This window comes from Nocardia sp. JCM 38205, assembly GCF_058222935.1.
Window position 1 is genome coordinate 1 of record NZ_JBYHFL010000009.1, and the last position, 57,671, is coordinate 57,671.

Here is a 57,671-nt window from a genome sequence, read left to right on the forward strand (position 1 = left end):
ATCGGCATATTTTCTTGGATCCGAATCCGGATGCGGCGTCGTCGTTTGCCGAGCGGCGGCGGATGTTCGAATTGCCGCGGTCGTCGTGGGCCGATTACGACACGTCGCTGATCAGCGAAGGCGGCGGAGTGTACGACCGCTCCGCCAAGGCCGTTCCGGTCTCGGCGCAGGTGCGTGCGGCCCTCGGCCTGCCTGCGGGAGTGACCACGATGTCACCGCCGGAGATGATTCGCGCCATCCTGCAAGCGCCGGTGGATCTGCTGTGGAACGGTGGTATCGGCACCTACATCAAGGCCAGCACCGAATCTCACGCCGACGCGGGCGACAAATCCAATGACGCCGTCCGAGTGGACGCGAATCAGCTGCGCACCAAGGTGATCGGTGAGGGCGGCAATCTCGGAGCGACCGCGCTCGGACGGATCGAGTTCTGCCGTAACGGCGGCCGGATGAACACCGACGCGCTCGACAACTCCGCGGGCGTGGACTGCTCCGACCACGAGGTCAATATCAAGGTCCTGCTCGACGCGGTGGTCTCCGGCGGTGACCTGGAGGCGAGCGAACGCAACGAACTGCTGGCCGCGATGACCGACGAAGTCGCCGAACTGGTGCTGCGCGACAATATCTCGCAGAACTTCCGGATGGGCCTGTGCCGGGCCGAGGCCGCGGCCCGCAATGCGGTGCACCGCCGGTTGCTCACCGAACTCGAGACCCGCCGCGGCGTCGACCGCAGGCTCGAAGCACTGCCCAGCGACGCCGAGCTGGCCCGCCGGGCCGACGAGGGCGCCGGTCTCACCTCACCGGAACTGGCGAATGTGGTGGCCCATGTGAAGCTCTCGCTGAAGGCGGATGTGCTGGCAGGCGACCTGCCCGACAGTGCGGCGTTCGCGGCGATGCTGCCCGACTACTTCCCGACCCCGCTGCGGACCCGCTTCGACGCGGCCATCCGCAAACATCCGCTGCGCCGCGAGATCGTGGCCACCATGGTCGTCAACGACCTGGTCGATTACGGCGGCATCACCTACGCCTTCCGCCTGGCCGAGGAGGTGGGCGCCACCACCGACGACGCCGTGCGCGCCTTCTCCGCCGCGGTCGAGATCTTCGGCCTGCGGCAGGTCTGGCAGCGCATCCGCACCGCGCCCATCCCGTCCGCCGCGCGCGACGCGCTGGAATTGGAAACCGGCCGCACCCTGGAACGGGCTTCGCGCTGGCTGCTGCTGAACCGGCCGCAACCCATCGCCATCGGCGCCGACATCGCCCGCTACCGCGACGGCGTGACCGCGCTGGCCGGCCGGGTCTCGGACTGGCTGCCCGGCTACCTCGCCGACGACCTGACCGCTCGTTCGCAGCGCGCGGTCGCCCTCGGCGCCCCTCCGGAGCTGGCCACCGAGGTGTTCCGCCTGATCCACCTGTTCCCGCTGCTGGACGTGCTCGATATCGCCGATATCGCCGAACGCGACGCCGACGAGGTAGCGGTGCTCTACTTCGCCCTCAACGAGCATCTCGACATCGAGCGCCTCCTAACCGCCGTCGGCAACCTCGAACACGGCGACCGCTGGCCCACCCTGGCCCGCCTGGCCGTGCGCGACGACCTCTACGAATCGCTGCGGCTGCTCACCCTCGACGTATCCACCGCGACCGAACCCGACGACACCGTCGCCGAGAAGATCGAATACTGGGAGTCCACCAACCGCTCCCGCCTCGCCCGCGCAGCAGCGGCCCTCGGCGAGATCTTCGACTCCGGGACCTACGACCTGGCGACCCTGTCCGTCGCCGCGCGTCAAGTGCGCGGAATGGTCAGTGCCGGTGGGGAGTCGAGTGTGGTGACGGCCGGCGCTGCGAGCTGAGTTCGGTCTGGTTCGACGGCGGGGCCGGTCACCGGCCCCGCCGTCGTCAGGCGCGCGGAGGCTCGTGGTCAGGGCCGGCCGGTGTGCCACAGTCGCCACAGAATTTGGCGGTGGTGCTGAGTTCGGCGCCGCAGTTCGTGCAATGGCGTGGTTCGGTCGTCAGCCGTTGGCCGCAGTGCATACAGAAGCGGGCGGCCGACGGATTGTCCGCGGTGCAGGCCGGGCAGGTCTGGTGTGCCGGCGCGGCCGGGGCGGGCAATGCGGCTGGTGCGGCCGGAGGGGGAGCGGGCGGCATCGGCTGCGGCATCGGCGCGGGCGGTGGTGTGTGCTGGTTGATCGCATTCAAACCAAGGGCTGCGCCGAGGAATCCGGTGTCCGAGCCGCCGCCGTGCGCGAACCCCTGGCTCGCGCCCAAGGCCAGCTCACCGGCTGCGTACTGGCGGAAATCGCCGGCCAGCTTGATGTAGGTGACGTCCTTGGCCAGCCGCTTGAGACGGTCGGCGTCCTCGGGGGCGAGGGTGATGTCGAAGTTGCCCATCCGCACGATGCGCAGGCCGTATTCGTAGAGGGTGATGTTGGTCTGCCGCAGCACCGCGGTCTCGATCGGCAGCAGGTGCGCCGACAGGCCGAGCACCGGCCATTCGCCGTGCGAAACGCCCTGCGTCACCGCGATCTTCATCGATTTCAGCAGCAGATCCGCACACCAGGAGTTCAGTGCGACCGGATCGGCGAGATCGGCGGTGCCGGCGAGGCCGGTGATCAACTGCCCGGGATCGCGCACGGCCAGCGCGAATTCACCGAAGACGCGCAGTGTCACCACCTGCTCGCTGATCGGATCGACGATATCGGCGAGCCGGCCGCCGAACTTGAGGCCGGGGAACTCGCGAGTGGAGACGAAATACAGCTCCGCCCGGTAGAAGTTCCCGCCGGACAGGGTGTCGACCAGTGCACCGAGCACGGGCAATTCGTCGGCGTCGACGCGATGGCGGCCCGGCCCCATGCTGGCGACCACCTGACCGGACTTGACGAACAGCGCGGTCTGATCGGCATTGACGATGGCGCGGCTGTAACGGCGGATATTGACATCGGGCCACTTGTAGACGAGTTGACCCGCCGCGGTGTCCGGCACCGCGATGAACTCCCGATCGAACCAAGCCATGGACGCTCCATCCGCGAGTGACAACAAATAACGTACCGCTTGGTATCGGCACGATCGTTCGGCTATGACCAGGGATTATGCGGCCCGGCGCGGGGATTTCTGAAAGTTCTTGGTTTCCAGCGTGTTACAGCGGGTAGATACCTATTGAACGTGCCGCTGTCTGACGGTACATTACCCATAGATATGATCGCCGCCACAGGAAAGGCCATCACCATGACCACTGTTCGACCTACCTCGGCGCCGGCTGCGGCCGCACTGCCCGAGCCGGGCGCGCCGGCGACGTCGGTCGACGCGCTGCACGCCGAGGACGCCGGCTACCACAAGTCGCTGCGCCCACGTCAGCTGCAGATGATCGCCATCGGTGGCGCCATCGGCACCGGGCTGTTCCTCGGTGCGGGCAGCCGGCTGGCCAGCGCCGGACCCGGCCTGTTCATCGTCTACGCCATCTGTGGCGTGTTCGTGTTCTTCATCCTGCGGGCCCTTGGTGAGCTGGTCCTGCATCGCCCGTCCTCCGGGTCGTTCGTCTCGTATGCCCGCGAGTTCTACGGCGAGAAGCTCGCCTTCGCGGTCGGGTGGATGTACTTCTTCCACTGGTGCATGACCGGGATCGTAGACATCACCGCCATCGCCACCTATGTCCATTACTGGGGAGCGTTCGAGGCGATACCACAATGGACGATCGCGCTGATCGCCCTGGTCCTGGTGGTCGCGATCAATATGGTGTCGGTGAAGTGGTTCGGTGAATTGGAGTTCTGGGCCGCGCTGATCAAGGTGGTCGCACTCGTCACCTTCCTGATCGTCGGCACGGTGTTCCTCGCGGGCCGGTTCGACATCAAGGGCCAGACCACGGGCCCGAGCCTGATCACCGACAATGGCGGGCTGTTCCCGACGGGTGTGTTGTCGCTGGTGCTGGTCACCACGGGTGTCGTGTTCGCCTACGCCGCGGTGGAACTGGTCGGCACGGCCGCCGGTGAGACGGAGAACCCGGAGAAGGTGATGCCGCGCGCCATCAACTCCGTCATCGCCCGGATCGCGCTGTTCTACGTCGGTTCGCTGGTGCTGCTCGCGCTGCTGCTGCCCTACACCGCCTACAAGTCCGGTGAGAGCCCGTTCGTCACCTTCTTCGCCAAGCTCGGCATCGACGGTGCCGGTTCGGTGATGAACCTGGTCGTGCTCACCGCGGCGTTCTCCAGCCTCAATGCCGGGCTGTACTCCACCGGCCGCATTCTGCGCTCGATGTCGATGAACGGCAGCGCGCCCACCATCGCCGCCCGGATGTCGAAGTCCGGTGTGCCGTACGTCGGCATCCTGGCCACCGGCGCGATCGCGCTGTTCGGCGTCGGCCTGAACGCGATGGTGCCGGAGAAGGCCTTCGAGATCGTGATCAACGTGTCGGCACTCGGCACCATCTTCGCCTGGGCCGCGATCGTGCTGTGCCAGTTGCAGCTGTGGCGCTGGTCGAAGCAGGGCAAGGTGGAGCGTCCGTCCTTCCGCCTCATCGGCGCGCCCTACACCAGCATCGCGACCCTGATGTTCCTGGTCGGCGTGGTCGTGTTGATGGCCTTCAGCGACGACGAGGTACAGCGCGGCGCGGTGATCGCGATGGGCGCCATCATGATCCCGGCGCTGGTCGGCGGCTGGTTCCTGGCCCGCGGAAAGGTACTGCAGCTCGCCCAGATCCGCGGTGGGCACACCGGCCAGTTCCCGGTGGTGGCCGAGCGCCCACCGCGCAAGGATGCCCGCGAAGCGGTGGTCATCCTGGAAAAGCCCGACGAACACTGAGTATCGCCGCTGCCCCGGACGCATAATCCGGGGCAGCGGTGTTCCCAGATCCGGGAACAGTGCCGACGCGCGATGGTCGTGCGGCGCACCAGAATAAGGCCTCGGTTCAACGGGTTCGAGGGGTTCATATGCCGGAACAGCCCAGCACATCCGACCAGCAACGCCTGCCCGCATGGGCCGATCGGCGCATGCGCGGAATGGAGGTGCCGCACCGCCTCGCTCCGCACTGGTCCACCCGAAGACTCAGTAAAGCCGAACTATCCCAGCGGGTTTCGCCGCCGCTGTCGGGCACCGGCGCCGCTGCCGGCGACAGCACCGAGCCGGCCGGACTCGACGATTTCGATCTGGCCGAACTCGACGAGCTGGAGTCGGGTTCGGGCCGCAACACACCGTCGCGGCCGAGCGTGCGCCGCCTCGGCGCCGGCCTCGTCGTGGTACCGCGGGTCACCGAGACCGACCCGCTCTCCGCGGTGCTGGAGAACCCGGAAGTTCCCGAGCACAAACGCTTCTGCTGGAACTGCCAGGATCCGGTCGGGCGCGCGACCACCGACGGGCCCGGCCCGGTCTCGGGCGAATGCCGTCGATGTCGTTCCCCGTTCAATTTCCGGCCCGCGCTGAGTCCCGGCGAACTCGTTGCCGACCAGTACGAGGTGCAAGGTTGCCTCGCGCACGGCGGGCTCGGCTGGATCTACCTGGCCATCGACCGCAATGTCAGCGATCGCTGGGTAGTGCTCAAGGGCCTGCAGAATCCACTCGACTTCGAAGCGCACGTCGTCGCGCTCGCCGAACGGCAGTTCCTGTCCGAGGTGGCGTACCCGGGCGTGGTGAAGATCTTCAACTTCGTCAAGCACAAGTCCGCGCGCGAGGTGGCCGACGGCTACATCGTGATGGAGTACGTGGGCGGGCATTCGCTCAAGTCGATGCTCGACCGGGGCGCGCCCGAACGTATTCCGGTCGCCGAAGCCATCGCCTACCTGATGGAAGTGTTGCCCGCGCTGGACTATCTGCATTCCATCGGCCTGGCCTACAACGACCTCAAGCCCGACAACATCATGGTCGGCGACGACGAGGTCAAGCTCATCGACCTCGGTGCGGTGGCCGCGATGGAGTCCTACGGCAGTATCTACGGCACACCCGGCTATCAGGCCCCGGAGATCCTGCAGACCGGGCCGACGGTGGAATCCGACATCTACGCGGTGGGCCGGACGCTGGCGGCACTGCTGTTCGATCTGCCCACCGACTCCGAAGGCCACTATCTGCCCGGCATGCCCGCACCAGAGCAGCAGCCGATCCTGCGTCGCTATCCGTTCCTGCACCGGTTGCTGCTGCGCGCGACCGACCCGGACCCGCTGCGCCGTTTCCCGTCCGCCTACACCATGTATTGCCAGCTCGCGGGCGTGCTGCGGATGGTGCTGGCCGCCGACACCGGTCTGGAGCATCCGCAGGCCTCCACCGAATTCGGTTCGATGCGCGGTGATTTCGGAATCGACACGCTCATCGGCCAGACCGACGGCATGGTCGACGGCATGCACCGGATGCCCGCGGTGGACGCGGCCAGCGTCGTCGCGGCGCTGCCCATTCCGCTCATCGACAGCGAAGATCCCAGCGCCGAGCTGCTGGCCACGCTGCTGCACGGCGATCCGCGCCACATCCTCGACGTGCTCGAACGCACCACCGAACGGATCAGCGCAGGCACGATCGAGGCGCCCGAATCGTTCGACCTGGAGGGCCCGCTGACGGCGGTGCGCGCCCACCTGGATCTGGGGGAGGTGGGTCCGGCTCGCTCCCGGCTCGCCGAACTGCGACCGCGCTTCGGCAGGGATTGGCGCATCCAGTGGTATTCCGGCATCGCCGATCTGCTCGACGGCAGGTACGAGCAGGCCTACGCCTGCTTCGACGAGGTGCATACCGAGTTGCCGGGGGAGATCGCGCCCGCGCTGGCGTTGGCCGCCGCCGCCGAGTTGGTGTTGCAGCATCTCGAGGAGCCCGAGCACGCCGATCGCTGGCACAGCGCCGCCACCGAGTATCACCGGATGGTGTGGCGCACCAACCACGGCGTGGTGAGTGCCGCGTTCGGGTTGGCTCGCCGGCTGGCCGCCGATGGTGAACTGCTCGAAGCCGTCGGCGTGCTCGACCAGGTGCCTGTCGCATCGCGGCACCACGCTGTGGCGCGGATGACCGGATGCCTGCTGCTGGTGTCACGCCCGGTGGGCGAGATCATCGCCGAGGATCTGCGCGAGGCCGCCGAGCGGCTCGAGGCCCTGCCCGAAGAGCCGCGCACCCTGCAATTGCAGGTCATCGTGGTGGGCGCGGCGCTGGAATGGTTGCGCGCCGGCCATGCGGCGCCGACCCAGGGGCCGACACTGCTGGGATTCCCGTTCACCGAACCGGGTTTGGCGCGCGGGCTGGAAACCTGTCTGCGTGCTCTGGCGCGGACCGCACCCGATCGGTTGCACCGATACCGGCTGGTCGATCTCGCCAATCAGGTGCGGCCGCACAGCCGGTGGTGAACGGTGGCGGTCAGCCCTTCGCGCGCGGTAGACGTCGCAGGATCACCGCCGCGGCGGCGGCCGCCGCGATCGGCAGCAGCAACCACCACCAGCTGCCGAATACCAGTGCGAGCACCACGCCGAGCACGACGACCGTGCCCGCGCCGACCGCGGGTAGCGGGCTCGGCGGAGGGCCGAGCGGAGTGGAATCCGGCACGGCGCCGGGCAGATCGGTGAACAGCTCGGCCAGCTGTTCGGGCCGATCGGCCGCGGCCACGGCGGCGCTGCGGATCTCGAACTCGTCCAGGCTCAGCCTGCCGGTTCCCAGATGATGGGTGAGCTCACGCAGGGCGCGTTCGCGCTCGGCGACACTGATCCGAAGCCCCGGCGAATCGGTCATATCCGAAGAATAGGCGCGCGTTATCGCACGCCCGGCCACTCGAATTGCCATGGGCGGGAAGGCCACCGGGCGGCATTCGAGTGACGGTTCCCACATCTGGGGAGAATTTAGGCTGACACCGGCACGAACTCGCACCATGAGGAGTCCAGGTATGTCCACCGTGATCGAGCGCACCATCCCGGCCGCATACGCCTGGGAGTGGCAACTGCGCGGATCCTGCCGCGGGGTGGAATCGGCGGTGTTCTTCCACCCGGACGGTGAACGGGGCCGGGCCCGCGCCGCCCGGGTACGGCGGGCCAAACAGATCTGCGACAGCTGCCCGGTCCTGGCCCAATGCCGCAACTACGCGCTCGCCGTCAGCGAGCCGTACGGCATCTGGGGCGGCATGTCCGAAGACGAGCGCAGGGCGGCGTCGCGCCGCAGGCCCTGGGGTCATCAGGGCGCCTGAGCGGACGCGCCGCGCCCGCGCACGCCCGCTGCGACACGCCCGGATGTGGTTTCCTTGAGGTATGGCTGGGCGTGTGGAGTACACGATCGACGAGCTTGCTCGCGAGGCCGGCACCACGGTGCGCAGCCTGCGGGTCTACCACGAGCGCGGGGTGCTGCCACCGCCTCGGGTCAAGGGCCGCACCGGGTTCTACGGCGCCGAGCACCTGAACCGGGTCCGCACCATCAGCCGGCTGCTCGATCGTGGCATCAAACTCAACGGCATCAAGGAGCTGCTCGCGGCGTGGGATCGCGGTGACGATCTCGGCGACGTGCTCGGCGTGAGCGAAAGCTCGGCCGAACCCGCGGCGAGCGCCGCGACCGAGGACATCATCGCGGCGACCGAACTGGCCGAGCGCTACAGCGCGGTGCCCAACGGCCTGGCGCGTGTCGTCGCGGCCGGCCTGTACGAACCCGTCGACGCCAGCACCTATCGTCCGGCCGACCGCACACTCATCCGCGTCCTCGAACAGATGGAGGCGGCCGGGATTCCGGTCGACGACATGCTGGCCGAGCTGGAGAAACTGCGTACCGACGCCGATCGTGTCGCGCGCCGCTTCGTCGAACTGTTCCACCGCACGGTCTGGCAGGAGTACCAGCGGTCCGAGCGGTCCGCCGCGGATCGGGCGGAACTCACCGAGAGCCTCGACGTCGCCAAGGTGGTCCCCGGGCAAGTGACGGGGGAGCTGGTGAACCGGTTCGTCGCACGCTATTTCGACGAGGACACCGAACTCGCCGAGCTGTAGCGCCGCCCGGCGGTGCTGACCCCTGCTTCACCTGCTGATTTCCCACCCCTGATAATTCCCCGCGATCTAATGCGCCGCTAACTAACGGTACATTGAGTGGCGACAATGATGGGGCTGTCCGTCAGGCCAGATCCCGATCAGCGAGGAACGGAGTGATGGCGATGCGAGCGTTCACAGGAACCCGGCGGACGCCGACATGGCTGGCGGGCGCCGCCATCGCGGCGGCACTCGCACTCACCCCTGCGGCCGTCGCGAGCTTGGCCGCGGCACCCGCCTCCGCGGTGGCGCCGGCATCCGCAGTGGGCTCGGGGCCGGCAGGGGTAGCCGGTGCGGGGGTCGAATTCGTCAGTGACACCGGGTTCGCCGGTGAGATCACCGATAGCGGTACCACGGCCGATAGTGGGACCACGGCCGACAGCGGGACCACGACCGATAGCGGGACCACGACCGATAGCGGGACCACGACTGACAGCGGGACCACGACTGACAGCGGGATCAGCACCGACAGTGGGATCAGCACCGACAGTGGGATCAGCACCGACAGCGGTACCGGCGGTGGACTCGGTGACGGCGGCGTCACCAGCGACAGCGGAGCCGGAAGCGGCTTCGGTGACGGCGGCATCGGCGGTGATGGTGGCTTCGGTGGCGGTCTGGGCGACGGAGGTGCCGGCGGCGGATTCGGCGGCAGTACACCCGATCCGGGCCTGCCCGGTCTTCCCGACCTGGGCGGGGACTCCGGGATCGGCACCCTCCCCGGCGGTGAGGCTCCGCAACTGCCCTCGCCCCCCGACCGCCCGGACACGCCTGACCTCGGTCAACCGGCGCCCGCCGATCCCATCCACCCGCACGACCCTAACGACGGCTGGCACAACGACCGCTGGCCGTTCCCCGACCCGGGCTATCCGCTCAGCCCCTTCTTCCCGAACACACCCACACCGCAATCGCACGACGACGCCGATCCGCCCTGCGCACCGTGGCAGCAGGGCGCGCACTGCGATACGGACCTGTTCGACGGCGGACCCGCACAGCCGGCGCCACACATTCCCGGCCTGCCGTTCGGGCTGTCGCTGCCCAGCGGCAGTGCCGGCCTGCGGTAGTCCGCGTAGGCATAGCGCGCGCACGGCCGGCACCGTTTCTACCTAGGTAGATAGTCGCGCGCCTACCGATGCGCGCCGCCGCGGCCCGGAGCAACAATGCGCACTGTCGCACAGCTAGGGACAGTGAGGGTTGCCTGGAATGGGAAGCGTGACGTTATGGATGCAGATTTCGCTCGACGGCTTCGCCGAAGGGCCGGATGACGAGGTCCACTGGCCGGTCGTGGACGAGGAGCTGTGCGAATCGTCTCTGGACCAGTTGCGCCGCGCCGACCTGTTCCTCTACGGCCGCAAGACCTACGAGATCATGGCCTCGTTCTGGCCGACCGCCGATGCGGCGCCGGGGATCTCGCCGTTCTACCTGGATTTCGCCCGCTGCTGGAAGCAGAAGCCGAAGATCGTCTTCTCCCGCACCCTGCGCACCGCGCCGTGGAACACCAGCGTGATCGGCGAGGACATGGTCGAGCAGGTGGCGGCACTGCGCGACCGGCCGGACTGCGACATGGTGCTGTTCGGCGGCGCGGAGACCGCATCCACCTTCATCCGGCACGATCTGGTCGACGAATACCGGTTGTTCGTCCATCCGATGTTGCTCGGCGGCGGAGTTCGGTTGTTCCACACCGGTCCCGAAGCCGCCGGGCTGCAACTGGTCGACGTGATGACCTTCGACAGCGCCGTGGTCGGCATGCACTATCAGCATGCGAGCCGCGCGACGAGCTGAACACGGTAGACGGTCGGCGTGACAGTGGCCCCGTAGCGGCCTCCTCCGGCGAAATTTTCTTCCGGCGCACGGTCCATCGGCTAATTTACGTCCATATGGTCGTGTTACCGGTGTCCGACGGAGTGCTCTCCGAATCCGCTCACGAGTACCTCGGGGTGAGCGAATTCGTCGGGCGGACGGCCGAGTTGGCCCGGCTGGATGCCCTGCTGGCCGGTGACGCGCGGTTGATCACCCTGGTCGGGCCCGGCGGAATCGGCAAGACCCGGCTCGCGGCCGAAGCCCTGCGTCGCATACCGCACGATCAGCGTCAACCGGTGTATTGGGCCAGGCTGGCCGAGGTCGAACGCGACGACCGGTTCGCCGACGAAGACGTGGTGCGCTCGGTGATGCGCAGCGACGGCGCCGATCCGTCGGAGTGGGATCTGCTGATGAGCACCTTCACCGACGCCACGGCCTCCGACGAGCGGCGAATCCTGGTGCTGGACAACTGCGAGCACGTGCTCCGCAGCGTCGGCCGGGTGATCACGAAACTGCTGGCCACCGCGCCCGCGCTGACTATTCTCGCCACCAGCCGGGAACCGATCGGCTGGATCGACGAATACATCCTCACCGTGCCGCCGCTGGCCCCCGGCCAGTCGCTTGCCCTGTTGCGGCAGCGCGCCGAACGCACCGGACGCCCGATTCCCGACGATCCGGAGCAGATCGAGATCGCCGAACAGATCTGCCGCCACGTCGATCACAGCCCGCTGTTCGTCCGGCTGGCCGCGGCCCGGCTACGTCATCAGCCGCCGGCAATGGTGCTGGCCGAACTCACCGGCGATCTCGACGACAAGCGCATGCGCTGGTCACATGGTGTGCGGGTGGGCAACGAGCACCGCCATCGCGGCGTGTACGACGTCATCGCGTGGTCCTACGACCTGTGCGGGCCAGAGGAAAAGCTGCTGCTGGAACGACTGTCGGTGTTCGCGGCCGGATACGAGACCGACGGCGCGGACGCGGTGCGCAACGGTATCGAGCTCGCCGACGCCGTCGCGGTGTGCGCCGATCATCTGCTCTCGCCCGGCACCGTGGAGTATCTGCTGGAACGGCTGGCGGAACGCTCCCTGCTGTCGACCCACCAGACCGCCGAATCGGTGCGGTGGTACCTGGTGGAGAGCGTGCGGGTGTTCGCACGGGATCGCCTGCAGCGCCGGGATCCGGCCGAGGCGATCCGCATGGCGGATCGGCACCGCTGCTACTACCGCGATCGAGTGGTGGTCGGGGCCGATGACTGGTTCGGGCCGCGCGAGTGGGCCTGGGTGCAGTGGGTGCGCACGGCCTGGGACAACATCCTGCTGGCCATCGACACCGGACTCGATGATCCGGAGACCGCCGTCGTCGCCTTGGAGACGGCCGCCGTCCTGCTCGCCACCTGGATCCCGTCGATCCGATGCGGGGGATGGGCGGTCACCCGGCTGACCGAGCGGGCGCTCGAGGCGGCGCAGACGTCCTCGCCGGCGGGTGTCAGGCATCGCATTCGCGCGTCGGCGATGCTGGCGTGGAATGCCATCTGGCAGGGCCGCAACGAATACGCGGCCCGGCTGCTCGACGAATGCGTGACGTTGTGCCGCACCGATGCGGTGACCGGCGTGCCGTGGCGCGAGACCATCGGCATCGATACCGGCCTGCCCGCTCCCGTCGAATGGACGTGGGGTCTCGAGCTGATGCTCGTCCGTCGCGACCCGCGAGCCGTCAGCGTGCTGGATCGGGCCCGCCGCAAATACGCGGAGGCCGGCGATCACGCAGGCGAGGAGGGCAGCGATATGTTCCTGGCCCTGTGCCGCGCTGCGCTCGGTTCCCGGGCCGCGGCGTTGCACAGTTCCGCGCGCTATCTGGAGCGTTCGATGAGCTCCGGCTCGAATCTGACCAAGGCGTGGGCGCAGATCACGCGATCGGTCGCGCTGGCGAAACACGGTCGCGCGCGTGAAGCGCTGGAACTGATCGACGCGCTGCCCGCGGATCTGCGGCGCACCAGCGACAGCTGGACCGCCACCTGGGCGGTCGCCGCGCGCATCATCGCCAAGACCCGGCTGCTGCAGGCCGAACGCGAGCGGCGCGCAGCGGTCGCGATGGCCACCGAGATCGCCCGCATGGTGGGAAGTTTCGAGGAATTCGACCGGACGATGGGCGTGGCGGTCGCGGCGCTGCCCCTGGTCGCTGCCGAATTGCGGCTGGCCATGGAGGCGTCGGCGGCCGCATTCGGCGAAGGCCAGTGGCGCGAAGACGGACCGGGGGAGCACCCGGCCCCGCCGCGCTCGCGCCTGTGGGACGCCCTGTCGCGGGCCGAACGTGATGTCGCCATCCTCGCTGCGGCCGGCTGGCCCAACAGCGCGATCGCCGGCCGGCGGCGCAGTTCGGTCCGCACCGTCGACGCGCAGGTGGCGGGTATTCGGCAGAAGCTGATGATCTCCTCCCGCAACGATATTGCCGCCCACGTGCCGCCCGAGCTGGCCGAACGGGTGCGTGCGGAGGCCGAACAACGACCGCAGCGCCCGCGGCGGACGCGCGGGCGCTGATTCGATCATCGTGGTCGGCGGTGCCTGCGGGATTTAGTCCGGGCCGCACTCGCCGTGGCAACGGCTGCTGTAGCCGGGCTTGTTGTCGGACTCGGTGTGGCTGGAGGAGTTGCGCAGCCCGCCGTGGTTGTGCGAGCCGTAACCGCGTCCCTGCCCGTATCCGCGGCTTTGACCGTAACCACGCCCGTGGCCGTGCCCGTGGCTGTCGCTGCCACGGCTGCTGTGGCTGTCGCCGCGCTGGCTGGAAGCCTTGGCGTCCGCGCCCGCGGGCATCGCGGCCGCGATCTGCGGCGCCACCGCGGCGGGTACGAGGGCCAGCGCGCCGGCGAGGGCGGTGGTGGCCAGGATCTTGCGGACCGTGCCCCGGTGGAAAGTGCTGCTCATGGTCTGCTCCGTTCGTTGTGCCAGTGCCCGCATCGGGTCGGCGGCTGGGCCTCGGCGCTGCCTGACCCAATCAATGTGTCGTTATATAACGGTACGATAGTCGATGTGACGCTGATTGCAGTACCGCTATTCCCGGGGCTGGGAAGTGCTGACCGGACTGTGCTGTGCGTGGTGTGATCGAGAGGTGACCTACCGAGTCGATCCGCGCGTGGATGACTACATCGACGCGCTGCCCGCCTGGCAGCAGCAGATCTGCCGGGAGGTGCGCGATCTCGTGCACGCGGCCGACCCGCAGGTGCAGGAGACGATCAAGCGGACCGTCCAGCCGTATTTCGTGCTCGACGGCAATATCTGCGCGCTTCTAGCGGCGCGATCGCATGTGAATGTTTTCCTCTACGACGGCGCGATCGTGCCCGACCCGGAGGGCATCATCACCGGCGGGCACGACAACAAGACCGCCCGCACCGTCGCGATCCATGAGGGCGAAACGCTGAACGCGCCCGCGCTGCTGGCCATGTTCCGGCAGATCATCGCCAACAACCGCGCCGGCGGCTGGCGCAAGCTCAAAGGCGAGCGCTGAGGCCGTTCGCTCTCGCGCTGAGGCCGTTCGCTCCGGCGGGCCGTCGGCTCAGCTCGCGGCAGCAGTCAGTTCCGCCGGGCCGCCACCATGCGCCGAACGCGCGGACCGCGCGGACCGCACCGCCGCGGCCGCGAGCATCGGCAGCCGTCCATCACCCAGCGACATGGCGTGATTGCCCAGTTGGTTGGTGACGAAGGCGATCGACAGCCCCAGGCCGGGCATCGCCATCGCACCGGAGCCGCCGATGCCGTAGTGGCCGAGGGCGTGCCTGGTCAGGGTGGCCCCGACGATGCCGCGGTGATAGCCGAGCGCATGGTGCGGCGGGGCGCCGAGCACATAGTCGAAGCGGCTGTTGGCGGGCATCCTCGCGATCATCCTGGTGGTTTCGGGCTTCAGCAGCCGCCGATGGCCGACGCGTCCGTCATTGGCGATCGCGCCGTACATCGCGGCCAGTGCGCGCGCGGTGAACACGCCGTTCCAGCCGGGCATCATCGCCGTGTAGGGGCGCTCGGTCTGGCTCATCTCGGCCCAGCCGTCGTAGATCACTTCGCGCAGCGAGGTCAGCGGCCGCAGCGATCCGGTCAGGCCGGTCAGCCGATCGAGTGGAACGCGGGCGATGTGCAGGCGCGGCGACAGCGGTGCGATGCGCGCCCGATGGTGGTCGGGTACGCCGAACCAGAGGTCGTCCTGCCCCAGCGGCTCGGCCAGTTCGGTGCGCACCAGCTGGGGGAACGGCAAGCCGGTCGCACGCTGGGCGATCTCGGCCACGAGCGTGCCGAACGTCAGCCCGTGATAGCCGGAGGCGCGCAGCCGCAGCGGATCGGGTGCCGCGGCGGCGAGCGCGGCGGCCAGGGTGTCGTGGTCGAGCATGCCGTCGGGATCGTCGAGGAGTCCGCGGGTGCGTTGCAGGCCGGCGCGATGGTTGAGCACCTCGCGGACGGTGATGGTGCCCTTGCCGTTGGCGGCGAACTCGGGCCAGTAGGTGGCGACCGGTTCGTCCAGCGCGAGCAGGCCGCGTTCGATCAGCCGGTGCGCCACCGTCGCGGCGACGCCCTTGCCGGTGGAGTAGGCCAGCGCCATGGTGTCGCCGCGCCAGCGCCGACCCGGTGCGGCCCAGCCGCTCCAGATGTCGAGCACCGGCTCGCCGTCCAGGTAGACCGCGAGCGCCGCGCCACCGTGGCGGCGACGACGGACCATCGCGAAGAACTTCATGGCCACCGGCACGAAGCGGTCGTCGATGAGCATCTGCGAGAGGGGCGGGACGGACTCCTCGGCCCACGCGCCATCGGTCCCGGTAGCCGGCATGATCAGACTCCTTTGTCTGCGAAACGCCCCGGCCGCTTGCTGCTTGCTAGCAGTTGCAAGCGACCTTGCTACCGAATGTAACTCGTTTCATTACGTCGGGCAATGATCTGAGCCGTCGGGCCACGTCCACTGCGCCACCGCGGGAATGTCCTCCCCGTGCTCTCGGGTCCAGGCCCGGGCCCGCAGCCGTGCGTCCTGCAGCTGCTGGCGCAGGCCGCCGGCCTTCTCGCGCAGCCCCGGCACCCGGTCGATCACGTCGATGACCAGGTGATAGCGATCCGTATCGTTGAGCATCACCATGTCGAACGGGGTGGTGGTGGTTCCGCGCTCCTTGTATCCGCGCACGTGCAGGCCCGAGTGGTTCGTGCGCCGGTAGGTGAGCCGATGGATGAGCCACGGGTAGCCGTGGAAGGCGAAGATCACCGGGCGATCGCGGGTGAACAGGGTGTCGAATTCGGAATCGGGGAGCCCGTGCGGGTGTTCGGTGCTCGGCAACAGCCGCATCAGGTCCACCACATTGATCACCCGCACCCGCAGATGCGGCAGGTGCTCGCGCAGGATGGCCACGGCGGCCAGCGTCTCGAGGGTCGGCACGTCACCGGCACAGGCCAGCACCACATCCGGGGCGGCGCCGAGTTCGTCGTTATTACCCGCCCACTCCCAGATACCGATCCCGCGCGCGCAATGCAGTGCCGCTGCCTCGACCGAAAGCCAATCGGCCTGTGGCTGTTTGCCCGCCACCACCACGTTCACGTAATGGCGCGAACGCAGGCAATGGTCGAACGTGGACAGCAGTGTGTTGGCGTCCGGCGGCAGGTACACCCGCACGATCTCGGGCTTCTTGTTCAGCACCACATCGAGAAAACCCGGGTCCTGATGGGTGAAGCCGTTGTGGTCCTGCCGCCAGACATGCGACGACAGCAGATAATTCAGGCTCGGGATCGGGCGCCGCCACGGCACCGCCGCGCTCGCGTCGAGCCATTTGGCGTGCTGATTGAACATGGCGTCGACGATGTGCACGAAGGCCTCGTAGCAGGTGAACACGCCGTGCCTGCCGGTGAGCAGATAGCCTTCGAGCAGCCCCTGGCACATGTGCTCGGACAGCACCTCGATCACCCTGCCCCGCCGGTCGAGCCCGACGTCGAACTCGTCGATCTCGGCCTGCCAGTTGCGTCCGGTGACCTCGAGGATGTCCTGTAAACGGTTGCTGGCCAGCTCATCCGGCGCGAAGGTCAGGAAGTTGTCCGGGTTGTGTGCGGTCACCTCGCGCAGCCAGCCGCCGAGTACCCGGGTGGCCTCGTGCTGGGTCGCGCCGGGCGCGGGCACCTCGACGCCGAAATCGCGCCAATCCGGCAACCGCAGATCGCGCACCTGCGCGCCGCCATTGCTCACCGGGTTCGCACTCATCCGCCGATCACCGGCGGGGACGAGATCCATCAACTCCGAGACGGGAGCCCCGGACTCGTCGAACAGCTCCGAGGGCCGATACGACCGCAACCACTCTTCGAGCACCCGCCGGTGGGCGTCGTCGGTGCGGGCCGCGGGCAGCGGGACCTGATGTGCGCGGAACGTGCCCTCCACGGGTTCGCCGTCCACCACCGGGGGACAGGTCCAGCCCTTGGGGGTGCGCAATACGATCATCGGCCAATGCGGGCGGGAACCGTCACCGTCGCCGCGCGCGGCCCGCTGGATCTGCGCGATCCGCTCCAGTGCGGTGTCCATCGCCTGCGCCATGGCCTGATGCACCCGTGCGGGATCGCGGCCGGACACCAGCAGCGGCTCGTAGCCGTACCCACGCATCAGCGAGATCAACTCGGGCTCGGGGACCCGGGCCAGAATCGTCGGATTGGCGATCTTGTATTCGTTGAGCGCCAGAATCGGCAGCACCGCGCCGTCGCGGGCGGGGTTGAGGAACTTGTCGGCATGCCAGCTGCCCGCCAACGGCCCCGTCTCGGCCTCGCCGTCGCCGACCACGCAGAACACGGTGAGGTCCGGGTGATCCAGCGCGGCGCCGAAGGCGTGCAGCAGTGAGTATCCGAGCTCACCACCCTCGTGGAAGGAACCGGGCGTCTCCGGCGCGCAGTGGCTCGGCACCCCGCCGGGGAAGGAGAACTGCGCGAACAGCGCGCGCATGCCATCGACATCGCGCGGGACGTGGCTGTACAGCTCGGAATAGGTGCCCTCCAGCCACGCACAGGCGTTCGGCCCCGGGCCGCCGTGACCGGGACCGGCGACGAACACCGCGTCGAGATCGCGGGCCAGGATGGCCCGATTGGCATGCACCCACACCAGATTCAGTCCGGGCACCGTGCCGAAATGGCCGAGCAGCCGGGGTTTGATGTGCTCGGCGCGCAGCGGTTCGCGCAGCAGCGGGTTGGCCATCAGATAGATCTGGCCCACCGACAGATAGTTCGCCGCCCGCCACCAGGCGTCCACGGCCGCGAGTTCGTCGGCGTCGAGTGGGCCGGGGGCGTCGGTGAGTCGATACGGGCTCGGCGCCACCGACCGGCCGCCGCTACCACCGACATTGTCGGCCGAGGTGTCCTCGGCGGCGGGATTGCCTTGTGAGCCAGGCTGTGCCATGGGCGATTCTCCTCACGTTCGTGCCACGCACCGGATGGAGATTCCCCGTCAGGCTACCGGCCGGACCCGTGCTGGGCCCAGGACTCGATCGGGGACCGGCAGGCGCGGGCTCGATCGGTCGCTGCCCGGCCGCGTCGATTAGGGTGCGCGGCATGCCTACCTCCGCCAGGACCATCGGTATCGCCACCCTCGCCGTGGCCGCCTTCGCGCTGTCGGCCTGCGGCTCCGACGACAGCTCCGACAGCGAGGCCGCGGCCACCGCCACGGCCGCGACGAGCGCGTACGCCGCGACCGGTGCGCCCACTCCGAAGCCGTCCACCGGCCGTGAATGCACCGCCGACGACATCGGCGTCACCGGCGGCTTCGGTGAGGCCCCCACCATCACCATCCCCGACGACTGCGATCCGCCGAAGCAGCTGATCGTCAAGGATCTCGTCGCGGGCTCCGGCCCGGGCGCGCAGCCCGGCCAGGAACTGAAGATGAACTACACGCTGGTCACCTGGTCGGACAAGCAGAAGCTCGACAGCTCCTTCGACCGTGGCGAACCGTTCGAACTGACCCTCGGCGCCGGTATGGTCATCCCCGGCTGGGATCAGGGCCTCGAAGGCGTCAACGAGGGCACCCGCAGGCTGCTGATCATTCCGCCCGACCTCGGCTACGGCATGGGTGGCAACGGCATCAAGCCGAACGAGACCCTGGTCTTCGTCACCGACGCGGTAGACGTACCGGACAACTGACCCCCGAGGTCCTCGCCCTGCCCGCGCCGCCGCTGCGGTAGCGCCGGGGGCGTTCGCGTGCCCGGATTGCAGGGCGTGCGCACCGGTCGACTAACCTTGCCTGGATGCGATCGGGGGGACACACCGACGTCAACGACCGATGAACTACGAACAAGGAGCATGTCCGTGAAGAGCACCGTCGAGCAGCTGAGCCCGACACGGGTCCGGATCAATGTCGAGGTGCCCTTCGAGGAGCTGAAGCCGGACTTCGACAAGGCCTACAAGGCGCTGGCCAAGCAGGTCCGTATCCCCGGCTTCCGCCCGGGCAAGGCGCCGGCCAAGCTGCTCGAGGCGCGCCTGGGCCGCGGCGCGATCCTGGAGCAGGTCGTCAACGACGTGCTCCCGGCCCGCTACAGCGAGGCCGTCACCACCTCCGAGGTGAAGGTCATCGGCCAGCCCGAAATCGAGATCACCAAGATCGAAGACGGCCAGGAGCTGGCGTTCACCGCCGAGGTCGACGTCCGCCCGGAGATCACCCTGCCCGACTACAGCACCATCGAGGTCACCGTCGACGCCATCACCGTCGACGATTCCGACATCGACGAGCAGCTGCAGTCGCTGCGTCAGCGCTTCGGCACCCTCACCGGCGTCGAGCGCCCGGTGCAGGAGGGCGACTTCATCTCCATCGACCTGTCGGCCACCGTCGACGGCGAGGACGTGCCGGAGGCCTCGACCACCGGCCTGTCCCACGAGGTCGGCTCCGGCCAGCTCATCGAGGGCCTGGACGAGGCCGTGATCGGCCTGTCCGCCGGTGAGTCCAAGGAGTTCACCTCTACCCTGGTGGCGGGCGAGCACGCGGGCAAGGAAGCCGTCATCACCGTCACCGTCGGTTCGGTCAAGGAGCGCGAGCTGCCCGAGGCCGACGACGAGTTCGCCCAGCTGGCCAGCGAATTCGACACCCTCGACGAGCTGAAGGCCGATCTGCGCGGCCGCGTGGAGCGGGTCAAGAAGGTCCAGCAGGCCGGCGACATCCGCGACAAGGTGCTCGAGCAGCTGCTCGACAAGGTCGAGGTGCCGCTGCCCGAGGGCGTGGTGAAGGCCGAGATCGACGCCGTCGAGCACGACGCCGTGCACGGCTTCGACCACGACGAGGCCAAGTTCGCCGAGGCGCTCGAGGCCCAGGGCTCCAGCCGCGAGGAGTTCGACAAGGACACCAAGGAGGCCGCCGAGAAGTCGGTGAAGACCCAGCTGCTGCTGGACGCCATCGCCGAGGCCGAGGGCACCCAGGTCGGCCAGGAGGAGCTCACCGAGCGCATCCTGTTCCAGGCCCAGCGCTACGGCATGTCGCCGGAGCAGTTCATCCAGCAGGTGCAGCAGGCCGGTCAGCTCGGCGCGGTGTTCGCCGACGTCCGCCGGGGCAAGGCGCTGGCCGGTGTGGTCGGTAAGGCCACCGTCACCGACTCCGCGGGCAACACCGTCGACACCACCGAAATGTTCGGTGCTCCGGAAGATTCGGCCGAGGAGAACACCGAGGCGGCCGCCGAGACCACCGAGGCCTCGGCCGACGCCGAGAAGTAAGCCGAATAGATATTGCGCTGTAAGCGAGCGAAGCGAGTGAACCGAAAACACAGCGCGCGGTCGCGCACAGTGCAATCGAGCGCCACCGAGATTGCGCTGTGAGCGAGCGAAGCGAGTGAACCAGAAGTACAGCGCGCGGTCGCGCACAGTGCAATCGAGCGCCAGCGAGATTGCGCTGTGAGCGAAGAAGGGCGGTACCGGGAGTTCGGTGCCGCCCTGCTTCGTTAATGTTTGTGTCAGCAACGAGCCGGCGAGAGAAGGCAGGTATCCGTGACAATCAACCAGGCAGGGGTCATGACATCCGCGACTGCTGGTCTCAACCTCAGTGATTCGGTGTACGAGCGCTTGCTCCGCGACCGCATCATCTTCCTGGGTACCCAGGTCGACGACGACATCGCCAACAAGCTGTGCGCGCAGATCCTGCTGCTGGCCGCCGAGGACCCGACCCGCGACATCTCGCTCTACATCAACTCGCCGGGCGGCTCGGTCAGCGCCGGTATGGCCATCTACGACACCATGCAGTACGCCGAGTGCGATATCGCGACCATCGCCTTCGGCCTGGCCGCATCGATGGGGCAGTTCCTGCTCACCGCGGGCACCAAGGGCAAGCGCTACGCGCTGCCGCACACCCGGATCATGATGCACCAGCCCTCGGCGGGCATCGGTGGTAGCGCCGCCGACATCTCGATCTACGCCGAGCAGCTCGCGCACACCAAGCGCGAACTCAACGAACTGCAGGCGCTGCACACCGGCCAGACGGTGGAGCAGGTTACCGCCGACGCCGACCGCGACCGCTGGTTCACCGCGAACCAGGCGCTCGAGTACGGCTTCATCGATCGCGTGATCAACAGCGCTCGCCAGGCGAACGGCGCCGGTAACTGAGCCGCGAATCAGCTCACCTCCCACCGACTTTGGAGACGAAGATGGCCAACCTGATCGACCCCCGCGCAGGCCTGTCCGGTATCGCGCCGGCCAGCCCGCAGGCCCGCTACATCCTGCCGTCGTTCATCGAGCACTCGAGCTTCGGCGTCAAGGAGTCCAACCCGTACAACAAGCTGTTCGAGGAGCGCATCATCTTCCTCGGCGTGCAGGTCGACGACGCCTCGGCGAACGACATCATGGCCCAGCTGCTGGTGCTCGAGTCGCTCGATCCCGACCGCGACATCACCATGTACATCAACTCGCCGGGTGGCTCGTTCACCTCGCTGATGGCCATCTACGACACCATGCAGTACGTGCGTGCCGATGTGGCCACCGTCTGCCTGGGCCAGGCCGCCTCCGCGGCCGCGGTGCTGCTGGCCGCCGGTACCCCCGGTAAGCGGGCCTGCCTGCCCAACGCCCGCGTGCTCATCCACCAGCCGTCGCTGGAGGGTGGCATCCAGGGTCAGGTGTCGGACCTGGAGATCCAGGCCGCCGAGATCGAGCGCATGCGTCGTCTGATGGAGACCACGCTGGCCCGCCACACCGGCAAGGACCCCGACACCATCCGCAAGGACACCGACCGCGACAAGATCCTCACCGCCGAAGATGCCAAGGATTACGGCATCATCGACACGGTGTTCGACTACCGCAAGCTGAGCGCGCAGAAGTAGTGCGGTGACCCGCGGCGCCCCGTGCGCCGCGGGTCCAGCCGACACGCGGGGATTGCTGAAAAGTTGCGCGTGTGGCGGACGGCTCGGCGACCGGGCGAATCGGGTGAATCATGGTGAGAACCCGCACAACCCCGGCGAGAAACATGCGCGAGTTGTCGACCAGTTTCGCGCACACCGGGTACGGTCGACCTAGGGACCTTTGCTCCCGGTTGACAGCAGTGCACCACCACCCGGATACGGTCGACGGATTCAACGACACCTTCCACAGGTGGCGGAAAGCTGGCAACTGGATGGACGGTTGCACGCGAACAAGGAAGTAGGACCCACGAGATGGCGCGCATCGGTGATGGCGGCGATCTGCTGAAGTGCTCGTTCTGCGGAAAGAGTCAAAAGCAGGTCAAGAAGCTCATTGCGGGACCCGGGGTGTACATCTGCGACGAGTGCATCGACCTGTGCAACGAGATCATCGAAGAGGAGCTGGCCGAGTCCAGCGAAGTCAAACTCGATGAGTTGCCCAAACCCGCCGAGATCCGGGATTTCCTGGAGAACTATGTGATCGGCCAGGACACGGCCAAGCGCACGCTCGCCGTGGCGGTCTACAACCACTACAAGCGGATCCAGGCCGGCGACAAGGGTCGCGACAGCCGCGGCGAGAGCGTCGAGCTGGCCAAGTCCAACATTTTGATGCTCGGCCCCACCGGCTGCGGTAAGACCTATCTGGCGCAGACGCTGGCCAAGATGCTCAATGTGCCGTTCGCCATCGCCGACGCCACCGCGCTCACCGAGGCAGGCTACGTCGGTGAGGACGTCGAGAACATCCTGCTCAAGCTGATCCAGGCCGCCGACTACGACGTCAAGCGCGCCGAGACGGGCATCATCTACATCGACGAGGTCGACAAGATCGCCCGCAAGAGCGAGAACCCCTCGATCACCCGTGACGTCTCCGGTGAGGGTGTGCAGCAGGCGCTGCTGAAGATCCTGGAGGGCACCCAGGCCAGCGTGCCGCCGCAGGGCGGGCGCAAGCATCCGCATCAGGAATTCATCCAGATCGACACCACCAACGTGCTGTTCATCGTGGCGGGCGCGTTCGCCGGGCTGGAGAAGATCATCTCCGACCGCACCGGTCATCGCGGTATCGGCTTCGGCGCCGAGGTGCGCTCCAAGGCCGAGGTCGACACCATCGACCACTTCGCCGATGTGATGCCGGAGGATCTGATCAAGTTCGGCCTGATCCCCGAGTTCATCGGCCGCCTCCCGGTGGTCGCCTCGGTGACGAACCTGGACAAGGATTCGCTGGTCAAGATCCTCTCCGAGCCGAAGAACGCGCTGGTCAAGCAGTACATCCGGCTGTTCGAGATGGATGGGGTGGATCTCGAGTTCACCCGCGACGCGCTCGAAGCGGTGGCCGATCAGGCCATCCTGCGCGGCACCGGTGCCCGCGGCCTGCGCGCCATCATGGAGGAGGTGTTGCAGCAGGTGATGTTCGACATCCCCAGCCGCGACGATGTCGCGAAGGTGGTCGTGGACGCCGACACCGTCAACGACAACGTGCTGCCCACCATCGTCCCGCGCAAGCGCGAACGCGCCGAGCGCCGCGAGAAGTCGGCCTGACACAGTCGCAAGGACGGCCCGCCCACACTGTGGGCGGGCCGTTCATCGTTTCGGCGCCGAGTTGGCGATGACGGCCTCTCGGCCGGTGTGATCGTTGTAGGGTCGGTGCACCTGCAGGCGTCGCACAACGAGGAGCGGCCGATGTCGAAGCGTTTCCGAGCCCGCATCCCGGCGCTGGCGGCCGCAGCCGCCGCCGCGGCCACCTTCGGCCTCGCGGTCACCGCACCTTCGGCCGAAGCCACCGTCACGCAGGTGAGCGTGATGCCGGACTTCTCGTTCGGGCCGATCACCAACTACGGCACCACTTGCCAATACACCGTACGGGCCCGGCTCACCGAGGGGTTGACGCCGGTGACCTTCTACGACAACGGAGTGCCGTTTGCCACCGTTGCGCCCACCGACGGCGTCGCACTGGTCACCTGGACGCCGACGACGCGCGGCCACCACACGCTCCAAGCGGTGCAGCCGACCACGGCGCAGGAGATCGCCCCGTGGGTCCAGGTGGAGGTGGGGGTGGGCATGCACATCGGGTACGCCTGCCTGGTGATCTGAGTGCTACCCGCGGCCGGCCGCGATCGGTCCTGTGCGATCGATCGAGGACATCCGGGCCGAGTAGATGCCGACGATCGCGGGCGGCGGCAAAAGAAAGGTGACCGGCGCCCGCCGCATCACCGGGCTGCACGGCTGTGGATGGGCGCGGTCACCCTGCGCTGGATCAGGCGGGTTCGATGCTCATGTCGTCCTGGCTCCAGTAGGCGCGCATATGGGTGATCCGGCCCTCGTCGTCGAACTCCATCACATCGATCGGGCGCAGCGTCACACGCTGGTCGCCTGCCTTGGTGACGAGGGTGAACATGAATGCCGCCTGGTTGCCGCCGATGCGGACGGTGTCGGCATGCAGGGTGGATTCGCGCTCCAGGTTCGCCAGGACGTTGTAGAACTCGCGGATCGCGTCGTGCCCGTGCTTCGGCGGGGTGCCGATCGGGTCCTCGACGGTCGCGTCCGGTGCGTACAGCGCGACCACGTCCTCGGACGTGCCGCTGCCGACCAGCTTGACGTACTCCTCGACCACATCGCGGATCTGCCGTGCCATGGGAACTCCTACCGAATTGAAACGTGTTCTAGTTCGGCACGATAGCAGTCCGGCGGTCCCGCCGAGGTGGGAACGGACTGTCCCTTCAGTTGTCACCCGCTGGGATACGGTGACGGCCGGTGGAATTCCGGTCCGCGCCCGGTGCTGGAGAGCGTCTTTGATCTCCCTGGTTCGCCGTTGAACCTTGATCCGTGCGGGTGCTCCTGCTGATGTGTCGGTGCGCGCGTCCTCGTTGTTACGCGCGTCACTCGCCCACCAATCCGTACTCCGGGGTGCCTGCCGCGCGGTAGGTGGACATGATCAGTCCCGCCGAGCTCGCACGCGACTCGGTGAGCCGGAACCCGGTGGGGCGCATGCCATCAGCGAACAGCCGCTTGCCCTGGCCGAGCACCACGGGTGCGGTGACCAGCTTCAGGGTGTCCACCATCCCGGCGGCGAGCAAGCTCTGCCCGAGGGCGCCGCTGCCGTGCACCTGTACCTCGCCGCCCGGCCGTTGTTTGATCGCGGTGATCTCGGTGAGCAGGTCGCCGCGCAGGATCTCGGTACCGGCCCAGTCGGCGTGATCGAGGTGGCTGCTCACGACGAACTTGGGCAGCGCGTTCAGTTTCACCGGCACCACATCGTCACTGTCGGTGATCTTGGGCCAGTAGCTCGCGAAGATGTCGTAGGTGTGGCGTCCGAGCAGGAAGGCCTCGGCCCGGCCGAATATGGCATCGATGAAGGCGCCGAATTCGTCGTCGACAAAGGGGGCCAGCCACCCGCCCTGGGTGAAGCCGCCGCTCGGATCTTCCTCCGGACCGCCGGGCGCCTGGTAGACGCCGTCGAGGGTGACGAACAGGGTCAGGGACAGCTCCATGGGTCCGATCCTTTCCTTCTTCACCCGGTCGATTCGGGCTCGTTATCGGTTCCGACGGGCCGCGGCGCGGAAAATCATCGCGTTATCCAGTGTGTTTTTCCCCGGTGTGTCGGGCGTACCTTGTCGGTACGGTGATGTTGAATCGGTCCGGTCAACCAGATGTTCGAGTCAGATGTTCGAGTGACGAGTGAAAGCGGAGGAGACATGGCACTGCCTACCATGACCGCGGAACAGCGCTCTGAAGCGTTGGCCAAAGCGGCGGCGGTCCGCAAGGCGCGCTCCGAACTGATCGGCAAGGTGAAGTCGGGCAAGGTCTCAGTGGCTGATCTGCTGAAAAAGGCCGACTCCGACGACCTGGTCAAGAAGACGAAGGTCGCGGCCGTCATCAAGGCCCTTCCCGGTGTGGGCCCGGTCAAGGCGGCGAAGCTGCTCGACCAGGCCGAGATCCCCGAGGACCGCCGCATCGGCGGCCTGGGCGCACGCCAGCGCGCCGCCCTGCTCGAGGCCCTCGCCGACTGAGAACCCGGCGCTGAGCGTCCGCGCGATGAGCTCTCCGCGACGGACGCTCAGGTCGGCGCGAGCGTTTTCGGGCTCGCGCTTCGAGAAATTTCCGAGACGTCCCCGCATCGATCACGCGGGGCGCGAGCTCGCCGCTTCGGTGACGATCCGGTCCGGGTGGGTGTAGATGTTCATCGTCTCCCCACGGACGAAGCCGGCCAGGGTGAGTCCGGATTCAGCGGCCAGATCGACGGCCAGTGAGCTGGGTGCCGAGACGGCCGCGAGCAGCGGAATCCCGGCCATGACGGCCTTCTGCACCAATTCGAAGGACGCCCGGCCACTCACGACCAGCACCAGTTCGGTGGCCGGAATCCGGTGCTCGCGCACCGCCCAGCCGACCACCTTGTCCACCGCGTTGTGGCGGCCGATGTCCTCGCGGACCGCGAGCACCGCACCGTCCGCGGTGAACAGCCCGGCCGCGTGCAGGCCGCCGGTGGCATCGAAGACCGACTGCTCGCCGCGCAGCGTGTCCGGCATGGCGGCCAGCGCGTCGACGCCGATCATCGGCGCCGCGGCGGGCAGGGCGAAGCGGGTCCGGGTGCGGACCTCGTCGAGCGCGGACTTGCCGCACAGCCCGCAGGCGCTGGTGGTCAGGAAGTTCCTGGCCTTGACCGGGGCAGGTGTGCGCAGGGTGACGTCGAGGACGTTGTAGGTGTTGCGGCCCTCGTCGTCGGTGCCCGCGCAGTAGCGGGCGGCGAGGATGTCCTCGGCCGAGTCGATCACGCCCTCGGCGAACAGGAACCCGTGCACCAGATCGATATCGTTGCCGGGGGTGCGCATGGTGACCGTCAGCGACGCCCCGTTCACCCGAACCTCCAGCGGCTCCTCCACCGCCAAGGTGTCGGGCCGCTGTACCAGCCCCGCGGGCGAGACGCGCTGCATCCGGCGGCGAGCGGTGACCCGGCTCATGAGCGCGCCCGCTCCAGCCGGACGGTGACGGCCTTGGCCACCGGCGTATTCGATCGCGCCGCCACATGATCGAGCGGGATCAGCGGATTGGTCTCCGGGTAGTAGGCGGCGGCATTGCCGCGCGGGGTCGAATAGGCGACGATGCGGAAGCCCTCGACCCGGCGCTGCACACCGTCGCTCCACTCCGAGACCAGATCGACCAGCTCACCATCGGTGAAACCGAGGTCGGCGATGTCGTCGGCGTTGACGAGCACGACCTTGCGCCCACCGTGGATTCCGCGATAGCGATCCTCCAACCCGTAGATGGTGGTGTTGTACTGGTCGTGGCTGCGCAAGGTCTGCAGGATCAGCCGGCCCGGCGGCACCGGTAACCAGGTGAGGTCGTTGACGGCGAAGTTGGCGCGGCCGGTGGCGGTGCGGAATTCGCGGGCATCGCGCGGCGGATGCGGCAGCACGAAACCATTGCGCCTGCGGACCTTCCGGTTGTAGTCGGCGCAGCCGGGCACCACGCGAGCGATGGCGTCACGGATGCGGTCGTAATCACGGCGGAAATCGGCCCACGGCACCGGATGGTCCGGGCCGAACAGGTGCTGCGCCAGCTCGCAGACGATGGCGACCTCGCTGCGCAGGTGTTCGCTCACCGGGTGCAGCCGACCGGTGGACAGATGCACCATCGACATCGAATCCTCCACCGACACCTGCTGTTTCACGCCGTCTTGGACATCGAGATCGGTGCGGCCCAGGGTGGGCAGGATCAGGGCGGTGGCGCCGTGCACGACGTGGCTGCGGTTGAGTTTGGTGGAGACCTGCACGGTGAGATCGCAGGCCCGCAACGCCGCCTCGGTGACCTCGGTATCGGGGGTGGCGGCGACGAAGTTGCCGCCCATGCCGAAGAAGACCCGGGCCTTGCCGTCGCGCATGGCGCGAATGGCGTTCACCGTGTCCAGGCCGTGCGCGCGGGGTGCGGTGATGCCGAATTCGCGGTCGAGAGCGGCAAGGAACGATTCGGGCATCTTCTCCCAGATGCCCATGGTGCGATCGCCCTGGACATTCGAATGCCCGCGCACCGGGCACACACCGGCACCCGGTTTGCCGATCATGCCGCGCATCAGCAGCAGGTTGGTGGCTTCTTCGATGGTGGCGACACCGTGCGACTGCTGGGTGAGGCCCATGGCCCAGCAGACGATGACGCGCTCGGAGCCGGCGAACCGGCGCGCGGTGGACTCGAGTTGTGCGCGGGTGAGGCCGGTCGCCTGCTCGACCACATCGAGATCGACCGCGCGGACCTGCTTTTCGTACTCGGTGAACCCGGCGGTGTGCGCGTCGACGAAGGCCCGGTCGACGACGGTGCCCGGCGCGCGGTCCTCGGCCTCGAACAGCAGCTTGCCCAGGCCCTGGAACAGGGCCATATCGCCGCCGAGGCGGATCTGCAGGAAATCGTCGGCGATGGGGACGCCGGTGGTGAGACCCCGGACGGTCTGCGGATCGCGGAACCCGATCAGCCCGGTTTCGGGGAGCGGATTGACCGCGATGATGTGTGCTCCCGCGGCCTTGGCGTCGGCGAGAGCGCTGAGCATCCGCGGATGGTTGGTGCCCGGGTTCTGACCCGCGACGATGATCAGATCGGCAGCGGCGAAATCATCGATGGTCACCGAACCCTTGCCGATGCCGATCGAGCTGGTCAGCGCGGTGCCCGAGGATTCGTGACACATATTCGAGCAGTCGGGCAGGTTGTTGGTGCCGAAACTGCGCACCAGCAGCTGGTACAGGAACGCGGTCTCGTTGGCGGTGCGGCCGGAGGTGTAGAACACCGCTTCGTCGGGGGTGTCGAGGGCGCGCAGCCGGTCGGCGATCAGCTGATAGGCCTCGTCCCAGTCGATCGGGGTGTAGTGGTCCTGGCCGGGGCGCAGCACCATCGGGTGGGTCAGCCTGCCCTGCCTGCCGAGCCAGTATCCGGACTTACCGGACAGCTCGGCGATCGAATGGGCGGCGAAGAACTCCGGGGTGACGGTGCGCAGCGTGGCTTCCTCGCCCACCGCCTTGGCGCCGTTCTCACAGAACTCGGCGGGCCTGCGATGACCGGTGGGTTCGGGCCAGGCACATCCGGGACAGTCGAAACCGTCGACCTGATTGAGCCGAACCAGGGTGCGGGCCGTGCGGACCACACCCATGTCCTCGACCGCTCGCTTCACTGCGACGGCCACCGCGGTGACGCCTGCCGCCTGCTGTTTCGGCGGGGTCACCGACAGTGCGGACTCATCGATATCCTCGGTCGGCCCTTTACGGTGCATGGGGCCATTGTGCTCTCCGCGTCGGGGCCGCGTGCGGGATGGCCGGATCGCGGCGGGTGGACCGGCCGCGGCAGCCCGGCTCAGGCCGGCGCGTTGCCGTCGCCGGCGCGGTAGGTGAGCACATGTTCGCTGATGCGAACCCGCCCGCCCGGTGGCAACTCGGTGGGCGACCGGCCGACGCGAGTCCATTCGGGGGAGTCGGGCGTGGCGAGGAAGGTGCCCGAGGCGGTGCCCGCATCGCGGACGAAGACCTTGCCGCGATCCAGCGAGACGTAGGCGTGCACCCGGGAGATGTGGCGGTCGCGTTGCAACACGATCGGGGCCGCGGTGGCGCGGCGCACGGATTCGTCGGCCGACGGGCCGCGGCCGATGACATACGGGCGGTCCAGTGGGTAGGTGGCGCCGTCCTCGGCCACCAGCACGCCGGGGACCTGCGCGTTCGATGCGCGGCCGACGGCGAGGCGGGGCCTGCGGCGGACGGTGTCCGGTGCGCCCGGTTTGTGCAGCGCCACCGGTTCCGGCAGGTCGGGGCGCGGCGTCGCCGGAGCTTGCGACCAGGCCAGCGACATGGCCTGTGAGGCGTCGGAGGCCGGGGCACGATGCCGCGGTGCCGCCGGCGGTGTGCTCGGCGCCTGCGGGGCGGCGCGGGTGGCCGGATGCCGATCGGGTTCGGGATCGGCGTCGGCGGCGGCGAAGCCGGCGGGCGCGGTGGCGGGCGGCTCACCCGGTGGCGGGGCCGGCGTCGCCGCACGCGCGGCGGGCTTGCGCCCACTGCGGCGGACACCGGCGCGCAGCACGAAGCCGCCACCGGGAACGACGCCAGAACGCAGATCGGTGCGCGGATGTTCGGTGATCGGGGTCCCATTGTCCGGGCCGATGGTGATGGTGCGGATCGGCACGCTCACGATCTCGTCGACCCAGGTGAAGGCGCGCGACCCGGTGAGGCGCCGAGCCCCTTCGGCACCGTCGATCAGGGCAGCGACGGCGCCGCGCAACAGCACGAGCGTCCCGTCATCGGTGGGGGCGAGCACACCGAACGGTGGCGGCGCGGAACCCGCGCCGAACACCACCGCTGCCAGCCGCTGGGCAATGGCCGCACCCGGATGCTCGATCGCCGCCACGGCCTCCACCGCGCCGAGGATCCGCTCGGTAGAGGCGGTTTCGGCGCCGATGTAGATGATGACGTCGTCGAAGCGCGCCACCAGGCCTTCGCCCGGCGCGACGCCGACTGTGGATGATCTGCCGCGCACTCACGCCTCCTTCCTGGCGCACCCATCGGGTACCAGACTAGAGGCCATCTACCGGGGCCAGGCGGCTGTTGTCATTCGAAGAGTTCGTCCGTGGAGGTCGCGGTCACGGCCTGGCGCACCCATGCTTCGAGTTGGTCCAGGTCGCGGCAGGCGGCGACGCGTGCGCGCTGATCGGCAGACAGCTCCAACCCGCGCGCGGTGAGTACCGTCAGCACCAAGCGAGCCGCTTCTTCGGCCCGGCCTTCAGCCACGTACTTGCGCGCGATCCTGCCTTGGTACTCGGGTGCCATCGCCACCAGTTCCTCCAGACGTCGGCTGGCCGCGATCGACAATGCGTCGTCGACCAGGTCGTGATACATCTTCGCACGTTCGTCGTCGGTCTTCATCAAGCCGCTGAGGAACGCGTTCAGGACTTCGTCCATGTGCGGTCCGGACCCGTGCGCGATCGCGGACAGCGTTGCACGTTCAGGGCAACGTTGGGCGTCATCGCTGTCGGTCACTATCGGGATCCGCTCGGGTCCGAGGACGAGTGGTCGGATCACCGAACCCGCGGGATCGAGTTCGATCGGCTCGGCTGCCCAGCGTGCTACGGACGGAACCGGCGTGACCACCAGCAGCACCGCGGCACAGCGGAGCCGGGAACGCAGGGTAGTCAGGTAGACGGGCCATTTCCATCGACGATCCGCCTTTCTGCTCAGCTGTACTTCGACGCACACCCCCAGGAACGGTTTGTTCCGGTCGTCGCAGAGCGCGAGCGCCAGGTCGCCTCGGTACTCCTTGGGACCGACATCGGTGAAATCGCATGGTTCGGCGTGGATTCCGGAATTAATCGGCACCTCTAGGCCGAACTCGTCGGCCAGTAGCGTGGCCACCAGATTGGCGTCTGCGCGGAATAGATCAAGCAGACCTTCATGGAGGTAGCTCGGCATGGTTGCGGACGCTATACCAGGAGACCGGTAGATAACGAATCGGCAACGGTGTGGCGACGCGACTCGCGGTGCTGATCGGAAATCGGCTTGTCGGTGGCGATTTCGCGGATCACTGGTTGGCGCGAGCCATTGCCGCTTCGGCGGCGGGCAGTGCGGCCGCCCGGTCGGTGTCGACCAACCCGATGCGGGTGCGTCGGTCGAGGATGTCTGCCGTATCCAGGGCTCCCTCGTGGGAGATCGCCCAGGCGAATTCGGCTCGGGTGACGTCGATTCCGGGGGCCACCGGCTCCAGCAGGGCGGGGCCGGTTCCGGCTCGGGCGAGCACGGCGGGTGCTTCGGAGCCGTAGCGGTCGACCAGGACCGGGGGTGCGGCGATCTTGTCGCGGGCGGCGCCGGATGCCGCGCCGACCAGAGGCAGTCGTTTGGTGCGGCAGGGCGCTGCGTTCAGCCCCGCGTGGGCGACGGCGGCGTCGACGGTGTCCTCGGCCATCTTGCGGTAGGTGGTGAGTTTGCCGCCGACGATGGTGATCAGGCCGTCGGGGGAGCGCAGGACGGCATGTTCGCGGGAGATGTCGGCGGTGCTGTCGGTGCCGGTTTTCAGCAGTGGGCGCAGTCCGGCGTAGCTGCCGCGGATGTCGGCGCGGGTCAGTGGTTCGCGCAGGGCGGGGTTGATGGTGTCGAGCAGGAAATCGATCTCGGTGTCGGTGGGTTGCGGTTCGTCGGGCACCGGGCCGGGGGCGTCCTCATCGGTGAGACCCAGGTAGACCCGGCCGTGGGCGGCGGGGAAGGCGAAGACGAATCGGCTGGTGCTGCCCGGCACCGGCACCGTCAGCGAGGCGCTGAGCCCGCCGAAGGCCGCCGCGTCGAAGACCAGGTGGGTGCCGCGGCTCGGCCGCAGCTCGATGCTCGGGTCGACCTGATCGGCCCACACACCGGTCGCGTTGACGACGGCGCGGGCCCGCACGGTCAGCGTCTCGCCGGTGCGGGTATCGCGCAGGGTCGCGCGGTCGCCGGTGGCGGCGGTGACCTCGACCCGCGTCAGCACCGACGCCCCGGCCGCGGCCGCGGTCCGCGCCAGTGCCACGACCAGGCGCGCGTCGTCCACCAGTTGCCCGTCCCACGCCGTCAGGCCGCCGCGCAAACCCTCCCGCCGCACGGTCGGAGCCAGCCGAAGCGCCTCGGCGGCTGCCACGCGTCGTGATCGCGGCAGCAGACTCGCCGGTGTGCCCGCGCCGCGGCGCAGCAGATCACCGGCCAGGAATCCGGCGCGGACCAGCGAGCTCTGCGCCTTGCCGAGGGTGGGCAGCAGCGGCACCAGCTGCGGAATCGGGCGCACCAGATGAGGCGCGGTGGTGCGGATCAGGATGCCGCGCTCCACCGCACTCTCGTGCGCGATGCCGATATGACCGCCCGCCAGATACCGCAGCCCGCCGTGCACCAGTTTGGAACTCCACCGGCTGGTGCCGAAGGCCAGGTCGTGCCGTTCCACCAGCACCGTGCGCAGCCCGCGGGAGGCGGCGTCGAGCGCGACGCCAGTGCCGGTCACCCCGCCGCCGATCACCAGCAGGTCGATCTCGGCCGTATCGCCCAGCTCGGCCAGTTCGCGGTCGCGTCGCGCGGCATTGAGGGCGGAGTCACCGGTGGATGCCGGATGCTGAGTCATCGCAGTCCTTGTCGTCGGTCGTGTGCGGAATGAGATAGCCGTCGATGACGCGGCCCAGTTCGGCGTCCAGTGCGGCGCCGTCGAGCAGCCCGGAGACCGTCTCCGCCGACTGCACCACCGATTGCGCGATGAGCAGCAGCATGGTGGCCATCTGCTCGGGGTCGCCGTCGCGGACCGAGCCGTCGGTGTGGCCTTCCCTGATCCCTTCGGCGAACAGTTCGATCAGATGGCGCTGGTTGCGCCCGAGCCTGCCGAAGACGTAGGTGAGCATCAGATCGGTGTCGGCGCGGAAGATCTTGCGGAACAACGGGTTCGTGCGCACCGCCGCCGCCCCGGCGACGATGCCATCGACCATGCGCTGCCGCACCACGCCGTCGGTGGGCATCGCGGTGGTGAGGATGTCGCCCAGCTCGCGGACCAGCAGTTCGGCCACCAGCGAGCCGGTGTCGGGCCAGCGCCGGTAGACGGTCGGCCTGCTCACTCCGGCACGGCGCGCGACCTCGGTGAGTGTGGTGCGCCGTACCCCGAACTCCGCGACGCACGCGCGTGCGGCCTCCAGGATCGCGAGGTCGATGGGGTCGGTCGCCGATGGTTCGGCATGGGGTTCGTCGGAGACGGTCATGGGCTCACCACCGGGGGTCCTGGCATGGCGATCGGGGTGCCGGTCGTCACGCGGTACTGCGCGTTCAATCGGTTACTGCTTGACAGTCTATGTCAAACTGTAACGCATGGTCGATACGCAGCAGCCTGCCGGCGCCGAACCGGATCCCTTCGCGAATCCGGACGACGCGGCGCTCCCGACGAGTATGGTGTGGGACGCCTGGGGCGCTCCCGCTGGACACAAGCCGCTCTCGCCCCAGATCCGGGGCCTGCTGAAGCAGGTGTTCGGGGTGTCCGGCGAGACCGTGGCACGCCGCGATGAGGGCGACGTGCCGCTGCGCGATTCGGCGTTGACCCCGGCCGCGCGCGCCGGGCTGGCCGCGGTGGTCGGTGCCGGGCACGTCTCCACCGACCACCACGACCGGCTGCTGCACGCCGGCGGCAAGAGCACCCCCGACCTGCTGCGCCGCCGCGCCGAAGGCCCACAGGACGCGCCGGACGCGGTAGTTTTCCCCGCCGATCACGAACAGGTGGTCGCGGTACTCGGCTATTGCGCCGAGGCCGGGATCGCGGTCGTTCCATTCGGTGGCGGTACCAGCGTCGTCGGCGGACTCGATCCGATCCGCGGTGCGTTCGCCGCGGTGATCTCACTGGATCTGCGCAGGCTGAACGCGCTGATCGCGGTCGACCCGGTGAGCGCCACCGCGACGTTCGGTGCGGGCGTCACCGGTCCGCGTGCCGAGGAACTGCTCGGTGCGCACGGGCTATCGCTCGGGCACTTCCCGCAGAGTTTCGAATTCGCCAGTATCGGCGGGTTCGCGGCCACCCGCTCGTCCGGGCAGGCCTCGGCGGGCTACGGCCGCTTCGACGACATGGTGCAGGCCCTCACGATCGCCACGCCCACCGGCACACTCGATCTCGGTCGCGCGCCCGCCTCGGCGGCCGGACCCGATCTGCGCGAGCTGTTCGTCGGCTCGGAGGGCACGCTCGGGATCATCACCGCGGTGACGGTGCGCGTGCATCCGGTGCCGGAAACCATTGCCTACCAGGCGTGGTCGTTCCCGGACTTCGAGACCGGCGCGGCCGCGCTGCGGGCGGTCGTGCAGGCCGGTGCGGCGCCGACGGTGCTGCGGTTGTCCGATGAGATGGAGACCGGCGTCAACCTCGCCCGCACCGCCGATATCGGCGGGGAAGCGGTGCGCGGCTGCCTGGCCGTCACCACCTTCGAGGGCACCGACATGCACGTCGCCGCGCGCGGGCTGGAGGCAGGCGCGTTGCTGTCGGCCGCCGGCGGCACAGTGCTGGGCGAAATGCCGGCCCGCGAGTGGGAGAGCGGGCGGTTCTCCGCGCCGTATCTGCGGGATTCGCTGCTGGATGCCGGCGTGCTCTGCGAGACCCTGGAAACCGCGACCACCTGGTCGAACCTGTCGAACCTGAAGGCGAAGGTCACCGCCGCGCTCACCGAATCGCTCACCGGTCAAGGCACTCCGGCGCTGGTGATGTGCCATATCTCGCACACCTACCCGACCGGCGCCTCGCTGTACTTCACCGTCATCGCCAAACTGCTCGACGATCCGCTGGCCCAATGGCAGGCCGCCAAACGAGCCGCCGGCGACGCCATCGTCGCGGCGGGCGGAACCATCACCCACCACCACGCCGTCGGCGCCGACCACCGCGCCTGGATTCCGGACGAGATCGGCGACCTCGGCGTGCGGGTGCTGCGCGCGGTGAAACGCGAAATCGACCCCGCCGGCATCCTCAACCCGGGCAAGCTGGTCCCATGACGACGCAGTCGCGGCGCGAGATCCGCAAGGTCACGGTGGTGACCAACGCGCTGTCGGGGATGGGCAAAGGCAACGATGTCGCGGCTGCCGCCACCGCCCGGCTGGCCGAATGCGGCGTGCAGGTCACCGAGATCCGCGCGCCCTCGGCCGCCGAATCGGTGCGACTGGTACGGGCCGACGTGGCCGGGCCACAGCGCCCGGACGCGGTGGTCTGCGCGGGCGGCGACGGCTTGGTGTCGGTGATGCTCGAGGCGCTGGCGGAAACCGGCACACCGATCGGGCTGATCCCCGGCGGCACCGGTAACGACCTCGCGCGCGAGTTCGGCATACCCAACGACGATCCGGTGGCCGCGGCCGACGTGGTGCTCGGCGGGCTGACGCGCAGCATCGACCTCGGCCTGATCGACCGCACCGACGCCGGGCCCATGTGGTTCGCCACCATCACCGGCACCGGTTTCGACGCGCGAGTCACCTTGCGCGCCAACCGATTGCGGTGGCCGAAAGGTCCGCTGCGCTACACCGTCGCCGCGCTGGCCGAACTCGCCAGCCGAGCCGCCACCCCGTACCGCATCGAACTGTCGGACGGGCCCGGGCAGCCCGGCGCCGTCGTCGAGACGGACGCGATGATGGTCGCGGTCGGCAACACCCGGACCTACGGCGGCGGCATGCTGGTCTGCCCGGACGCCGTGGTCGACGACGGACTGCTCGATGTCACCGTGGTGCGCGCGGTCTCCCGGCTGAACATGCTGCGGTTGCTGCCCGCACTGGCCTCCGGCAAGCGGATCGACCATCCGGCGGTATCGCACTACCGCGGGCAGCGGATCACGCTGACCGCCCCGGGCGCACCTGCCACCGCCGACGGCGAGCCGGTGGGCACCTTGCCCATCACGCTGCGCGCGGTTCCCGGCGCGCTGTCGATCCTGGTGCCGGAGTAGGGCTGTGGGTCACGCCGGGTCGCCGTGGTGATCCGCGGTCGCGGCGACGCGGCGGCGAAGCCGGTGAGCTCGCCCGCGCGGCGATCCCTCGCATGGACGCGTTCGTGACGCGGCGGTCGGCGCACCGCCGCGTCCTCAGGCGGCGAAGCTGACGCGGCGCATCCCGCCGACGGTGTCGCGATCGGCGATGACGATCGAGGCCGGTGCCGGATCGGTGATCGGCCCGGCCTCCACCGCGCGCAGCAGCTGCTGCCAGCGCGCGCAGTGCAGCCGGAAAAAGAACCCATTGACCCGCCGCCCGCGCGTGTACTGGCCCGCGCGGGCGATGGTCGCCGGGACGTCGATGAGGATCAGGTGCAGTTCCCGTCCGCGCGCCGCTGCCCAGCGGGCCAGCATCCGCCGCGCCCAGCCGAAGGTGGCGCAATCGTGCACGACGACCGGTCCGGCATTGTCGCGCAAGGCGTTCCGGATCCGCGTGTAATGCGCGATATGGACCACCGGCCGCCACAGCGGATACGGCAGCCTGCCCAGCCGGTGCCGCCACGCGTTGCGCGAATGCTGCGAATCGAGCACCATCGACCCGGCCGGCCCGGCGGGCGGCTGCTCGGCCTCGGCCGTCGACCCGAACAAGGCCCGTAGCGCCGTGCTCTTACCCGCGCCGGGGACGCCGGCGAACACCAGCACCGCCGTCGGCGGATACCGCAGCTCGTCGACCGCGCGGCCGCGTAGATCGTGTACCCGATGCGGTAGCAGCACGGAATCCGCAGCGGGCACAGGGGATTCGAAGGGAAGAGCAAGGGACGGTTCGAGCCGGGGGTTCACTCTTCCAGAGTTGTCAGTAATGTCCGATTCGGCAACCGGGTGTGACCAATCCGGGCGAAAACCGAAGCTGAGAATTGCCTATGGATCCGCTGTCGCCCCCGCGATCGGCGGTAGTCTGTCAGGTGTAGGCGGAGTCTTCGGTGTCCCTCATCCACCGAAGACTCCGCCGGTGTTTTTTCCGGCCCCGGGCCGATGAGTTCGCGAGCCCGCCGTGGGCGGCGTCGCCCCTGCGTCGAGTGGTCCGCGCCGACCACTAGAATCGCGGGGTGACCAGCGCAGCCCCAGACAACACGCGTAATCGTGCCGATGCCCTCCCCAAGAGCTGGAACCCCGGCGAGGTGGAGGCCGAGATGTACGAGCGCTGGGTAGCGGCCGGTTACTTCACGGCCGACCCGGCCAGCGCCAAGCCCGGCTACTCGATCGTGCTGCCGCCGCCCAACGTCACCGGCAACCTGCACATGGGCCACGCCCTCGACCACACGCTGATGGACCTGCTGGCCCGCCGCAAGCGCATGCAGGGCTACGAGGTGCTGTGGCTGCCCGGCATGGACCACGCGGGCATCGCCACCCAGACCGTGGTGGAGAAGCAGCTCGCCGTCGACGGCAAGACCAAAGAGGATTTCGGCCGCGAACTGTTCATCCAGAAGGTCTGGGACTGGAAGCGCGAATCCGGCGGCGCCATCCAATGGCAGATGCGCGCCCTCGGCGACAGCGTCGACTGGAGCCGCGACCGCTTCACCATGGACGAGGGTCTCTCCCGCGCCGTCCAGACCATGTTCAAGCGCCTGTTCGACGCCGGGCTCATCTACCGCGCGGAACGCCTGGTCAACTGGTCGCCGGAGCTGCGAACCGCCATATCCGACATCGAGGTCAAATACGAAGACGTCGACGGCGAGCTGGTGTCGCTGCGCTACGGCTCGCTGCGTGACGATGAACCGCATGTGATCGTCGCCACCACCCGAGTGGAGACGATGCTCGGCGACACCGCCGTCGCGGTCCACCCCGACGACCCGCGCTACCAGGCGCTGATCGGCACGACCCTGGAACACCCCATCACCGGCCGTCGGATCCCGGTGATCGCCGACGACTACGTCGACCCGGAGTTCGGGTCCGGCGCGGTCAAGATCACTCCCGCGCACGACCCGAACGACTTCGAGATGGGCCTGCGGCACAACCTGCCGATGCCGACCATCATGGACGAGCGTGGCCGAATCGCCGGTACCGGAACCGAATTCGACGGCATGGACCGCTTCGAGGCCAGGGTGAAGGTGCGTGAGCGCCTGGCCGCCGAGGGCCGGGTCGTCGCCGAGAAGCGCCCCTACCAGCACAGCGTCGGCCATTCCGAACGCAGCGGCGAGCCGATCGAGCCGCGACTGTCGATGCAGTGGTGGGTCAAGGTGGAGTCGCTGGCCAAGGCCGCCGGCGATGCGGTGCGCAGCGGCGATACCGTCATCCACCCGGCCAGCCAGGAACCGCGCTGGTTCGACTGGGTCGACGACATGCACGACTGGTGCATCTCGCGCCAGCTGTGGTGGGGCCACCGCATCCCGATCTGGTACGGCCCCGAGGGCGAGATCGTCTGCGTCGGACCGGACGAGACCCCGCCCGAGGGCTGGGTGCAGGACCCCGACGTGCTCGACACCTGGTTCTCCTCCGGGCTGTGGCCGTTCTCGACCATGGGATGGCCCGACCCCAGCCCCGAGATCGAAAAGTTCTATCCCACAAGCGTTCTGGTCACCGGCTACGACATCCTGTTCTTCTGGGTGGCCCGGATGATGATGTTCGGCACCTATGTGGCCGACGACCACGTCATCACCGCAGGCAAAGGCAGCGCCACGCAGGTGCCGTTCAAGGACGTCTTCCTGCACGGGCTCATTCGCGACCAGCACGGCAAGAAGATGTCGAAATCGCGCGGCAACGGCATCGATCCGCTGGAGTGGATCAACTCCTACGGTGCCGACGCCTTGCGCTTCACCCTGGCCCGCGGCGCCCAGCCAGGCGGCGACCTGTCGGTCGGCGAACCGCATGCGCTGGCCTCGCGCAGCTTCGTCACCAAGCTGTTCAACGCCACCAAGTTCGCCCTGATGAACGGCGCCCGCCCCGGTGAGCTGCCCGACCGCGCCACCCTCACCGACGCCGATCTGTGGATCATCGACCGGCTCGACGCCGTGCGCGCCGAGGTCGACGCGGCCTTCGACGCCTACGAATTCGGCAAGGCCTGCGAGGCGCTCTACCACTTCGCCTGGGACGAGCTGTGCGACTGGTACCTCGAACTGACCAAGGTGCAGTTCGCCGCCGACGACGCGCGCGCCGAATCCACTCGCATCGTGCTCGGGTCGGTGCTCGACGCGGTGCTGCGGCTGCTGCATCCGGTGATCCCGTTCGTCACCGAATCGCTGTGGCGGGCGCTCACCGGCGGTGAGTCGATCGTGATCGCCGACTGGCCGCAGCCCACCGGCCGAGCCGCCGATGCAGGTGCGGCACAGCGCATCGCCGACACCCAGCGGCTGATCACCGAGATCCGGCGCTTCCGCAGCGACCAGGGCCTGGCCGATAAGCAGAAGGTCGCGGCGAAGCTGATCGGGGTGGACGCCGCGGGGCTCGCCGAGCTCGAACGCTCCATCACCGATCTGGCCCGGCTCACCGCGCCCGGTGACGATTTCGCCGCCACCGCCTCGGTGGAGGTCCGGCTCAGCGGCGCCACCGTCACCGTCGAAGTCGACACCTCCGGGGCGGTCGACCTCGACGCCGAACGTCGTCGCCTGGAAAAGGACCTGGCCGCCGCGCAGAAGGAATTGGCGGGCACCACCGCCAAGCTCGGCAACGAGGCCTTCCTCGCCAAGGCCCCGGAGCAGGTCGTCGACAAGATCCGCACCCGCCGCGATGTGGCCGCCGCCGAGGTGGAGCGCATCAGTGCCCGGCTCGCCGAACTGAGCGGCAAGTGACCGGCCCGGAGGAGACCGACGGCCCCGACTTCGCCCACGAGGCCGGCAACGCCGAACCGGAACCCCAGCACGGCATCGGGGCGCCGCTGGGCTCCGGGCCGTCGCCGGTGGAACTGGCGGAAATGGCGCTGGTCGAGGCCGAACTCGACCGGCGCTGGCCGGAAACCAAGATCGAGCCGTCGCTCACCCGCATCTCCACCCTGATGGATCTGCTCGGCTCGCCGCAGCAGAGCTATCCGGCGATCCACATCGCGGGCACCAACGGCAAGACCTCGGTGACCCGCATGATCGACGCACTGCTCACCGCGCTGCACCGGCGCACCGGCCGGATCACCAGCCCGCATCTACAGCTGGCCACCGAGCGGATCAGCATCGACAACGCGCCCATCACGCCGGGCCGCTACGTCGAGGTCTATCGCGAGCTCGCGCCCTACATCGAGATGATCGATAAGCAGTCCGCGGCCGCCGGCGGGCCCGCTATGAGCAAGTTCGAGGTGCTCACCGGGATGGCCTACGCGGCCTTCGCGGAGGCGCCGGTGGACGTCGCCGTGGTGGAAACCGGCATGGGCGGCACCTGGGACGCGACCAACGTCATCGACGGGCAGGTCGCGGTGATCACCCCGATCGGGCTCGACCACACCGAATACCTCGGCCCCGATCTGACCGCCATCGCGGGCGAGAAGGCCGGGATCATCAAGCGCGCGCCGGAGAGCCTGATCCCGCGTGACAATGTGGCCGTCATCGCCGAACAGGACCCCGAGGCGATGGAGGTGCTGCTACGCCGCGCCGTCGAGGTGGACGCGGCCGTGGCGCGTGAGGGCGCGGAGTTCCGGGTGCTGGCCCGCAAGATCGCCGTCGGTGGCCAGCAGTTGGAACTGCAGGGCCTCGGCGGGGTGTACGACGAGATCTTCCTGCCGCTGCACGGTGAACACCAGGCACGCAACGCGGTGCTGGCGCTGGCGGCGGTGGAGGCGTTCTTCGGCGCGGGCGCGCAACGTCAGCTCGACGTCGACGCCGTGCGTGCCGGGTTCGCGAGCGTCACCAGCCCCGGCCGGCTCGAACGGATGCGCAGCGCGCCGACCATCTTCATCGACGCCGCCCACAACCCGGCCGGCGCCAAGGCTCTGGCAGCGACCCTGACCAGCGAGTTCGACTTCCGCAAGCTGGTCGGCGTGGTCGCGGTGCTCGGCGACAAGGACGCCGCGGGCATCCTCGAGGCGCTGGAGCCGGTGTTCGACGAGATCGTCGTGACCACCAACGGCTCGCCGCGCGCCCTCGACGTCGACACCCTCACCGATCTCGCGGTGCAGCGCTTCGGCGACGAACGCGTCGTCCCCGCGTACTCCCTGCCCGACGCTTTGGAGACCGCGATCGCGATCGCCGAAGACGTCGCCGACAGCGGGGAGATGGTCTCCGGTGCGGGTGTCATCGTCACCGGGTCGGTGGTCACGGCGGGCGCCGCGCGCGCCTTGTTCGGTAAGGACCCGGCGTGATCGGACGGCGCCCACAGGCAGCAGCGCGCGTCGCCATGGCCGGCGGTGGAGCGCGCCGAGGCCGACCGGGCGTGATCGGTCGGCCGGAATCCGCGGCGGCCGGCAGCACAGACGGCCGCATGATCGGCCGATCGGGCCGAGGAGGCAGAGCATGAGCGAATCCGATCCACGCCCCGACGGTGACGAGCAGCCAGGCACCGAGTCCGCCCCCGCACCACCCGACCCGTGGAAGGGGCTGCGCGGGGTGATGGCGGGCGCGCTGGTCCTCGAGGCCATCGTGGTGCTGCTCGCGCTCCCCGTCGTCGCCGACGTCGGCGGCGGCATAACCTGGTTCTCGGGCACCTACCTGGTGGCCCTGGCCGTGGTGATGATCCTCGGCGCGGGCCTGCAGCGGCGCCCCTGGGCCGTACCCTTCAACCTCGCCCTCCAGGTCCTGGTGATCGCCGGCGCTGTCATCCACATCTCCATCGGCGTCATCGGCATTCTGTTCGCCATCGTCTGGGCCTTCATCCTCATCCTCCGCAACGACGTCAAACGCCGCATGGACCTCGGTGTCCTGCCCAGCCAGCGCGTCCAGCGCCCCGACTGACCCGCCGCCCGGCTACCGGCGGGTACCCCGGCCATCGGTGTCGGCGCATGCGGAATGACCGCTGGTTGGGAGGGTGGGGGCGCCGACCGTTACGCTGTCGCCCGTGACTGAGCAGACATTGATCCTCATCAAGCCGGACGGTGTGGCCCGCGGCCTCGTCGGTGAGGTGCTGAACCGGATCGAGCGCAAGGGGCTGAAGATCGCCGCGCTCGAGCTGAAGCAGGTGTCCGATGAACTTGCCGGCGAACACTACGCCGAACACGCGGGCAAGCCGTTCTACGGCTCGCTGATCGAATTCATCACCTCGGGGCCGGTCGTCGCGGCCGTGCTCGAGGGTCCGCGCGCGATCGCGGCGTTCCGGCAGATCGCCGGCGGCACCGACCCGGTGGAAAAGGCCGCCACCGGCAGCATCCGGGGCGATTTCGCCCTGGAGACCCAGGAGAACCTGGTGCACGGATCCGACTCGCCGGAGTCCGCCAAGCGGGAAATCGCGCTCTGGTTTCCCGAGTTCCCGGCCTGAATCGCTCTCCATTCCGTCGCTTCCGACGTCACGCTGTTGCGCCGATGGCGAACCCTCGGCGCACGGTGTGGGATACTGGCAACTGGTTGCAACCGATAACGGTCGTAACCGGATGACACCCCGAGGTTCGATGCCGATCATCGCTGCCGCGGCGCGGTAACTCGTTCGCGTCGGCACGCTGGATGAACGCTCACGCCACGGAGTTCAGCCATACAGCCAGGCGCCGCGTGACCAGTTAGCCCGAACGACGATCGATATGGAGATAACCGGGCACGCGGGGCGAGACCATTGACCTCGTGCCAACCGCGCGAGGCGTACGGAAACAGCGCCCCCGCGTCGGCCGCGTCACTCCCTGAGGGGAGGAACGCGCCCGGGGGCCCGAGGAGACTTCGTGGCCGATCAAGAGCCGCTGGACACAACATCACAGGATGCCGATCAATTGCCGGAGCGAATCCGAGTTCATGCGCTGGCCAAACGTCTGGGAGTAACGAGCAAGCGCATCCTGGCCAAGCTGGGTGAGCTCGGCTCCGAGGCGCGCAGCCCCCAATCGAACGTGGAGCGCGCGGTCGCGGAGTCGGTGCGCGACGCGCTCGCCGCGCCGGACACCGAGCCGGCCGGTGCCGCACCCCCGGTGGCGGACACCCAGCAGGCCGCCGCAGCGTCGCCGGTCGAGCAGGCGGTCAGCGCCGCCGTGCCGGACGAGCCCGTCCCGAGCGAGGCCGAGGCGACCACCGCGCCGCCCGAGACCCCGGGCGCCGATCTGTTCGCCACCGCGCCCGCCTTCAGTCCGCCCGGCGGGCTGTTCGCCAGCCCGGTCAAGGAAGAACCACCGGTCGTGGAGCCGGTCGTGTTCGAATCCGCAGTCGTGGCCGCGCCGCTGTTCCTGTCCCCGGATGCCGCCGCCGCCGAAGAGCTACGCAAGAAGCGGCGCCGGGTCGAACCCGAGGCCCCGAGCGCCGACGAGGACGCTGCCAAGGCCGAGGACGTCGAGGACGAGACCGCCGACGAGCAGGACGGCGCCGAGCAGTCCGAGTCCGACGATCAGCCCCGCCGCCGCCGGCGCGGCCGTCGCGGCCGTGGTCGTGGCCGCGGCGAACAGCACGCCGACTCCGATGACGAGCAGGACGCCGACGAGCGCGGCCCCCGCGACAAGGACGCCGCCCGCGACAAGGACGAGGCGCCCGCCCAGGACGCGAGCACCGCGGACGAGTCCGAGGCCGAGGAAACCAAGCAGACCGAGGCCGAATCCACCGACGACGGTGAGGACGGTGCGGAGGGCTCGACCCGCCGGCGGCGCAGGCGCAGGCGGCGCAAGGTCGCGGGCGAGGGCGGCGGCGAGAACGAACCCGCCGACGACGACCCGCCCAACACGGTCGTGCACGAGCGTGAACCCCGCAATAAGAGCCGGGCCCGCGCCGTCGACGAGGTGCAGGGCATCACCGGGTCCACCCGGCTCGAGGCCAAGCGTCAGCGTCGCCGCGACGGGCGCGAGGCGGGCAGGCGTCGTCCGCCGATCCTGACCGAGTCGGAGTTCCTGGCCCGCCGCGAATCCGTCGACCGGGTCATGGTGGTGCGGGAGAAGGAATTCCCCGGCCATCCCACCGCCACCCAGGTCGCCGTGCTCGAGGACAACATCCTGGTCGAGCATTTCGTCACCAGCACCGGCCAGGCGTCCATGGTCGGCAACGTCTACCTCGGCAAGGTGCAGAACGTGCTGCCCAGCATGGAGGCGGCGTTCGTCGACATCGGGCGCGGCCGCAACGGCGTGCTCTACGCCGGTGAGGTGAACTGGGAGGCCGCCGGGCTCGGCGGCAAGGAACGCAAGATCGAGCAGGCCCTCAAGCCGGGCGATCAGGTGCTGGTGCAGGTCAGCAAGGATCCGGTCGGGCACAAGGGCGCTCGCCTGACCACTCAGATCAGTCTGGCCGGACGCTTCCTGGTGTACGTGCCGGGCGGCACCTCCACCGGCATCAGCCGCAAGCTGCCCGACACCGAGCGCAAGCGGCTCAAGGAGATCCTGCGCGAGATCGTGCCCGCCGATGCGGGCGTGATCATCCGCACCGCCTCCGAGGGCGTCAGCGAAGCCGAACTCGCTCGCGACGTGGAGCGGTTGCAGGCCACCTGGCGCACCATCGAGAAGGCCGCCGAACAGGATTCGGGCGCACCGAAGACGCTCTACGAAGAGCCGGACCTGCTGGTCAAGGTGATCCGCGACCTGTTCAACGAGGATTTCTCCAAGCTGGTCATCGAGGGTGAGCGGTCCTGGAGCACGGTGGAGACCTACATCCGCACCGTCGCGCCGGATCTGCTGGCCCGGGTGTCGCGGCACGAGAACAACGGCGTCGATGTGTTCGAGGCCTATCGGATCGACGAACAGCTCGCCAAGGCGCTCGACCGCAAGGTGTGGCTGCCCTCGGGCGGCACGCTGGTCATCGACCGCACCGAGGCGATGACCGTCATCGACGTCAACACCGGCAAGTTCACCGGCTCGGGTAACAGCAACCTGGAAGAGACGGTCACCCGCAACAACCTGGAAGCCGCCGAGGAGATCGTGCGGCAGATGCGGTTGCGCGATATCGGCGGCATGATCGTCGTCGACTTCATCGACATGGTGCTCGAGTCCAACCGTGATCTGGTGTTGCGCCGGCTCACCGAGGCACTCGGGCGCGACCGCACCCGGCATCAGGTCTCCGAGGTGACCTCGCTCGGCCTGGTCCAGATGACCCGTAAGAAGCTGGGCACCGGCCTGGTCGAGGCGTTCTCCACCACCTGCGAGCACTGCCACGGTCGCGGCATCCTGGTGCACAGCTACCCGGTGGAGCCGGGCCCGGCCGAGGATGGTGCCGGGCGCGGACGCGAATCCGGGTCCCGTCGTCGTCGCGGCCGTGACAAGGCCGCCGCTCCCGCCGCCCCGCAGGCGCAGCCCGCGGTGGCGGAGTTGAGCGAGGAGGAGGCCGCGGTCAAGCGCGCGCATCCGGTCGCGCTGGCCATGGCCGCCCATCAGGCCGAGGAGTCCGGTGCCGCGCAGCCCGAGCCCCAGCCGTCGGAGACGGCCGCCGAACCCGCGGCCGCCGAGCCGGCGCGGGAAGCGACCGGCGAGCCGGCCGCCGAGGCTGTCGCCGCCGCGCAGAACGGGACCACTCGTACCCGGTCGACGCGGCGTCGGCGGGTGGCGCGTTCGGCCGCGGCGCCGGATGCCGATGCGGTCGTCGCCGTCAGTGAGGTCGTCACCGAGGTGGGTGCGCCGGCCGAACAGGCCGCTGCCTCGGCAGTCGAGCCGGCTGCCGTTGCCGACCAGGATGTGCCCGCTGAGCAGGCGGCAGTCGCCGAACCGGTGCAGGCCACGGACGCCGACCATGCGGAACCGGTCGCAGCCGTCGAACCGGCCCCTGCGGCTGACCAGGCGCCGACCGCCGAGGTGACGGCAGAGGGCAAGCAGGTTTCGGTAGTGGAGCCAGGGGCTGCCGAAGCGGCTCCGGCCGCGGTGACCACCGAACCGGTCGCGGCCGAGCCCGTCGAAGCGGTTGCGGCAGAGCCTGCCGCCACGGCGGAGCCGGCCGAGCCCGAGCCCGCCGCGCCGCCCGCCGCCCCCGCGGAGAACGGCACCACGGCACGCTCGACCCGACGCCGTCGGGTGGCCCGATCCGCCGCCGCCCCGGCCTCGGACAGCACCGGCGCGGTGTTCGTCCTCAGCAGCGCGGAGGAGCCCGCGGCCCCGGTCGTCGACTTCGCCGAGCCGGTACCGGTCCCGGTGCCCGAACGCAGGCCGCGCAGGCGCAGCGCAGGCAGGCCCGCGGGCCCGCCGCCCGCCGAATCGGCCGACGAATGACCTGGTGGTCCCCGCCCTTGTGGCGGGGACCACTGTCGTTCGGTGGCCGGTTTGGTCGCGCACCTATGCGTCCTGTAATCTTGGACAGTCGCTGCCCGGCGACAGCGTTTTATCACGCTGTGCCCGCGAAGCTGTATCGGGAACTGCCATTCGCAGACCCTGAGCAATCGCCAGTGCTGAGGCGGCGGTGACTACCAGACCAGATGTGTAGTGGATGCCCGGTGGAATTCTCCGGCCGGGTGCCACTCCAGCCGCGCTAGCAAGCGTCGCACACCTAGAGGAAGAAGGGCAGCCGACCGATGGCAACGTACGCGATCGTCAAGACCGGCGGAAAGCAGTACAAGGTCGCGGTCGGTGACCTGGTGAAGGTCGAGAAGATCGAGGGTGCGCCGGGCACCGCTGTGGATCTGTCGCCGGTGCTCGTGGTCGACGGCGCCGAGCTGACCGCCGACGCGGACAAGCTGGCCAAGGTGTCGGTGTCCGCCGAGGTCGTCGAGCAGACCAAGGGCCCGAAGATCCGCATCCACAAGTTCAAGAACAAGACCGGCTACCACAAGCGCCAGGGTCACCGTCAGCCGCTGACGGTCCTGAAGGTCACCGGCATCAAGTAATCGGCCCGGGGGTTCACCGAGCCCTCACCTGGAGGAGTTACAGCAATGGCACATAAGAAGGGTGCATCCAGCTCCCGGAACGGTCGCGATTCCAACAGCAAGCGCCTCGGCGTCAAGCGGTTCGGCGGTCAGTCCGTCAAGGCCGGCGAGATCCTGGTGCGTCAGCGCGGCACGCACTTCCACCCCGGCGTGAACGTCGGCCGTGGCGGTGACGACACCCTGTTCGCCCTCGAGGCGGGCGCGGTCGAGTTCGGCACCAAGCGTGGACGCAAGACCGTCAACATCGTGGTTCCGGAGCCGGTCGAGGCCTGACCGGCTGACGACTTCAACACAGACGAGCGGGTCAGGGTGACATACCCCTGGCCCGCTTTTCGTTGTTTCCATCAGTAGTGACCTGCGGCGACGTTCGCCGTCCCGACCAGACCGAAGGAGGATGATTCGGCGTATGTCCAAATTCATCGACCGTGTCGTACTTCATGTGCGTGCTGGCAAGGGCGGCCACGGCTGCGCGTCGGTGCACCGGGAGAAGTTCAAGCCGCTCGGCGGCCCCGACGGCGGTAACGGCGGTAATGGCGGCGATGTGATCCTCGAGGTCGATCCCAATGTGCACACGCTGCTGGACTTTCACTTCCATCCGCATGCCAAGGCGAGCAACGGCAAGCCGGGCGAAGGCGGTAACCGGGACGGCAAACAGGGCACCGACCTGCTGCTGAAGGTGCCCGACGGCACCGTGGTGCTCGGCCCCGACGGTGAAGTGCTGATGGATCTCGTCGGTGCGGGCAACCGGTTCATCGCCGCGCGCGGCGGCCGCGGCGGGCTCGGCAATGCCGCGCTGGCCTCCAAGGCGCGCAAGGCGCCCGGTTTCGCGCTGCTCGGTGAGGAGGGCGAAGAGCGCGATATCGTGCTCGAGCTGAAGTCCGTTGCCGATGTGGGGCTCGTCGGGTTCCCGTCGGCCGGAAAGTCGTCGCTGGTCTCGGTGCTGTCGGCGGCCAAACCCAAGATCGCCGACTACCCGTTCACCACGCTGGTGCCCAATCTCGGTGTGGTCGCCAGCGGCGATACCACCTTCACCGTCGCCGACGTGCCAGGGCTGATCCCGGGTGCGAGCCAGGGCCGCGGGCTCGGACTCGACTTCCTGCGTCATCTGGAGCGCTGTGCCGTGCTCGCGCACGTGGTGGACTGCGCGACGCTGGAGCCGGGCCGCGATCCCGTGTCCGATGTCGACGCCCTCGAGGCGGAACTGGCGGCCTACAAACCCGCGCTGAGCGCCGACGCCGGCCTCGGTGATCTGGCCGACCGCCCGCGCGTGGTGATCCTCAACAAGACCGATGTGCCCGATGCCGCGGAACTGGCCGAGATGGTCACCGACGAGTTCACCGCACGCGGCTGGCCGGTCTTCCAGATCTCGGCGGTGAGCCGGGCCGGGCTGCGTCCGTTGACGTTCGCGCTGGCCGACATGGTGCGCAAGTATCGCGAGGATCATCCGAAGGCCGCGCCGAAACGTCCGGTGATCCGCCCGATCGCGGTGGACGAGACCGGTTTCAGCGTGATCGCCGATCCGGAGGAGCCGGGCGGCTTCATCGTCCGCGGCACCCGGCCCGAGCGCTGGGTGCGGCAAACCCAGTTCGACAACGACGAAGCCGTCGGCTACCTGGCCGACCGGCTCGCCCGCTTGGGCGTCGAAGACGAACTGGTGCGTCTCGGCGCGGAACCGGGCGCGCCCGTCACCATCGGTGACGTCACCTTCGAATGGGAGCCGCAGATCTCCGCGGGCGTCGACATGGTGCCCACCGGCCGCGGCACCGATATCAGGCTCGAGCAGACCGACCGGGTCAGCGCGGCCGAACGCAAACACGCCTCCCGGGTGCGCCGCGGTCTGGTGCGCGACGACGAGGACCAAGCGTAGGCACGGCCTCGGTCGTGCCGCGCGCGAGAACAGTGGTGGAGATCAGCCGTGACGGAAACGCAGGTGCACTTCGGCGCCGAACTCAGTGCGGCGCGCCAGGCCATCGCCGGGGCGCGCAGTGTGGTGGTGAAGATCGGGTCTTCGGCCCTCACCAGTATGAAGGCAGGTCTGGACATCGCCAGGCTGGATCGGCTGGCCGATGCCATCGAGGCGCGGATGCGGGCCGGATCGGATGTGGTGGTGGTGTCCTCGGGCGCGATCGGCGCCGGTATGGCCCCGCTCGGCTTGACTGCTCGTCCGCGTGATCTGGCCACCAAGCAGGCCGCGGCGAGTGTCGGCCAGCTCGCGCTCGCCCACGCGTGGGGCACCTCGTTCGCCCGTTACGGCCGCACCGTCGGCCAGGTCCTGCTCAGCGCCGACGACTTCTCCCGCCGCGAACATCACCGCAACGCTCAGCGCACCCTGGACCGGCTGCGTTCGCTCGGCGCGGTGGCGGTGGTGAACGAAAACGACACCGTCGCAACCGAAGAGATCCGCTTCGGCGACAACGACCGGCTCGCGGCGCTGGTCGCGCACCTTGTGGGTGCCGATGCGCTGGTGCTGTTGTCGGATGTCGAGGGCCTTTATGACGGTGACCCGCGCAAGGGCGGCGCCACCTTCATCCCCGAGGTGCGCTCCAGCGCCGATCTGGACGGGGTGATCGCGGGCACCGGCGGCGCGCTCGGCACCGGCGGCATGGCTTCGAAGCTGTCCGCGGCCCGGCTCGCCGCCGACGCCGGCGTGCCCGTGCTGCTGGCCGCGGCCTCGGAAGCGGCCACCGCGTTGAGCAGCGGTACCGTCGGCACCGCGTTCGCTGCGCGTCCGGTGCGGCTGTCCGCCCGCAAGTTCTGGGTCCGCCACGCCGCCGACAGTCGCGGCGCCATCCACATCGACGAGGGCGCCGTCGCCGCCGTCGCCCACCGCCGCCACTCCCTGCTGGCGGCGGGCATCACCGGCGTGCGCGGCCGCTTCCACGGCGGCGACGTCGTCGACCTCATCGCTCCCGACAACAGCCTGGTAGCTCGCGGCGTCGTCGAATACGACGCCGCCGAACTCGCCACCATGCTCGGCCGCTCCACCACCGAACTTCCGGACACCATGCAGCGCCCGGTGATTCACGCCGACGACCTGGTGAAGGTGTAGGGGTCAGTACTCGAGCTCCGACCAGGGGATGCTGATCGGGAACGGGAAGCCGATCTCGATGCCGTTGGTATCGGCAGTGGGCTTCAGGCCGGCCCACCACCCATATTCCGATGGTGTCGGCTACCCCTGCGGCGGAATGACACCCGGCTGATCGGTGGCGGGCGGTGTGCCCTCGGGTATCGGCCCGGTGATGCCGGGTTGGCCGCCCGGGTCCGGCAGGGGGAGCGGTGGGGTTTCCGGTGACGGGATCGGGGGCGGGGGTGGTGCTTCCGGTAGCGGGGGAGGCTCGACCGGGGCCGGGGGCGCCGGGGGTGGTGCGGGCTCGGCCGGTGGGGGCGCAGGTGGTTCGGCCGGGGTCGGGGCGGAAGGTGGTGGTGGAACGGGGGCGGGCGGTTCGGCAGGGGCCGGTGTGGCGTCCGCTGAGGGTGGGGCCGGGACCGGTGGTTCGGTCGGGGTAGGGGTGTCGTCCGAGGGTGGTGCGGGCGTCGGGGTTTCGGTCGGGGCCGGGGCCTCGGCGGATGGTGGTGCCGGAGCCGGGGTTTCGGTCGGGGCCGGGGCCTCGGCGGACGGTGGTGCCGGAGCCGGGGGTTCGGTCGGAGCCGGGGCATCGGACGACGGTGGTGCCGGGGCGGGCGTGTTCGGGACCGGCGCAGGTTCGGGCGGGACGGGCGCAGGTTCGGGCGGGACGGGCGCAGGTTCGGGCGGGACGGGCGGTGGGGAAGCCTGCGGCCCGGGCCGCGTGTCGTCCTGCGGATTCTCGGCAGGGGGTGGTGTGTCCTCGTCACGAGACTGCGGTGGGGGAGTTCCGGCGTCCGGCGGGCCGGGTGTCGTGGAGTCCGGATCCTGCTGGGCCCGTGGGGGATTCGAGGGCGCCGCACCATTCGGTGGCGTATCCCGGTCGCCGGGCACCTGTTGCTGCGGGGCCGGCGCCAGTGGAGCCGGCTGTCCCGGAGCCGCCGGCGGGTCGGGCAACGCCGGAACACCGGTGCCTGCCAGCTGGTACGCCGGTTTGTAGATCATGTTCATCGCCAGCACGGCTTCCTGGCGCAAGGCCTCTTGCGCCATCTGCGCGTCGATGACGTTCGCGGCTTCGAGTAGCCGGGCGATGGCGCCGATGGGCCCCGATCCGCCGGGCGGCACGACCGCGAGTTTCACCGCTTCCGCCGCGGCGGCGACCGCACCGATCCGGGCGCCGACCTGCCCGAGGACCGCGCAGAGTTCGTCGACCGAGGCGGCGAAGCTGTGGGCGCCGGCACGCGCGGCCTCGGCGGCTGCGCCCTCCCATTCCATCGCGTCCATCACCCGGTCGACGCTGTCGCGGGTGAGCGGGAACGAGGTGGACAGGCCCGCCGCGGCTTCCAGCCAGGCGGCGGAGGTCTGCAGGATCGCCGCCGCGTCGATTTCCTGGGTCTTCGCGTAGATCTCTTCGTGCCGCATGGACTCGAAGTGCTCCATCGCGCTGATGTACTCGGGGTCGGTGCCGCTCATCGTGGCAGCCTCGCGGCGACGGCCCGCACGGCGGCGGCATTGGCGGCGTCGGCTTCCTCGTAGAGCCCGCCGCTGATCAGGAACGCCTCTTTCATCCGGTAGGCGGCTTCGATGTAGTGGTCGAGCAGAGCGGCGGCGTCGCGCGCCTTGTGCCCGAATCCGGCCTGCAACTGCTGTGCCGAGATGAACCCGCCGAAACCGTGCGGTTCGGCTACCGATTCCAGCCGCTGTTGCAGGTGTAGGAGGCGATCGACCTGGTGGTCGTAGAGTTCGGCGCAGCGCCGCGCCGCGGCCGGATCGAACTTGACAGTGCCCGCGTGTGCCGCTTGCCGAAACCGGGCGATTTCGGCTCGGCTGCTCTCGATCGTCATCGCTGTCCCCTCCTCGGTCCGATTCAGCGTAGCCGCAATCGAGGCCGCCGGTCAGTGGGTGAACGGATCAGGCAGGCACCCGCTTTTGCAGTTGCGCGGCCAACTGTTCGCTGCTCGCGGGCACGATGTGCACGGTGTCACCGGCTTTGATGAGATAGCGGCCGTCGCCCTCGACATCGATCCAGGTGTAGTGCACCGGCGCGGGCGGTGTCGGCCGGTCCAGGCGTGCCTCGATGCGGATATGGCCTTCGGCGGTGTGCGGTCGTAGCAGCAGGCGCCGGATCGGTAGTGCCGCACGTTCGGTGGCGACGACCACCTCGTCATCGCGGATCGCCTCGATCGCGGCGGCACGGGCCGGTTCGCGCCCTGCGGGTGTCCTGGGGAGCAGCGCGGCGATGCGGGCGCCGAGTTTGGCGCTGTGGCCGATGGAGACGCGGACCTGCCCACCGAAATCCGGCGTGCGTCCGGGTTCCTGGACGGCGAGCACTCCGCGATCGTAGACGGCCGCGGCCAGCAGCCGGATCTCGCTGCCCGCGGTGTGGCCGCCGCCGACGGCGACGATCCTGGTGTGCGGGGCGGCGAGTATGCGCAGGCAGGCCGACAGATCGGGGTCGGCGCCCAGCGGCAGCCGGGTGGTCAGTTCGGCACGCAGCGCGTCGGCCTCGCGTTCGGTGCGTGGGGTTTCCAGGATGCGCAAGGGGTATGGATGCCGGTCCTGGTCGGTTTCGCGCCAGATATGGGCGAACTCGTCCGGGGTGAACGTCCAACTCACGACCCGATCACATCCTCACCGCACCCACCGACGCTGCCCGACAGCTTAGTGGTCGCCACCGGTGTGTCGGCCGCCGATGCCGTACCGAATGGTGTGGTGCTGCCGGGGACCCGAGGATTGTGAGCTAACACCATGGTCAATTCTCGGATATACAGACAATGCTCGGATTTACTCGGTCGCGGGCCCCTCGTGTTCACGGTGGGCCCGAGAATATGAGCTGCCCGGTATCGACCGGGAGCGATGGGAGGAAGCGTGCAGCTGCTCGGACCGTGGACCGACTCGGAGGCCATCTCGGCCTCGGCAGGCGGTAAGGCCCGCGGATTGCACATCCTGCACAACAGCGGTTTCGCGGTACCGGAGTGGGCGGTGCTCGGCACCGACGTCTTCGACGCGTTCGCCGCAGGTGCGGGTCTGGACGAGCAGATCGCGGCGTTCGCCGCGGCCGACACGCCCGAGGCGGCCTCCGCTGCCGGCGTGGCGTTGCGGTCGGCGATCGAATCCGGCGATCTGCCCGCAGACGTCGCCGAGCTGATCGGGGAGGGTTATCGCCGACTCGGCGGCGGGGCCGTCGCGGTACGTTCCTCGGTCGCCGCCGAGGACGGGCCTGCGCATTCCTATGCCGGTCAATTCGATTCGTTTCTCAATGTCGACGGTGAGGACGCGGTGCGGCGCCAGGTGCGCGCCTGCTGGGCCTCGGCCTTCTCGCAGCGATCGATCGACTACGCGTTCGCCCACGATCAGCCGAGGGTCGCGGCCGTCGCGGTGGTGTTGCAGCGGCTGGTGCCCGCCCGGGTCAGCGGGGTGATGTTCACCGCGAATCCGGCGAGTGGCTCGCCCGACGAGCTGGTGATCAGCGCCGTCTACGGACTGGGAGAGGGCCTGGTTTCGGGCGCGGTCGATGCCGATTCGGTGGTCGTGGACCGTGCGGGCACGGTGCTGGACACCGTCATCGGTGACAAGGACCGCGCCGTCCTGCCCGGCGAGTCGGGTGGCTCGACGACCCGTGCGGTCGATCCCGAGCGCCGCGAACGCTTGGCGCTGTCACAGGCCGAGATCGCCGCCCTCGCGGAGCTGGGCCGCAAGCTCGAGGCCGAGCTGGGCGCCGCACAGGACATCGAATGGGCCATCGACGACGACGGTATCTGGTTCCTCCAGGCCCGCCCCATCACCACGGCGCTGACCTCGACAGCGGACCGGGCCGTGGCCGAGGCCGCGCTGATCCGCGGCGCCGGTGAGGCGGTGCCCGACGGCGAGACCCGGATCTGGGACAACTCCAACATCATCGAGAGCTTCAGCGGCCTCACCTCGCCGCTGACCTACACCACCGCCGCCGATATCTACGGTCGCGTCTACCGCGGTTACGCCGAATCGCTGAAGGTGCCCGCCGAGCAGCTGCGCCAGACCGACGCGTGGACGCCGGTGCTGCTCGGCTATTTCCACGGCCGGGTCTACTACAACCTGCTGCACTGGTATCGCATGGTCGGTATCGCCCCCGGCTATCCGCTCAACCGTAAGGTGCTGGAGGCGGCGCTCGGGGTGGACGAACCGCTGCCCGATGAGATCGCGAAAACCTTGCGGCCCTACACCTTCGGCTCGACGGCCGAACGAATCCGCTCGCGCGCGGTCACCACGGTGACCTACCTCCGCAGGCTGTTCGGCATCGACGCGATGGTCGAGCAGTTCCTCACCGAGTTCTACCGGGTCTACGACGAATACGAGGCACTCGACTACACCACCCTCACCGGAGAGCAGGCCTACGCCGCATACCGCAGGGTCGACGCCGACCTGGTGCGCCGCTGGGGGCCGCTGATGGTGCTCGACGCCATCCTGCTCACCTGCACCGGCGCGATGTTCCTGCTCACCAAGCTGTTCCTGCCCAAGGCGCCGGAATGGTTCCTGTACGCGGTCGTCGGGCCGGGCGCGGATGTGGAATCGGCGGAACCGGCCCGTGCGCTGACCGCGATGGCCGAGACGGTGCACGCCGACCCGGAACTGACCGCACTCATCAATTCGACCGAACCGCAACAGGTCTACCGTCAGCTGCACGCGAGCGAAACCCATGCGGCATTCCGTGCCGAGGTCGACGCCTATATCGACCGCTATGGCTACCGCAGCCTGGACGAGCTGAAATTGGAGACCCCGGATCTGCGCGAGGATCCGGCGAGCCTGTTCGTGATGCTGCGCAGCGCGCTCGGCCGGGTGGGGCAGGCCGGGCAGCAGCCCGATCGGGCCGCCGAAGCCGACGCCTACCTCGACGCGCATCTGACCGGTGTGCGCCGCCGGATCTATGAACGGCTGCGCGCCAAGGTATCCCGGTGTGCGGCGCACCGTGAGCGGTTGCGGTTCTGCCGCACCAGGGCGTTCGGCATGGTGAAGCGGATGATCCGGGTGATGGGCCGGGATCTGGCGGCGCGCGGGGTCATCGACGAGTTCTCCGATGTCTTCTACCTCACCGTGCAGGAGCTGCGCGGTAGCTATGAGAACGCTGACACCAGCACCTACCGTGATCTGGTGGCGGCGCGAAAGGTCCAGCGCGCCAAGGATGCCGAGCTGGTGGCGCCCGCGCGGTTCAGCACGGTCGGTGCCACGTTCGGCCGGCCGGAGCTGGCTTCCCAGGGCTGGGTTCCCGTCACCGATACCCCGCCCGCGACCCCGGGTACCGTCCTGGCAGGCACGCCGTCATCATCCGGTGTGGTCGAGGGCGGCGCGGTTGTGGTAGACGAGCCCCGTGACGTCGCCGGAGGCATCCTGATCGCCTACCGCACCGACCCCGGATGGGTGGCGGCGCTGCCGTCCGCGTCGGCGTTGGTGATCGAGCGGGGCAGCCCCCTCACCCACGTCGCGATCGTGGCGCGCGAACTCGGCGTGCCGACGGTTGTGCAGGTCAAGGACATCACCAAGCGGATACGGACGGGAATGCGGATACGGGTGGACGGAACCACGGGGACTGTGACGGTGCTGTCCGGAGCGGAGCCCGGCGATGAGTGAGATCGATCAGGTGGCGACGGTGCGGCAGTGGCTCGTCGAGCCGGACGCCGCCACCGGCATCCATTTCGCGGACGAGGCCGACGGCTGGGATTACCGCAGTTACGCCGAACTGGCCGACCTCACCTGGTCGATCGCGCAGGTGATGCGCGAGCACGGTATGGGCAGCGGCGACGGCGCCTGTGTGGTCATGCCGACCGGGTTTCCTTGTACGGCAGCGTTCTACGCGGTGTGGGCCTGTGGCGGGGTGTTCACGCCCGTGGCGCCGCCGATGTTCGGCGATCTCGACCAGTACATCAGTCATGTGGCCGCGATCCTGGCGCAGGCGCAGCCGCGGGTGGTGGTGACCTCGGTCGAGTTCGAGCAGCTGGCCCGGCGCGCGATGGTGGAGGCGGGGCGTACCGATGAGCCGGTCGTCGTCGACCCGGCGACCTTGCCGCCGGCCCCGGCAGAGCGCGTTTTCGGCGCGCCGGATCCGTGCGCGCTGCTCCAGTTCACCTCCGGGTCCACCGGCACGCCGCGCGGGGTGCGGGTGAGCTGGCACAACCTGGCCAACAACATCGACATGATCTCGCGGCTGATCGACTGGCGCCCGGGTGAGGCGATGGTGTCGTGGCTGCCGCTGTATCACGATATGGGGCTGGTCGGCGCGTTCCTGACCACCGTCACCAATCAGGGTGAGCTGTATCTGATGCGGCCGGACCAGTTCGTGCGCGACCCGGTCCGCTGGCTGCGGGCGATGACAAGGGCTCAGCATTCGCCCTCGCCGTCGTTCGCGCTCGGCTATGTGGCGCACCGGGTGCGGCCCGAGGACATCGCCGAGCTGGACCTGTCCGGATGGCGAACCCTCGCCGTCGGCTCTGAGCCGGTCGAGGTGGCCGATCTGCAATCGTTCGCGGAACTTGCTGGCCGCCAGGGATTTTCGATGAACGCCTACACCCTCGCCTACGGGCTGGCCGAGGCGACGCTGATGGTGACGTCCTCGGCGCGCGGCCGCCCGGTGACGGCACTGCGGCTGGACAACGCCGCCCTGCGGTTCGGCGCCCCGGTCGCGGTGCTCGAGGAACAACCCCTCGATGACAACCACCGGGTGGACGGCGCTGGTTGGATCACCGGCCTCGGCTATTCCACCCCTGAATCGACGGTGCGGGTGGTCGACGAGGAGGGCAACGACCTGCCCGACGGCACCCTCGGCGAAATGGTGGTGGTCGGCGATTCGGTCGCCCTCGGCTACTCAGGGCCGCCGAGTCCGGGGTCGTCGACCCGCATCGAGGACGGCGTGCTCTACACCGGTGACGCCGGTTTCCTGCACCGCGGTGAGGTTTTCGTGCTCGGCCGGATGGGTTCGAGCCTGAAGGTGCGTGGTCGTTCGGTGTTCATGGAGGACATCGAATCGCGGGTCGCCCAGGAAACCGGCATCACCAAGGGCAAACTGGCCGCGGTGGCGATCACCGAGGCCGGTGCGCAGGGCATCGCCCTGTTCGCCGAGTCGGCGCCGGGGGAGTGGATCACCGAGGCACGCAAGATCATTCGCGGTGAGCTCGGCCCCGCGCAGACGGCCACCATCGTCACCGGGCCGCGTGGGCTGATCCGGCGCACCTCCAGCGGTAAGCCGCGCCGCAGGTATATGTGGCAGTTGTTCGCCGACGGTGCGCTGGACGGTGC

Annotated in this window: 46 protein-coding genes (1 of these 46 running past the window's edge); 29 read left to right on the top strand and 17 right to left on the bottom strand. The window is 69.0% G+C overall.

Translation table 11 applies throughout. The features are described 5' to 3' along the window. Positions 1–1,844 (top strand): NAD-glutamate dehydrogenase domain-containing protein (locus AC4HOU_RS25905; RefSeq protein ID WP_490725476.1); only part of this gene is annotated, 1,844 nt, incomplete at its 5' end. A gap of 46 nt (positions 1,845–1,890) precedes the next feature. Here AC4HOU_RS25905 and AC4HOU_RS25910 read toward each other — a convergent pair. Continuing rightward, the gene (locus tag AC4HOU_RS25910; protein ID WP_490725477.1) at positions 1,891–3,003 is read right to left on the bottom strand and encodes an SPFH domain-containing protein; all 1,113 of its coding nucleotides are present in this window, start codon (positions 3,001–3,003) and stop codon (positions 1,891–1,893) included. 213 nt (positions 3,004–3,216) lie between these two features. On the opposite strand from AC4HOU_RS25910, the gene AC4HOU_RS25915 reads away from it, so the two are divergent. Both AC4HOU_RS25915 and AC4HOU_RS25920 read left to right on the top strand, forming a co-directional pair. Then, positions 3,217–4,785 carry an amino acid permease gene (locus AC4HOU_RS25915; RefSeq protein ID WP_175585960.1) on the top strand — a complete coding sequence of 523 codons (1,569 nt, stop codon included), beginning with the start codon at positions 3,217–3,219 and terminating at the stop codon, positions 4,783–4,785. 128 nt (positions 4,786–4,913) lie between these two features. After that, entirely contained in the window at positions 4,914–7,295 is a 2,382-nt protein-coding gene (locus AC4HOU_RS25920) for a serine/threonine-protein kinase (protein ID WP_195021406.1), read from the top strand. A 10-nt stretch (positions 7,296–7,305) separates the two neighbouring features. On the opposite strand, the gene AC4HOU_RS25925 is transcribed toward AC4HOU_RS25920, so the two are convergent. Next, complete coding sequence (locus AC4HOU_RS25925; protein WP_163814984.1) at positions 7,306–7,674, bottom strand: DUF1707 SHOCT-like domain-containing protein; 369 nt, start codon at positions 7,672–7,674, stop codon at positions 7,306–7,308. Positions 7,675–7,825: 151 nt separating this feature from the next. Between AC4HOU_RS25925 and AC4HOU_RS25930 the strand changes: the two genes are divergently transcribed. The 5 genes from AC4HOU_RS25930 (at position 7,826) to AC4HOU_RS25950 (ending at position 13,276) form a co-directional block, all read left to right on the top strand. Continuing rightward, positions 7,826–8,122, top strand: coding sequence for a WhiB family transcriptional regulator (locus tag AC4HOU_RS25930; protein WP_163814986.1), 297 nt, complete (start codon positions 7,826–7,828; stop codon positions 8,120–8,122). Positions 8,123–8,183: 61 nt separating this feature from the next. Next, positions 8,184–8,906 carry a MerR family transcriptional regulator gene (locus tag AC4HOU_RS25935; protein WP_175585961.1) on the top strand — a complete coding sequence of 241 codons (723 nt, stop codon included), beginning with the start codon at positions 8,184–8,186 and terminating at the stop codon, positions 8,904–8,906. Between the two features lie 161 nt (positions 8,907–9,067). After that, positions 9,068–10,003 carry a hypothetical protein gene (locus AC4HOU_RS25940; protein WP_195021405.1) on the top strand — a complete coding sequence of 312 codons (936 nt, stop codon included), beginning with the start codon at positions 9,068–9,070 and terminating at the stop codon, positions 10,001–10,003. Positions 10,004–10,142: 139 nt separating this feature from the next. Next, complete coding sequence (locus AC4HOU_RS25945; RefSeq protein ID WP_228816061.1) at positions 10,143–10,721, top strand: dihydrofolate reductase family protein; 579 nt, start codon at positions 10,143–10,145, stop codon at positions 10,719–10,721. Between the two features lie 95 nt (positions 10,722–10,816). Further along, positions 10,817–13,276: an AAA family ATPase gene (locus tag AC4HOU_RS25950; protein WP_195021404.1), complete on the top strand. Its 2,460-nt coding sequence runs from the start codon at positions 10,817–10,819 to the stop codon at positions 13,274–13,276. 33 nt (positions 13,277–13,309) lie between these two features. Here AC4HOU_RS25950 and AC4HOU_RS25955 read toward each other — a convergent pair whose 3' ends face one another. Beyond that, entirely contained in the window at positions 13,310–13,660 is a 351-nt protein-coding gene (locus tag AC4HOU_RS25955) for a hypothetical protein (protein WP_163814992.1), read from the bottom strand. A gap of 184 nt (positions 13,661–13,844) precedes the next feature. Here AC4HOU_RS25955 and AC4HOU_RS25960 point away from each other — a divergent pair, with 184 nt between their 5' ends. Then, positions 13,845–14,240 (top strand): DUF1801 domain-containing protein, encoded by a 396-nt coding sequence (locus AC4HOU_RS25960; protein ID WP_194989760.1) that lies wholly within the window; start codon positions 13,845–13,847, stop codon positions 14,238–14,240. 48 nt (positions 14,241–14,288) lie between these two features. Here the strand turns inward: AC4HOU_RS25960 and AC4HOU_RS25965 are convergent, their stop codons facing one another. Beyond that, positions 14,289–15,545, bottom strand: coding sequence for a serine hydrolase domain-containing protein (locus tag AC4HOU_RS25965; RefSeq protein ID WP_163814996.1), 1,257 nt, complete (start codon positions 15,543–15,545; stop codon positions 14,289–14,291). 90 nt (positions 15,546–15,635) lie between these two features. Continuing rightward, positions 15,636–18,128 carry a phosphoketolase family protein gene (locus tag AC4HOU_RS25970; RefSeq protein ID WP_228806068.1) on the bottom strand — a complete coding sequence of 831 codons (2,493 nt, stop codon included), beginning with the start codon at positions 18,126–18,128 and terminating at the stop codon, positions 15,636–15,638. A 152-nt stretch (positions 18,129–18,280) separates the two neighbouring features. On the opposite strand from AC4HOU_RS25970, the gene AC4HOU_RS25975 reads away from it, so the two are divergent. The 6 genes from AC4HOU_RS25975 to AC4HOU_RS26000 all read left to right on the top strand — a co-directional run bounded on the left by AC4HOU_RS25975 (position 18,281) and on the right by AC4HOU_RS26000 (position 24,177). Continuing rightward, positions 18,281–18,865, top strand: coding sequence for an FKBP-type peptidyl-prolyl cis-trans isomerase (locus AC4HOU_RS25975; RefSeq protein ID WP_194989759.1), 585 nt, complete (start codon positions 18,281–18,283; stop codon positions 18,863–18,865). 165 nt (positions 18,866–19,030) lie between these two features. Further along, positions 19,031–20,422 (top strand): trigger factor, encoded by a 1,392-nt coding sequence (tig, locus tag AC4HOU_RS25980; protein ID WP_490725478.1) that lies wholly within the window; start codon positions 19,031–19,033, stop codon positions 20,420–20,422. 294 nt (positions 20,423–20,716) lie between these two features. Beyond that, positions 20,717–21,304 (top strand): ATP-dependent Clp protease proteolytic subunit, encoded by a 588-nt coding sequence (locus AC4HOU_RS25985; protein WP_036534548.1) that lies wholly within the window; start codon positions 20,717–20,719, stop codon positions 21,302–21,304. Between the two features lie 41 nt (positions 21,305–21,345). Then, entirely contained in the window at positions 21,346–22,014 is a 669-nt protein-coding gene (locus tag AC4HOU_RS25990; protein ID WP_014349659.1) for an ATP-dependent Clp protease proteolytic subunit, read from the top strand. Positions 22,015–22,344: 330 nt separating this feature from the next. Next, on the top strand, positions 22,345–23,625 hold the full coding sequence (gene clpX, locus AC4HOU_RS25995; RefSeq protein WP_014349660.1) for an ATP-dependent Clp protease ATP-binding subunit ClpX: 1,281 nt from the start codon (positions 22,345–22,347) through the stop codon (positions 23,623–23,625). A gap of 141 nt (positions 23,626–23,766) precedes the next feature. Further along, on the top strand, positions 23,767–24,177 hold the full coding sequence (locus AC4HOU_RS26000; RefSeq protein ID WP_163815003.1) for a hypothetical protein: 411 nt from the start codon (positions 23,767–23,769) through the stop codon (positions 24,175–24,177). Positions 24,178–24,340: 163 nt separating this feature from the next. Here the strand turns inward: AC4HOU_RS26000 and AC4HOU_RS26005 are convergent, their stop codons facing one another. After that, the gene (locus AC4HOU_RS26005; protein WP_163815005.1) at positions 24,341–24,718 is read right to left on the bottom strand and encodes a nuclear transport factor 2 family protein; all 378 of its coding nucleotides are present in this window, start codon (positions 24,716–24,718) and stop codon (positions 24,341–24,343) included. Positions 24,719–24,962: 244 nt separating this feature from the next. Beyond that, complete coding sequence (locus AC4HOU_RS26010) at positions 24,963–25,574, bottom strand: dihydrofolate reductase family protein (protein WP_490725479.1); 612 nt, start codon at positions 25,572–25,574, stop codon at positions 24,963–24,965. A 204-nt stretch (positions 25,575–25,778) separates the two neighbouring features. Here AC4HOU_RS26010 and mihF point away from each other — a divergent pair, with 204 nt between their 5' ends. Then, positions 25,779–26,093 (top strand): integration host factor, actinobacterial type, encoded by a 315-nt coding sequence (gene mihF, locus AC4HOU_RS26015; protein WP_014349663.1) that lies wholly within the window; start codon positions 25,779–25,781, stop codon positions 26,091–26,093. 111 nt (positions 26,094–26,204) lie between these two features. On the opposite strand, the gene fdhD is transcribed toward mihF, so the two are convergent. The 6 genes from fdhD to AC4HOU_RS26045 form a co-directional block, all read right to left on the bottom strand. Next, the gene (gene fdhD / locus AC4HOU_RS26020; RefSeq protein ID WP_195021400.1) at positions 26,205–27,041 is read right to left on the bottom strand and encodes a formate dehydrogenase accessory sulfurtransferase FdhD; all 837 of its coding nucleotides are present in this window, start codon (positions 27,039–27,041) and stop codon (positions 26,205–26,207) included. After that, positions 27,038–29,332 (bottom strand): FdhF/YdeP family oxidoreductase, encoded by a 2,295-nt coding sequence (locus AC4HOU_RS26025; protein ID WP_490725480.1) that lies wholly within the window; start codon positions 29,330–29,332, stop codon positions 27,038–27,040. The genes fdhD and AC4HOU_RS26025 overlap by 4 nt, the downstream gene beginning before the upstream one ends. 80 nt (positions 29,333–29,412) lie before the next feature. Then, positions 29,413–30,582, bottom strand: coding sequence for an FHA domain-containing protein (locus tag AC4HOU_RS26030; protein ID WP_194992355.1), 1,170 nt, complete (start codon positions 30,580–30,582; stop codon positions 29,413–29,415). Positions 30,583–30,653: 71 nt separating this feature from the next. After that, positions 30,654–31,511: a hypothetical protein gene (locus AC4HOU_RS26035; RefSeq protein WP_195007232.1), complete on the bottom strand. Its 858-nt coding sequence runs from the start codon at positions 31,509–31,511 to the stop codon at positions 30,654–30,656. Positions 31,512–31,620: 109 nt separating this feature from the next. After that, positions 31,621–33,174: a glycerol-3-phosphate dehydrogenase/oxidase gene (locus AC4HOU_RS26040; protein ID WP_194991408.1), complete on the bottom strand. Its 1,554-nt coding sequence runs from the start codon at positions 33,172–33,174 to the stop codon at positions 31,621–31,623. Beyond that, positions 33,146–33,796, bottom strand: a complete 651-nt coding sequence (locus tag AC4HOU_RS26045) for a TetR/AcrR family transcriptional regulator (protein WP_194991407.1) — start codon at positions 33,794–33,796, stop codon at positions 33,146–33,148. The genes AC4HOU_RS26040 and AC4HOU_RS26045 overlap by 29 nt, the downstream gene beginning before the upstream one ends. Positions 33,797–33,980: 184 nt before the next feature. On the opposite strand from AC4HOU_RS26045, the gene AC4HOU_RS26050 reads away from it, so the two are divergent. After that, positions 33,981–35,558 (top strand): FAD-binding oxidoreductase, encoded by a 1,578-nt coding sequence (locus AC4HOU_RS26050; RefSeq protein ID WP_194991410.1) that lies wholly within the window; start codon positions 33,981–33,983, stop codon positions 35,556–35,558. After that, positions 35,555–36,493: a diacylglycerol kinase gene (locus tag AC4HOU_RS26055; protein ID WP_195021396.1), complete on the top strand. Its 939-nt coding sequence runs from the start codon at positions 35,555–35,557 to the stop codon at positions 36,491–36,493. The genes AC4HOU_RS26050 and AC4HOU_RS26055 overlap by 4 nt, the downstream gene beginning before the upstream one ends. A gap of 135 nt (positions 36,494–36,628) precedes the next feature. Here the strand turns inward: AC4HOU_RS26055 and AC4HOU_RS26060 are convergent, their stop codons facing one another. Continuing rightward, complete coding sequence (locus AC4HOU_RS26060) at positions 36,629–37,315, bottom strand: AAA family ATPase (RefSeq protein WP_324197447.1); 687 nt, start codon at positions 37,313–37,315, stop codon at positions 36,629–36,631. 266 nt (positions 37,316–37,581) lie between these two features. Between AC4HOU_RS26060 and AC4HOU_RS26065 the strand changes: the two genes are divergently transcribed. The 9 genes from AC4HOU_RS26065 (at position 37,582) to proB (ending at position 50,390) form a co-directional block, all read left to right on the top strand. Next, positions 37,582–40,260 carry a valine--tRNA ligase gene (locus tag AC4HOU_RS26065; RefSeq protein ID WP_194991406.1) on the top strand — a complete coding sequence of 893 codons (2,679 nt, stop codon included), beginning with the start codon at positions 37,582–37,584 and terminating at the stop codon, positions 40,258–40,260. Between the two features lie 74 nt (positions 40,261–40,334). After that, on the top strand, positions 40,335–41,753 hold the full coding sequence (folC, locus tag AC4HOU_RS26070) for a bifunctional tetrahydrofolate synthase/dihydrofolate synthase (RefSeq protein ID WP_175585963.1): 1,419 nt from the start codon (positions 40,335–40,337) through the stop codon (positions 41,751–41,753). A gap of 151 nt (positions 41,754–41,904) precedes the next feature. Beyond that, positions 41,905–42,342, top strand: coding sequence for a DUF4233 domain-containing protein (locus AC4HOU_RS26075; RefSeq protein ID WP_194991405.1), 438 nt, complete (start codon positions 41,905–41,907; stop codon positions 42,340–42,342). Positions 42,343–42,445: 103 nt separating this feature from the next. After that, the gene (gene ndk / locus AC4HOU_RS26080) at positions 42,446–42,862 is read left to right on the top strand and encodes a nucleoside-diphosphate kinase (protein WP_036534584.1); all 417 of its coding nucleotides are present in this window, start codon (positions 42,446–42,448) and stop codon (positions 42,860–42,862) included. 391 nt (positions 42,863–43,253) lie between these two features. Continuing rightward, a complete protein-coding gene (locus tag AC4HOU_RS26085) occupies positions 43,254–46,691 on the top strand; it encodes a translation initiation factor IF-2 N-terminal domain-containing protein (RefSeq protein ID WP_490725481.1) in 3,438 nt (1,145 codons plus the stop codon). Between the two features lie 299 nt (positions 46,692–46,990). Continuing rightward, positions 46,991–47,302, top strand: a complete 312-nt coding sequence (gene rplU, locus AC4HOU_RS26090) for a 50S ribosomal protein L21 (RefSeq protein ID WP_163815062.1) — start codon at positions 46,991–46,993, stop codon at positions 47,300–47,302. 45 nt (positions 47,303–47,347) lie between these two features. Beyond that, on the top strand, positions 47,348–47,614 hold the full coding sequence (gene rpmA / locus AC4HOU_RS26095) for a 50S ribosomal protein L27 (protein ID WP_130919232.1): 267 nt from the start codon (positions 47,348–47,350) through the stop codon (positions 47,612–47,614). A gap of 133 nt (positions 47,615–47,747) precedes the next feature. Continuing rightward, a complete protein-coding gene (gene obgE, locus AC4HOU_RS26100) occupies positions 47,748–49,208 on the top strand; it encodes a GTPase ObgE (protein WP_195021393.1) in 1,461 nt (486 codons plus the stop codon). Between the two features lie 48 nt (positions 49,209–49,256). Then, a complete protein-coding gene (gene proB / locus AC4HOU_RS26105) occupies positions 49,257–50,390 on the top strand; it encodes a glutamate 5-kinase (RefSeq protein WP_324191402.1) in 1,134 nt (377 codons plus the stop codon). Between the two features lie 120 nt (positions 50,391–50,510). On the opposite strand, the gene AC4HOU_RS26110 is transcribed toward proB, so the two are convergent. The 3 genes from AC4HOU_RS26110 to AC4HOU_RS26120 form a co-directional block, all read right to left on the bottom strand. Further along, on the bottom strand, positions 50,511–51,878 hold the full coding sequence (locus AC4HOU_RS26110; protein WP_490725482.1) for a hypothetical protein: 1,368 nt from the start codon (positions 51,876–51,878) through the stop codon (positions 50,511–50,513). Continuing rightward, on the bottom strand, positions 51,875–52,249 hold the full coding sequence (locus tag AC4HOU_RS26115) for a hypothetical protein (RefSeq protein WP_163814128.1): 375 nt from the start codon (positions 52,247–52,249) through the stop codon (positions 51,875–51,877). The genes AC4HOU_RS26110 and AC4HOU_RS26115 overlap by 4 nt, the downstream gene beginning before the upstream one ends. Positions 52,250–52,316: 67 nt before the next feature. After that, complete coding sequence (locus AC4HOU_RS26120) at positions 52,317–53,021, bottom strand: ESX secretion-associated protein EspG (protein WP_490725483.1); 705 nt, start codon at positions 53,019–53,021, stop codon at positions 52,317–52,319. 252 nt (positions 53,022–53,273) lie between these two features. Here AC4HOU_RS26120 and AC4HOU_RS26125 point away from each other — a divergent pair, with 252 nt between their 5' ends. Further along, entirely contained in the window at positions 53,274–56,009 is a 2,736-nt protein-coding gene (locus AC4HOU_RS26125) for a phosphoenolpyruvate synthase (protein WP_490725484.1), read from the top strand. Continuing rightward, a protein-coding gene (locus tag AC4HOU_RS26130; protein ID WP_490725485.1) for an AMP-binding protein crosses the window boundary here: on the top strand, positions 56,002–57,671 show its 5' end (the start). Its footprint extends 1,840 nt past the window's final position; 1,670 of the gene's 3,510 nt are visible here — the first part of the coding sequence; it begins with the start codon at positions 56,002–56,004; the stop codon falls past the right edge of the window. The genes AC4HOU_RS26125 and AC4HOU_RS26130 overlap by 8 nt, the downstream gene beginning before the upstream one ends.

Bases quoted from the DNA above. Each gene is read 5' to 3' on its own strand.
- AC4HOU_RS25910 (WP_490725477.1), bottom strand. From the start codon at position 3,003: ATGGCTTGGTTCGATCGGGAGTTCATCGCGGTGCCGGACACCGCGGCG.
- AC4HOU_RS25915 (WP_175585960.1), top strand. From the start codon at position 3,217: ATGACCACTGTTCGACCTACCTCGGCGCCGGCTGCGGCCGCACTGCCC.
- AC4HOU_RS25920 (WP_195021406.1), top strand. From the start codon at position 4,914: ATGCCGGAACAGCCCAGCACATCCGACCAGCAACGCCTGCCCGCATGG.
- AC4HOU_RS25925 (WP_163814984.1), bottom strand. From the start codon at position 7,674: ATGACCGATTCGCCGGGGCTTCGGATCAGTGTCGCCGAGCGCGAACGC.
- AC4HOU_RS25930 (WP_163814986.1), top strand. From the start codon at position 7,826: ATGTCCACCGTGATCGAGCGCACCATCCCGGCCGCATACGCCTGGGAG.
- AC4HOU_RS25935 (WP_175585961.1), top strand. From the start codon at position 8,184: ATGGCTGGGCGTGTGGAGTACACGATCGACGAGCTTGCTCGCGAGGCC.
- AC4HOU_RS25940 (WP_195021405.1), top strand. From the start codon at position 9,068: ATGCGAGCGTTCACAGGAACCCGGCGGACGCCGACATGGCTGGCGGGC.
- AC4HOU_RS25945 (WP_228816061.1), top strand. From the start codon at position 10,143: ATGGGAAGCGTGACGTTATGGATGCAGATTTCGCTCGACGGCTTCGCC.
- AC4HOU_RS25950 (WP_195021404.1), top strand. From the start codon at position 10,817: ATGGTCGTGTTACCGGTGTCCGACGGAGTGCTCTCCGAATCCGCTCAC.
- AC4HOU_RS25955 (WP_163814992.1), bottom strand. From the start codon at position 13,660: ATGAGCAGCACTTTCCACCGGGGCACGGTCCGCAAGATCCTGGCCACC.
- AC4HOU_RS25965 (WP_163814996.1), bottom strand. From the start codon at position 15,545: ATGCCGGCTACCGGGACCGATGGCGCGTGGGCCGAGGAGTCCGTCCCG.
- AC4HOU_RS25970 (WP_228806068.1), bottom strand. From the start codon at position 18,128: ATGGCACAGCCTGGCTCACAAGGCAATCCCGCCGCCGAGGACACCTCG.
- AC4HOU_RS25975 (WP_194989759.1), top strand. From the start codon at position 18,281: ATGCCTACCTCCGCCAGGACCATCGGTATCGCCACCCTCGCCGTGGCC.
- AC4HOU_RS25985 (WP_036534548.1), top strand. From the start codon at position 20,717: ATGACATCCGCGACTGCTGGTCTCAACCTCAGTGATTCGGTGTACGAG.
- AC4HOU_RS25990 (WP_014349659.1), top strand. From the start codon at position 21,346: ATGGCCAACCTGATCGACCCCCGCGCAGGCCTGTCCGGTATCGCGCCG.
- clpX (WP_014349660.1), top strand. From the start codon at position 22,345: ATGGCGCGCATCGGTGATGGCGGCGATCTGCTGAAGTGCTCGTTCTGC.
- AC4HOU_RS26000 (WP_163815003.1), top strand. From the start codon at position 23,767: ATGTCGAAGCGTTTCCGAGCCCGCATCCCGGCGCTGGCGGCCGCAGCC.
- AC4HOU_RS26005 (WP_163815005.1), bottom strand. From the start codon at position 24,718: ATGGCACGGCAGATCCGCGATGTGGTCGAGGAGTACGTCAAGCTGGTC.
- AC4HOU_RS26010 (WP_490725479.1), bottom strand. From the start codon at position 25,574: ATGGAGCTGTCCCTGACCCTGTTCGTCACCCTCGACGGCGTCTACCAG.
- mihF (WP_014349663.1), top strand. From the start codon at position 25,779: ATGGCACTGCCTACCATGACCGCGGAACAGCGCTCTGAAGCGTTGGCC.
- fdhD (WP_195021400.1), bottom strand. From the start codon at position 27,041: ATGAGCCGGGTCACCGCTCGCCGCCGGATGCAGCGCGTCTCGCCCGCG.
- AC4HOU_RS26025 (WP_490725480.1), bottom strand. From the start codon at position 29,332: ATGCACCGTAAAGGGCCGACCGAGGATATCGATGAGTCCGCACTGTCG.
- AC4HOU_RS26035 (WP_195007232.1), bottom strand. From the start codon at position 31,511: ATGCCGAGCTACCTCCATGAAGGTCTGCTTGATCTATTCCGCGCAGAC.
- AC4HOU_RS26040 (WP_194991408.1), bottom strand. From the start codon at position 33,174: ATGACTCAGCATCCGGCATCCACCGGTGACTCCGCCCTCAATGCCGCG.
- AC4HOU_RS26045 (WP_194991407.1), bottom strand. From the start codon at position 33,796: ATGACCGTCTCCGACGAACCCCATGCCGAACCATCGGCGACCGACCCC.
- AC4HOU_RS26050 (WP_194991410.1), top strand. From the start codon at position 33,981: ATGGTGTGGGACGCCTGGGGCGCTCCCGCTGGACACAAGCCGCTCTCG.
- AC4HOU_RS26055 (WP_195021396.1), top strand. From the start codon at position 35,555: ATGACGACGCAGTCGCGGCGCGAGATCCGCAAGGTCACGGTGGTGACC.
- AC4HOU_RS26075 (WP_194991405.1), top strand. From the start codon at position 41,905: ATGAGCGAATCCGATCCACGCCCCGACGGTGACGAGCAGCCAGGCACC.
- rplU (WP_163815062.1), top strand. From the start codon at position 46,991: ATGGCAACGTACGCGATCGTCAAGACCGGCGGAAAGCAGTACAAGGTC.
- rpmA (WP_130919232.1), top strand. From the start codon at position 47,348: ATGGCACATAAGAAGGGTGCATCCAGCTCCCGGAACGGTCGCGATTCC.
- obgE (WP_195021393.1), top strand. From the start codon at position 47,748: ATGTCCAAATTCATCGACCGTGTCGTACTTCATGTGCGTGCTGGCAAG.
- AC4HOU_RS26110 (WP_490725482.1), bottom strand. From the start codon at position 51,878: ATGAGCGGCACCGACCCCGAGTACATCAGCGCGATGGAGCACTTCGAG.
- AC4HOU_RS26115 (WP_163814128.1), bottom strand. From the start codon at position 52,249: ATGACGATCGAGAGCAGCCGAGCCGAAATCGCCCGGTTTCGGCAAGCG.